Source organism: Novosphingobium sp. FSW06-99, assembly GCF_001519065.1.
GTDB lineage: Bacteria > Pseudomonadota > Alphaproteobacteria > Sphingomonadales > Sphingomonadaceae > Novosphingobium.
This window is the reverse complement of record NZ_KQ954255.1, coordinates 63873-121543: the sequence shown is the minus strand read 5'-3', so window position 1 is coordinate 121543 and position 57671 is coordinate 63873. Positions and strand designations below refer to the sequence as shown.

The 57671-nt window shown below is 63.5% G+C and carries 52 protein-coding genes, 4 tRNA genes and 1 pseudogene (2 of these 57 cut by a window edge); 22 read left to right on the top strand and 35 right to left on the bottom strand.

The window, feature by feature from the left end:
- Positions 1 to 479, bottom strand: partial view of a phosphoserine phosphatase SerB gene (serB, locus tag AQZ49_RS09445; protein WP_067615045.1) — the 5' portion only. Its footprint begins 406 nt before the window's first position; 479 of the gene's 885 nt are visible here — the first part of the coding sequence; its start codon is at positions 477 to 479; its stop codon lies off the left edge, out of view.
- Between serB and miaA the strand changes: the two genes are divergently transcribed.
- From miaA to AQZ49_RS22540, 6 genes are all read left to right on the top strand, one after another.
- The gene (gene miaA / locus AQZ49_RS09440; protein WP_067615044.1) at positions 472 to 1413 is read left to right on the top strand and encodes a tRNA (adenosine(37)-N6)-dimethylallyltransferase MiaA; all 942 of its coding nucleotides are present in this window, start codon (positions 472 to 474) and stop codon (positions 1411 to 1413) included. The two genes, serB and miaA, sit on opposite strands and share 8 nt — an antisense overlap.
- Positions 1414 to 1671: 258 nt before the next feature.
- Positions 1672 to 3420, top strand: a complete 1749-nt coding sequence (gene ilvB, locus AQZ49_RS09435) for a biosynthetic-type acetolactate synthase large subunit (protein ID WP_067615043.1) — start codon at positions 1672 to 1674, stop codon at positions 3418 to 3420.
- 28 nt (positions 3421 to 3448) lie between these two features.
- A complete protein-coding gene (gene ilvN, locus AQZ49_RS09430) occupies positions 3449 to 3967 on the top strand; it encodes an acetolactate synthase small subunit (protein WP_067615042.1) in 519 nt (172 codons plus the stop codon).
- A gap of 42 nt (positions 3968 to 4009) precedes the next feature.
- Positions 4010 to 5029 (top strand): ketol-acid reductoisomerase, encoded by a 1020-nt coding sequence (gene ilvC, locus AQZ49_RS09425; protein WP_067615041.1) that lies wholly within the window; start codon positions 4010 to 4012, stop codon positions 5027 to 5029.
- 146 nt (positions 5030 to 5175) lie between these two features.
- Positions 5176 to 5245 (top strand) — tRNA-Gly (locus tag AQZ49_RS22270).
- Between the two features lie 235 nt (positions 5246 to 5480).
- Complete coding sequence (locus tag AQZ49_RS22540) at positions 5481 to 5657, top strand: hypothetical protein (RefSeq protein ID WP_197410991.1); 177 nt, start codon at positions 5481 to 5483, stop codon at positions 5655 to 5657.
- On the opposite strand, the gene AQZ49_RS22265 is transcribed toward AQZ49_RS22540, so the two are convergent.
- Positions 5654 to 5833 (bottom strand): hypothetical protein, encoded by a 180-nt coding sequence (locus tag AQZ49_RS22265; protein WP_156428227.1) that lies wholly within the window; start codon positions 5831 to 5833, stop codon positions 5654 to 5656. The two genes, AQZ49_RS22540 and AQZ49_RS22265, sit on opposite strands and share 4 nt — an antisense overlap.
- 175 nt (positions 5834 to 6008) lie before the next feature.
- Here AQZ49_RS22265 and AQZ49_RS21800 point away from each other — a divergent pair, with 175 nt between their 5' ends.
- Complete coding sequence (locus tag AQZ49_RS21800; protein WP_082701681.1) at positions 6009 to 6752, top strand: DUF3800 domain-containing protein; 744 nt, start codon at positions 6009 to 6011, stop codon at positions 6750 to 6752.
- Positions 6753 to 7279: 527 nt separating this feature from the next.
- Here the strand turns inward: AQZ49_RS21800 and AQZ49_RS09420 are convergent.
- From AQZ49_RS09420 to AQZ49_RS09410, 3 genes are all read right to left on the bottom strand, one after another.
- Positions 7280 to 7846, bottom strand: a complete 567-nt coding sequence (locus AQZ49_RS09420) for an alpha/beta hydrolase (RefSeq protein WP_197410990.1) — start codon at positions 7844 to 7846, stop codon at positions 7280 to 7282.
- 186 nt (positions 7847 to 8032) lie between these two features.
- Entirely contained in the window at positions 8033 to 9727 is a 1695-nt protein-coding gene (locus AQZ49_RS09415) for a porin (RefSeq protein WP_082701680.1), read from the bottom strand.
- A 244-nt stretch (positions 9728 to 9971) separates the two neighbouring features.
- On the bottom strand, positions 9972 to 11090 hold the full coding sequence (locus tag AQZ49_RS09410; protein ID WP_082701679.1) for an epoxide hydrolase family protein: 1119 nt from the start codon (positions 11088 to 11090) through the stop codon (positions 9972 to 9974).
- A gap of 218 nt (positions 11091 to 11308) precedes the next feature.
- On the opposite strand from AQZ49_RS09410, the gene leuA reads away from it, so the two are divergent.
- From leuA to AQZ49_RS09395, 3 genes are all read left to right on the top strand, one after another.
- Entirely contained in the window at positions 11309 to 12982 is a 1674-nt protein-coding gene (gene leuA, locus AQZ49_RS09405) for a 2-isopropylmalate synthase (RefSeq protein ID WP_067615038.1), read from the top strand.
- A gap of 124 nt (positions 12983 to 13106) precedes the next feature.
- Positions 13107 to 14150: an amidohydrolase family protein gene (locus AQZ49_RS09400; protein WP_067615037.1), complete on the top strand. Its 1044-nt coding sequence runs from the start codon at positions 13107 to 13109 to the stop codon at positions 14148 to 14150.
- A gap of 63 nt (positions 14151 to 14213) precedes the next feature.
- Positions 14214 to 15194 carry an NAD(P)H-dependent flavin oxidoreductase gene (locus AQZ49_RS09395; protein ID WP_067615036.1) on the top strand — a complete coding sequence of 327 codons (981 nt, stop codon included), beginning with the start codon at positions 14214 to 14216 and terminating at the stop codon, positions 15192 to 15194.
- On the opposite strand, the gene AQZ49_RS09390 is transcribed toward AQZ49_RS09395, so the two are convergent.
- The 3 genes from AQZ49_RS09390 to AQZ49_RS09380 all read right to left on the bottom strand — a co-directional run bounded on the left by AQZ49_RS09390 (position 15184) and on the right by AQZ49_RS09380 (position 17220).
- Positions 15184 to 15714, bottom strand: a complete 531-nt coding sequence (locus AQZ49_RS09390) for an AHH domain-containing protein (protein ID WP_082701678.1) — start codon at positions 15712 to 15714, stop codon at positions 15184 to 15186. The two genes, AQZ49_RS09395 and AQZ49_RS09390, sit on opposite strands and share 11 nt — an antisense overlap.
- A 121-nt stretch (positions 15715 to 15835) precedes the next feature.
- The gene (locus tag AQZ49_RS09385) at positions 15836 to 16612 is read right to left on the bottom strand and encodes a hypothetical protein (protein ID WP_067615035.1); all 777 of its coding nucleotides are present in this window, start codon (positions 16610 to 16612) and stop codon (positions 15836 to 15838) included.
- A gap of 68 nt (positions 16613 to 16680) precedes the next feature.
- The gene (locus AQZ49_RS09380; protein ID WP_067615389.1) at positions 16681 to 17220 is read right to left on the bottom strand and encodes a flavodoxin family protein; all 540 of its coding nucleotides are present in this window, start codon (positions 17218 to 17220) and stop codon (positions 16681 to 16683) included.
- Between the two features lie 184 nt (positions 17221 to 17404).
- Between AQZ49_RS09380 and recJ the strand changes: the two genes are divergently transcribed.
- The 8 genes from recJ (at position 17405) to phoB (ending at position 22665) form a co-directional block, all read left to right on the top strand.
- The gene (recJ, locus tag AQZ49_RS09375; RefSeq protein ID WP_067615034.1) at positions 17405 to 19177 is read left to right on the top strand and encodes a single-stranded-DNA-specific exonuclease RecJ; all 1773 of its coding nucleotides are present in this window, start codon (positions 17405 to 17407) and stop codon (positions 19175 to 19177) included.
- 116 nt (positions 19178 to 19293) lie between these two features.
- Positions 19294 to 19368: transfer RNA gene (locus AQZ49_RS09370), tRNA-Glu, on the top strand.
- Positions 19369 to 19381: 13 nt separating this feature from the next.
- A tRNA-Glu gene (locus tag AQZ49_RS09365) sits at positions 19382 to 19456 on the top strand.
- A 13-nt stretch (positions 19457 to 19469) separates the two neighbouring features.
- A tRNA-Glu gene (locus AQZ49_RS09360) sits at positions 19470 to 19544 on the top strand.
- Between the two features lie 17 nt (positions 19545 to 19561).
- Entirely contained in the window at positions 19562 to 19774 is a 213-nt protein-coding gene (locus AQZ49_RS09355; protein ID WP_067615033.1) for a hypothetical protein, read from the top strand.
- A 77-nt stretch (positions 19775 to 19851) separates the two neighbouring features.
- Complete coding sequence (locus AQZ49_RS09350) at positions 19852 to 21084, top strand: ATP-binding protein (protein WP_067615388.1); 1233 nt, start codon at positions 19852 to 19854, stop codon at positions 21082 to 21084.
- A 105-nt stretch (positions 21085 to 21189) separates the two neighbouring features.
- Positions 21190 to 21876, top strand: a complete 687-nt coding sequence (gene phoU, locus AQZ49_RS09345; protein ID WP_067615032.1) for a phosphate signaling complex protein PhoU — start codon at positions 21190 to 21192, stop codon at positions 21874 to 21876.
- A 99-nt stretch (positions 21877 to 21975) separates the two neighbouring features.
- Positions 21976 to 22665: a phosphate regulon transcriptional regulator PhoB gene (phoB, locus tag AQZ49_RS09340; protein ID WP_067615031.1), complete on the top strand. Its 690-nt coding sequence runs from the start codon at positions 21976 to 21978 to the stop codon at positions 22663 to 22665.
- A 13-nt stretch (positions 22666 to 22678) separates the two neighbouring features.
- On the opposite strand, the gene AQZ49_RS09335 is transcribed toward phoB, so the two are convergent.
- From AQZ49_RS09335 to AQZ49_RS09240, 20 genes and pseudogenes are all read right to left on the bottom strand, one after another.
- Positions 22679 to 22954, bottom strand: coding sequence for a DUF1467 family protein (locus AQZ49_RS09335; RefSeq protein ID WP_067615030.1), 276 nt, complete (start codon positions 22952 to 22954; stop codon positions 22679 to 22681).
- Between the two features lie 140 nt (positions 22955 to 23094).
- Complete coding sequence (locus tag AQZ49_RS09330; protein WP_067615029.1) at positions 23095 to 24747, bottom strand: ribonuclease J; 1653 nt, start codon at positions 24745 to 24747, stop codon at positions 23095 to 23097.
- A gap of 46 nt (positions 24748 to 24793) precedes the next feature.
- Positions 24794 to 25573 (bottom strand): type III pantothenate kinase, encoded by a 780-nt coding sequence (locus AQZ49_RS09325; protein ID WP_067615028.1) that lies wholly within the window; start codon positions 25571 to 25573, stop codon positions 24794 to 24796.
- On the bottom strand, positions 25573 to 26286 hold the full coding sequence (locus AQZ49_RS09320; protein ID WP_067615387.1) for a biotin--[acetyl-CoA-carboxylase] ligase: 714 nt from the start codon (positions 26284 to 26286) through the stop codon (positions 25573 to 25575). The genes AQZ49_RS09325 and AQZ49_RS09320 overlap by 1 nt, the downstream gene beginning before the upstream one ends.
- Positions 26287 to 26292: 6 nt before the next feature.
- Positions 26293 to 27759, bottom strand: coding sequence for an NADH-quinone oxidoreductase subunit NuoN (gene nuoN, locus AQZ49_RS09315; RefSeq protein ID WP_067615027.1), 1467 nt, complete (start codon positions 27757 to 27759; stop codon positions 26293 to 26295).
- Positions 27759 to 29306: an NADH-quinone oxidoreductase subunit M gene (locus AQZ49_RS09310; protein WP_067615026.1), complete on the bottom strand. Its 1548-nt coding sequence runs from the start codon at positions 29304 to 29306 to the stop codon at positions 27759 to 27761. Before AQZ49_RS09310 ends, nuoN begins: the two co-directional genes overlap by 1 nt.
- Entirely contained in the window at positions 29303 to 31351 is a 2049-nt protein-coding gene (gene nuoL / locus AQZ49_RS09305; RefSeq protein ID WP_067615025.1) for an NADH-quinone oxidoreductase subunit L, read from the bottom strand. The genes AQZ49_RS09310 and nuoL overlap by 4 nt, the downstream gene beginning before the upstream one ends.
- A 10-nt stretch (positions 31352 to 31361) precedes the next feature.
- Positions 31362 to 31667, bottom strand: coding sequence for an NADH-quinone oxidoreductase subunit NuoK (nuoK, locus tag AQZ49_RS09300; RefSeq protein ID WP_067615024.1), 306 nt, complete (start codon positions 31665 to 31667; stop codon positions 31362 to 31364).
- The gene (locus AQZ49_RS09295; protein ID WP_067615023.1) at positions 31664 to 32281 is read right to left on the bottom strand and encodes an NADH-quinone oxidoreductase subunit J; all 618 of its coding nucleotides are present in this window, start codon (positions 32279 to 32281) and stop codon (positions 31664 to 31666) included. The genes nuoK and AQZ49_RS09295 overlap by 4 nt, the downstream gene beginning before the upstream one ends.
- Before the next feature lie 12 nt (positions 32282 to 32293).
- Complete coding sequence (gene nuoI, locus AQZ49_RS09290) at positions 32294 to 32779, bottom strand: NADH-quinone oxidoreductase subunit NuoI (protein WP_067615022.1); 486 nt, start codon at positions 32777 to 32779, stop codon at positions 32294 to 32296.
- A complete protein-coding gene (gene nuoH, locus AQZ49_RS09285) occupies positions 32776 to 33825 on the bottom strand; it encodes an NADH-quinone oxidoreductase subunit NuoH (RefSeq protein ID WP_067615021.1) in 1050 nt (349 codons plus the stop codon). Before nuoH ends, nuoI begins: the two co-directional genes overlap by 4 nt.
- On the bottom strand, positions 33822 to 35828 hold the full coding sequence (gene nuoG, locus AQZ49_RS09280) for an NADH-quinone oxidoreductase subunit NuoG (RefSeq protein ID WP_067615020.1): 2007 nt from the start codon (positions 35826 to 35828) through the stop codon (positions 33822 to 33824). The genes nuoH and nuoG overlap by 4 nt, the downstream gene beginning before the upstream one ends.
- Positions 35828 to 37120, bottom strand: a complete 1293-nt coding sequence (nuoF, locus tag AQZ49_RS09275) for an NADH-quinone oxidoreductase subunit NuoF (RefSeq protein ID WP_067615019.1) — start codon at positions 37118 to 37120, stop codon at positions 35828 to 35830. The genes nuoG and nuoF overlap by 1 nt, the downstream gene beginning before the upstream one ends.
- A gap of 3 nt (positions 37121 to 37123) precedes the next feature.
- Positions 37124 to 37792, bottom strand: coding sequence for a complex I 24 kDa subunit family protein (locus AQZ49_RS09270; protein WP_067615018.1), 669 nt, complete (start codon positions 37790 to 37792; stop codon positions 37124 to 37126).
- Positions 37792 to 38124: a nuclear transport factor 2 family protein gene (locus AQZ49_RS09265; protein ID WP_067615017.1), complete on the bottom strand. Its 333-nt coding sequence runs from the start codon at positions 38122 to 38124 to the stop codon at positions 37792 to 37794. The genes AQZ49_RS09270 and AQZ49_RS09265 overlap by 1 nt, the downstream gene beginning before the upstream one ends.
- Entirely contained in the window at positions 38121 to 38321 is a 201-nt protein-coding gene (locus AQZ49_RS09260) for a hypothetical protein (protein WP_156428225.1), read from the bottom strand. The genes AQZ49_RS09265 and AQZ49_RS09260 overlap by 4 nt, the downstream gene beginning before the upstream one ends.
- Positions 38318 to 39529 carry an NADH-quinone oxidoreductase subunit D gene (locus tag AQZ49_RS09255; RefSeq protein WP_067615015.1) on the bottom strand — a complete coding sequence of 404 codons (1212 nt, stop codon included), beginning with the start codon at positions 39527 to 39529 and terminating at the stop codon, positions 38318 to 38320. The genes AQZ49_RS09260 and AQZ49_RS09255 overlap by 4 nt, the downstream gene beginning before the upstream one ends.
- 11 nt (positions 39530 to 39540) lie before the next feature.
- Positions 39541 to 40155, bottom strand: a pseudogene (locus AQZ49_RS09250) (NADH-quinone oxidoreductase subunit C); the annotation flags it as partial.
- A gap of 15 nt (positions 40156 to 40170) precedes the next feature.
- Positions 40171 to 40713, bottom strand: coding sequence for a NuoB/complex I 20 kDa subunit family protein (locus tag AQZ49_RS09245; RefSeq protein WP_231739154.1), 543 nt, complete (start codon positions 40711 to 40713; stop codon positions 40171 to 40173).
- Between the two features lie 5 nt (positions 40714 to 40718).
- The gene (locus tag AQZ49_RS09240) at positions 40719 to 41120 is read right to left on the bottom strand and encodes an NADH-quinone oxidoreductase subunit A (protein ID WP_231739153.1); all 402 of its coding nucleotides are present in this window, start codon (positions 41118 to 41120) and stop codon (positions 40719 to 40721) included.
- A 249-nt stretch (positions 41121 to 41369) separates the two neighbouring features.
- Here AQZ49_RS09240 and AQZ49_RS09235 point away from each other — a divergent pair, with 249 nt between their 5' ends.
- On the top strand, positions 41370 to 42566 hold the full coding sequence (locus AQZ49_RS09235) for an acetyl-CoA C-acyltransferase (RefSeq protein WP_067615012.1): 1197 nt from the start codon (positions 41370 to 41372) through the stop codon (positions 42564 to 42566).
- A 45-nt stretch (positions 42567 to 42611) separates the two neighbouring features.
- Here the strand turns inward: AQZ49_RS09235 and AQZ49_RS09230 are convergent, their stop codons facing one another.
- Positions 42612 to 44048, bottom strand: coding sequence for a GGDEF domain-containing protein (locus AQZ49_RS09230; protein WP_067615011.1), 1437 nt, complete (start codon positions 44046 to 44048; stop codon positions 42612 to 42614).
- A 142-nt stretch (positions 44049 to 44190) separates the two neighbouring features.
- Positions 44191 to 44688, bottom strand: coding sequence for an SH3 domain-containing protein (locus tag AQZ49_RS09225; protein ID WP_231739152.1), 498 nt, complete (start codon positions 44686 to 44688; stop codon positions 44191 to 44193).
- A 116-nt stretch (positions 44689 to 44804) separates the two neighbouring features.
- On the opposite strand from AQZ49_RS09225, the gene AQZ49_RS09220 reads away from it, so the two are divergent.
- Together AQZ49_RS09220 and AQZ49_RS09215 are read left to right on the top strand one after the other, a co-directional pair.
- Positions 44805 to 45827 carry a 2-hydroxyacid dehydrogenase gene (locus tag AQZ49_RS09220; RefSeq protein ID WP_082701676.1) on the top strand — a complete coding sequence of 341 codons (1023 nt, stop codon included), beginning with the start codon at positions 44805 to 44807 and terminating at the stop codon, positions 45825 to 45827.
- Between the two features lie 38 nt (positions 45828 to 45865).
- Positions 45866 to 47146: an ammonium transporter gene (locus AQZ49_RS09215; protein ID WP_067615010.1), complete on the top strand. Its 1281-nt coding sequence runs from the start codon at positions 45866 to 45868 to the stop codon at positions 47144 to 47146.
- Between the two features lie 3 nt (positions 47147 to 47149).
- Here the strand turns inward: AQZ49_RS09215 and AQZ49_RS09210 are convergent, their stop codons facing one another.
- The 5 genes from AQZ49_RS09210 to AQZ49_RS09190 all read right to left on the bottom strand — a co-directional run bounded on the left by AQZ49_RS09210 (position 47150) and on the right by AQZ49_RS09190 (position 54201).
- The gene (locus AQZ49_RS09210; protein WP_067615009.1) at positions 47150 to 48559 is read right to left on the bottom strand and encodes an NAD(P)H-dependent flavin oxidoreductase; all 1410 of its coding nucleotides are present in this window, start codon (positions 48557 to 48559) and stop codon (positions 47150 to 47152) included.
- Between the two features lie 182 nt (positions 48560 to 48741).
- Complete coding sequence (prfB, locus tag AQZ49_RS09205) at positions 48742 to 49869, bottom strand: peptide chain release factor 2 (RefSeq protein ID WP_067615008.1); 1128 nt, start codon at positions 49867 to 49869, stop codon at positions 48742 to 48744.
- A gap of 151 nt (positions 49870 to 50020) precedes the next feature.
- A complete protein-coding gene (locus AQZ49_RS09200; protein ID WP_067615007.1) occupies positions 50021 to 50572 on the bottom strand; it encodes a peroxiredoxin in 552 nt (183 codons plus the stop codon).
- A 75-nt stretch (positions 50573 to 50647) separates the two neighbouring features.
- Positions 50648 to 53179, bottom strand: a complete 2532-nt coding sequence (locus tag AQZ49_RS09195) for a penicillin-binding protein 1A (protein ID WP_067615006.1) — start codon at positions 53177 to 53179, stop codon at positions 50648 to 50650.
- Positions 53180 to 53277: 98 nt separating this feature from the next.
- Positions 53278 to 54201: an N-acetylmuramoyl-L-alanine amidase family protein gene (locus tag AQZ49_RS09190; RefSeq protein ID WP_231739151.1), complete on the bottom strand. Its 924-nt coding sequence runs from the start codon at positions 54199 to 54201 to the stop codon at positions 53278 to 53280.
- A gap of 686 nt (positions 54202 to 54887) precedes the next feature.
- On the opposite strand from AQZ49_RS09190, the gene AQZ49_RS09185 reads away from it, so the two are divergent.
- Positions 54888 to 57671, top strand: partial view of an Rne/Rng family ribonuclease gene (locus tag AQZ49_RS09185; RefSeq protein WP_067615004.1) — the 5' portion only. It continues 6 nt past the right edge of the window; 2784 of the gene's 2790 nt are visible here — the first part of the coding sequence; it begins with the start codon at positions 54888 to 54890; its stop codon lies off the right edge, out of view.

Below are 57671 nucleotides of genomic sequence, written 5' to 3'. Positions count from 1 at the left end.
ACCAGCGTGACCGCGCCATCCATCGGCCGGATCCGCTGATCGAGGCAATCGGCAATCGCGCTTTCCGGCAGCCCGGCCAGCAACGCCACGCGTTCATGCAGCGCGGCGGCAAAATCGAGTTCGCCGTGCATCGCGCGTTCGGTGATCGCCGCGATCTGCGCCTTCAACCCTGCGAAATCGGCCAGTTCGTCGATGCATTCCTGCCCGATCATGGTCGAATCCATGTCCGACACAAACACCTGCGGCAGCGTGATCGCGCCTTCGGCCAGCAGCAGGTCGGCATCGGGAAAATGACGGTCGAGTACGCCGCGCACCAGGGCGGCGTTGCCATCGACGATTTCCAGTTCGAGCACGTCGGGGTTCGAATCGAGCATGCCCGCGCCCAGCACTTCGGCGCCGCTCTCCTCGATTTCCTCCATGGCGACGGCAAGCCGGTCTCCAAGCGTCTCCGGGTCTGCTATCAGGCGGGCAATGAACACCGAAAACTCCTCGAACACACACAAGCCAAGGCTCGCGCTCATTGCAGGGCCGACCGCCAGCGGCAAGAGCGATCTTGCGGTGCGGCTGGCCCACCATGTCGGGCAGGCCGTCGTGATCAACGCCGACAGCGCGCAAGTCTATGCCGATCTGGCCATATTGAGCGCGCGGCCCGACGCCGCCGCGATGGCCGGGGTGCCGCATCGGCTGTTTGGTGCGTGGGACGGGGCGCGGGCCTGTTCCGCCGCCGACTGGGCCTGTGCCGCGCGCGCCGAGATCGACGCCGCGCATGCCGCAGGCGCGCTGCCGATCCTGGTCGGCGGCACCGGGCTTTATATCCGCACCCTGCTCGACGGGATCGCGCCCATTCCCGCGATCGACCCCGAGGTGCGCGCCGCCGTGCGCGCCATGCCGGTGGACCAGGCATGGGATGCGCTGACCCGCGAAGACCCGGAACGTGCGGCCCGTCTGGCCCCTGCCGACATGGCACGCATCGCCCGCGCGCTCGAAGTCGTGCGGTCAACCGGGCGCCCGCTGGCGGCGTGGCAGGATGCGCGCGAGGGCGGCATCGGCGATGCCGTGGCGGTGTCGGCCTGTGTGCTGATGCCCGATCGCGCCTGGCTCTACGAGCGCTGCGACCGGCGCTTTGCCATGATGTGGCAGGCGGGCGCGATCGATGAAGTGCGCGCCTTGCTGGCACGGCGACTCGACCCCGATCTGCCGGTGATGCGCGCGATCGGGGTGCGCGAAGTGACCGAATTCCTGTCCGGCGCCATCGACACGCCGACCGCGATCGCCACCGGCCAGCAGGCCACGCGCAACTATGCCAAGCGCCAATATACCTGGCTGCGGCACCAGATGCCGCCCGACTGGCCACGCATCGCGTACGAAAATTTCATCGAAAATCCCAACATAGCATCATTGTTTCAATTTTAGCCGCTTGACACGTATTATTGTATCAAGTAGCAGACCCTCACATGCCGGTGAGTCTCTGTTTCAAAGGGATTTGCCGGTGCCCGAAGTGGGAGAGACGGCCCGGTGCGCCTCGCAGTGTACCGGGCCGCATTATTTTGATCGCCCATAAATCCGCCTGATGCGGGTGTGTGAGCGATCACCACCATCGGTTTAAGGCTGTTGTTCATCGGCGGATGGGTCTATCGGGCCCCTTTTTCCGCCTTGTCGAGGACGTGAATTGTGAGCATCGAGCGCAGCGGCGCGGAGATCCTGGTCGAAAGTCTGGTCGCCAAGGGAGTCGAATTCGTGTTCGGCTATCCCGGCGGGGCAGTGCTGCCAATTTACGACGCGCTGTTCGGCGAAAACCGCATCCGCCACATTCTGGTCCGTCATGAGGCAGGCGCCGCCCATGCCGCCGAGGGCTATGCCCGCGCCACCGGCAAACCGGGCGTCGTGCTGGTCACCTCTGGCCCCGGCGCCACCAACGCGGTGACCGGCATTGCCGACGCGTTCATGGATTCGATCCCGATGGTGGTGATCACCGGGCAGGTTCCCACCGGCCTGATCGGCACCGACGCCTTTCAGGAGGCAGACACCGTCGGCATCACCCGCCACTGCACCAAGCACAACTATCTGGTCAAAGACGCCTCCGAACTCGCAGCGATCGTCGACGAGGCGTTCCATATCGCCACGGCCGGCCGCCCCGGCCCGGTGGTGATCGACATTCCCAAGGATGTGCAGATCAGTCTGGCGCACTGGACCGGCCGCGCGCCGCAACGCCGCACGCGCTATGCCCCGCAGACCAGCGCGCCTGCCGCCGACATCGCCGAAGCGGTGGCGATGATCGCCGCGGCCGAACGCCCGATCTTCTACACCGGCGGCGGCATCATCAACGCCGGGCCGATGGCCAGCCGCCTGCTGCGCGAATTGCAGGTGCTGACCGGCGCGCCCGTCACCTCGACGCTGATGGGCCTGGGCGCGTTTCCGGCGGCCGATCCGGCCTGGCTGGGTATGCTGGGCATGCATGGCACGTATGAAGCCAACATGGCGATGAACAAGGCCGATCTGATCATCGCGCTGGGCGCGCGCTTCGATGATCGCGTGACCGGGCGGCTCGATGCCTTTGCGCCCTATTCGCGCAAGATCCACGTCGATATCGATCGCGCCTCGATCAACAAGACCGTGCGCGTCGATCTGCCGATCATCGGCGATTGCGCCATCGTGCTCGAACAGATGATCGCCACCTGGCTGGCCGCCGGGCATGGCAAGGCCAACCTTGCCAACTGGTACGAACAGATCGCCGGCTGGCGCGCGCGCAACAGCCTGGCCTATCCCGATCGCGGCGCCGAGATCATGCCGCAAAAGGCGATCGAGCGCCTCTATGCGCTCACGCGCGATCGCGATCCGGTGATCAGCACCGAAGTCGGCCAGCACCAGATGTGGGCGGCGCAATATTTCCATTTCGACAGCCCCAACAAATGGCTCACCTCGGGCGGGCTGGGCACGATGGGCTATGGCCTGCCCGCCGCGATCGGCGCGCAGGCCGGGCTGCCCGATGCGCTGGTGATCGATATCGCGGGCGATGCCTCGATCCAGATGAACATCCAGGAACTGGGCACCGCCACGCAATACCGCCTGCCGGTCAAAGTCTTCGTGCTGAACAACGAATGGATGGGCATGGTCCGCCAGTGGCAGGAACTGACTTACGAAAGCCGTTATTCCAACAGCTATTCCGACAGCCTGCCCGATTTCGTCAAACTGGCCGAAGCCTACGGGTGGAAAGGCATCCGCATCACCAGCATGGATGACCTCGATGCCGGGATTCAGGCAATGATCGACCACCCCGGCCCGGTGTTCGTCGATTGCCTGGTGGTCAAGGAAGCCAATTGCTACCCGATGATCCCCTCGGGCGCGGCGCATACCGACATGATCCTCTATGGCGATGAAGTTGCCGGAACGATGGATGACGCCGCCAAGGCGCTCGTTTGACCTGCCAGGGCCTGAAAGAACGCACACCATGAACACCGAGACCGCCGAGGCGCAGGAACGCCACGTCCTGACCATCACCGTCGACAACGAAGCCGGGATTCTGGCCAAGATTGCCGGGCTGTTCACCGCGCGCGGCTATAACATCGACAGCCTGACCGTGGCCGATATCACCGACAACCACGAAGTCAGCCGGATCACCATCGTCACCCACGGCCCGCCCTCGATCATCGACCAGATCCGCGCGCAGCTCGAACGGCTGGTGCCGGTGCACAAAGTCGTCGATCTGACCGAGCTGGGCCCTTACATCGAACGCGAACTGGCGCTGATCAAAGTGGCCGGAACCGGCAATTTCCGTGTCGAGGCGCTGCGCGTGGCCGACATCTTCCGCGCCAAGGTGGTCGACACCACGACGTCGAGCTTTGTCTTCGAACTGACCGGTTCGCCCGACAAGATCGACACGTTCGTCGCGCTGATGAAGGAACTCGGCCTCGTCGAAGTCGGCCGCACCGGCGTCGTCGGCATGGTGCGTGGCAACCAGGCTGCCTGAATTTTCCCCGATCAACACACCAATTGCAGAAACGGAACTGATATGAAGGTCTATTACGACGCCGACGCCGATCTCAACCTGATCATCGACAAGAAGATCGCTGTGCTCGGCTATGGCAGCCAGGGCCACGCCCACGCGCAGAACTTGCGCGATTCCGGCGTCAAGAATGTTGCCATCGCCCTGCGCCCCGGCTCGGCCAGCGCCAAGAAGGCCGAAGGTGCCGGCTTCAAGGTGCTGCCCAACGCCGAAGCCGCCGCCTGGGCCGATATCCTGATGATCCTCGCCCCCGACGAACACCAGGCCGCCATCTATGCCGACGACATCCACGCCAATTTGCGCCCCGGCGCCGCGCTGGCCTTTGCCCACGGCCTCAACATCCACTTCGGCCTGATCGAAGCCCGCGCCGATGTCGATGTTATCATGATCGCCCCCAAAGGCCCCGGCCACACCGTGCGCGGCGAATATGTCAAAGGCGGCGGCGTGCCCTGCCTGATCGCCGTGGCCCAGGATGCCACCGGCAACGCCCACGACATCGCCCTCGCCTATGCCTCGGGCGTCGGTGGCGGTCGTTCGGGCGTCATCGAAACCAATTTCAAGGAAGAATGCGAAACCGACCTGTTCGGCGAACAGGCCGTGCTGTGCGGTGGCCTGACCCATCTGATCCAGGCCGGATTCGAAACCCTGGTCGAGGCCGGCTACGCCCCCGAAATGGCCTATTTCGAATGCCTCCACGAAGTGAAGCTGATCGTTGACCTGATGTACGAAGGCGGCATCGCCAACATGCGCTATTCGATCAGCAACACCGCCGAATACGGCGACATCACCACCGGCCCGCGCATCATCACCCCCGAAACCAAGGCCGAAATGAAGCGCGTCCTCGCCGACATCCAGGCCGGCCGCTTCGTCAAGAACTTCGTCCTCGACAACCGCGCAGGCCAGCCCGAACTGAAGGCGGCCCGCAAAGCCGCCGCCGCCCACCCCATCGAACAAACCGGCGCCGCCCTGCGCGCCATGATGCCCTGGATCGGCGCGAACAAACTGGTCGACACGACCAAGAACTGATCGCCCTTTTCCGGCACGACAACGGGGGGCTGGCTTGCGGGCTGGCCCCTTTGGTGTTTGTGGCGGGTTTTTAGGGACGGTTAAATACGTTGCAAACACGCCTTGAAATCAGGCAGTTTATAGTTACCTTCGTTCACCCTAAGTGTGGCCCCGCTGACGGATCAGCCTCGGGAATGCCAATCTCGAGCGTGTGGGTTCGAATCCCACCGGGGGCCGGGCGAATGGCTCCCGTAGATAGGATGCTTCAGTCGGACTCGACTCGGGAACGTATTGGTAACAAAGTAGCCGTCATCGATTACCGCGAGCCGAGGTAAAAATGCCAAGCACAAACTACCGAACTATTTTGTCTGCAATGAGAAATGGGCAACAGGTCCATTGTCTTTACCAAGGGCGGCACAGAGAGTGCTGCCCGCACACTATCGGCTACAAGCATGGGCGCGAAAGAGTTCTTATGTTCCAGTTCGGCGGCCAAAGTTCAAAAGGTCTGCCTCTCGGGGGAGAATGGCGTTGTATGTCTATTGATGAGATCACGCAGGTCACGGTTATTGATGGGCCTTGGCATTCACAAAACTCCCACATCAAACCGCAAACCTGCATTGATCAGGTTGAGTACGAAGTGATCGCCTAGCTATCGTATTCCCATTGTGCGTATTCACGCGCCCGTTCCTCTGAACGAGGCCCGGCGAAGATTGCTTGCTCGATCGAACCATCAGTGTCGATGGCTTCGACATTCCAAACATCCTGTACACCTTGGCGCAGTGCGATGTTAACTTCGAATGTAGTGGAATTTGCTAGCGTTGCCATAGCGTACCCCTTCATTTTTAAAACTGTTTCGCAAGATGGTCATTCCGGTTTGGCCTTGGCGACCTTCTTCAGCCGCTCATAAAAGCGCGCTTCATCCCCATCCGCATCAAGAGAGCGCGTGCTTCTTTAGATTTGCTGGATTGACACGATGGCTTGTTAGATTCAGTCATTGGCGATGCCCGGTTTTTGCCCCCCACAAGAATACGTCTTTTTTGCCGACGAATCCGGCATCTCAAAAGATCGTTTCACTGTAGTAGGCGGTTTTTGTGTTCGACGCGCAATGATACCACAAATTCATGCAAGCATCGAGGCATACCGAGAACGCCTAAACATGCGAGCTGAGTTGAAATGGACAAGAATATCGAATCAAAAAATTGAAGAATATAAAGCACTTGTTGATTTGTTTTTCGCTTTAAACAACGCAAATCAGGTGCATTTTCATTGCCTTGTATTTGACAGCCATCAAGCAAACCATAAAAAATACAACAATGGCGACAGAGATGTTGGCCTATCCAAGCTTTACTACCAGCTAATAGTCCACAAATTCGCTAAACTGTATCCCACCGATCAAGGCATGTGCGTCTGCTTGGATCACCGAAACAGCAGCACATCACTTAATGATATGCGAGAAATGATAAATAATGCCCTAGCTAGAGATCATGAAATAAACCACAGGCCGCTGAAACAGTTAGTTTCTCAAGATTCATGCGAAGATGATCTCTTGCAACTAAACGACGTTATTCTTGGCGCAATATGCCATATTCGCAATGGCAAACACCTTCTGGCCGAAACCCGAGCAGCAAAACGCGAAATCTCTCAACTTGTTCTGGAAAAAAGCGGCTTACAGACGTTCGACCGCAACAGTCCACGAAACATACACAGGTTTAGTGTCTGGAATTTTCGTGCAGGACCGAGGTGAGTTGCGAGGCCCTAGGCACCTATGGCTTGCTGGCGATAAACACCCACCAAACCCCGGATAAACCTTCTCCTGACATCATCAGGATTTTCAGCGCCGAATGACCCCGCAGAACCACATATAGGTTTGATTCGTGGAAAAGTCAACCACCCTCTTGACAGAATGGAGAATTTATGAATCGACGCGAAACTTAATGAGAGCTGTTCTTAAACCGCAAAATCGCGGAGTGCGTCAAGCACGTGTCAAGGTGAAATTTTTGCAACTACCCAAGTTATCCACAGAAGCTTAAGAAACAATCCGTTCACAACCTCCATTGATAAGGCTCTTCGGAGTTCCTGGAACAGGAGTTCCGAGGACAATATACGGAATGAACGAGGTCGTCCGTTGCTGGACCGCACTCACTGGCCGACTCCCGAGGGCAAATAGAGCGCGAAGCAGCATTCCGCCAAGTCTCCATCCGCGCCCACGCCCAAACAAACGGGCTCCAAGGGCAATGGCCCTTGGCCGCCGGAGGCCACTTCCCCCTTCCCTCACCCCATCGCCCCAAACGCCTCCCGCAATTCGCGCACGAATACTTGCGGTTGTTCCCAGGCCGCGAAGTGGCCGCCTTGGTCGAGGTCGTGCCAGTGGACCAGGTTGGTGCAGTGGCGTTCGACCCATTTGCGCGGGGCGGGCAGGATTTCCTTGGGGAAGGCGCTGCACGCCACGGGCATGGTGATGTCGGAGGGGGCGAAGCTGCCAAAGCTTTCCCAGTAGAGGCGGGCGGACGAGGCGCCGGTGGCGGTCAGCCAATAGAGCGTCAGGTTGTCGAGGATCGCTGTGCGGCTCAGCGCGTCTTCGGGGTGGCCGTTGTTGTCGGTCCAGGACCACATCTTTTCGTAGATCCAGGCGGCCAGGCCGACGGGCGAATCGACCAGGGCACAGCCGATGGTTTGCGGGCGGGTGCGTTGCTGGGTGGAATAGCCGGAATCCCATTGCTGATAGTGTTGCAGCGCGGCCAGCGCGCGTTGTTCGGCGGGGCCGGGGTTGATCAGGTCTTCGGCGGTTGGGCGGGCGATCGGCATGTTGAGGTGGACGAGTAGTTTCCGAAAGGTCATCGCGACAAGAACGCCGGGGAGCGCGGTTGGCAGTGCGCCTATTTGAAATCGACGGCCATCTCCGAGATAGTCAACGAATTGACGACCCTGCCCCCAAATCTCCTGATCCCGCCGATCATGGTATCCAATTGCCGTTGGTGGCATCTGGCATTGAAACCGAATTGGGCATCTCGGTAATCGGCCATCTCAGAACTGGTATCTCACCCCGGTTGATACCGCTTGCGGTCGGTTCCCTGCCCAGCAATGCGGATCGGATGTTTGATCGCCCGTCGCGTCGCTGGCGTCGTGGCAGTCGATGGTGACCGCCCGGCCACCCGCGCCAAGGGCGAAGTGCGCATAAGGCCCATTGAACACTTTGGCCCAGTCCACATAGGCCGACAGCCCGCCGCCAAAATCGATCTTGTAGGCAACTGTGGCCATGTTCGCCGCATTGTCCACATTGGCACCTCCCACGCCGTCGCCCGGGCTGCCCAGCGGCGGCAGGACGATCGAGGTGTTGTGCTGGCCAGGATCGCCCGGCGTACGACCGGCATGCGCCCAACCGAAGGCCAGCAAACCGTTCGAGGAAACCTTCTGCGTCGCCGACAGCCAAAAGCCGATACGCTGGCGCTCGTTCTGAAATTCCAGGAACGCGGGAATATAGCGATGCAACCGCTCATAGATCCCGCTGACCGTGGTTCCGGTCGGCAGGACAAATTGCGCACCGATCTTGGCGGCATCTTCATCAGCGGTGTCTGCTGCCATGTACGCGGCAGGCGGGTTGGCATATTCCCCGGTCAGATCGCTCGACCGGTTGACCTTGCTGTGGCGTTCATAGGCAACGACCAGATAGAGTGGCCCATGGGCATAGGCCAGGCTTGTGCTTATCGCATCGCTGAAGGCACCGTCATTGCACGCAAAAGGCAATGAGCCGCCACTGCCCGGAATATTACCCCCTGTGCAATCCGATTCCCCACCGGCAATGTTGTCGCTGTTCGATGATCGATTTTGACCAGGCGAATAGAGCACGTTCCACTTGATGCCATGGATATCGGGCGTTTCGTACCATATCGAATGGTCAAGGCGCGTTCCGAACTCGACGCGATTGTCGCCCCCGGTGTTGCCCATGATCGACGCGTAGTCGCCCCACATTCCGATGAACGGATTCATCCGCGCGGTCGATTGCTTGTAGGGCGCGTCCGTCTTGCCGACAGACAACGATCCAAACTGTGGCGCGGCAAACCCGACAAAGCTGTTGCGCGAGGTCAACCCGCCTTTGACCACATTGCTTGCACTGCTGTTGGTTTCGCCAGTGCCCGAGGTTGCAGAGATATCGATCTGCGTTTCAAGCTGGTAGATGAACCGCAAGCCGTGGCTGCCGATCGCCTGAAATCCGCGAATGCCGACATAGGACATGTTGGTGGAAATGTCCGGCTGCCAACCGAGCGAGCCGATCGGCGTTTCGCCGTCCGGTGCGGACATACCGCGCATGCCTTTGGTGGCACCATCGAACGAGACGTCGAACAGACCATAGGCGGTCACTTCGCCGCCACGGGTCAGGAATGTCGCAGGTCCGCCGGGCTTGCGCTCGAAGAAGCGTCCACCGGCGTCGTGCAACCTTGGCGTCAGGTCGGCCGATGCCGCCTGTGCGGTCGGCACCGATGCCGAGGCGCTCTGAACTTTGGCAAGGGCATGGTTCAAGGTGTCGATCTGCGCCTGAAGCGCCGCGATCTGATCCTGAAATACCTTGATCTGGGCACTATCGATCTCTCCGGCATGCGCTGCCGATGCATCGACCGTGGCGATCATCGCCGTGGTGGCCAATGCCAGCGCCTTCAATCCAGAACAGCGTCGGTTGCAATCCTGCAACCACCTGCTGGCGCCTTGAAGTTTCCCTGCCATACCACCGATCCCCTGCCACCCATGGCTAATGCAAAAGCCAAGGGGGCGATCTGTGCGGCAGTCATGGTAAAAAGTGCGCAAGCCGAAGCTAGGTTAAAAGGCTTATCCCTATTACCGAATATTCGGCAAAATTGCTCTGGCGCGCAGCCTTGCAAGCACCATCACACCGGGCGTAATCCGTGGCCCGGCTTTTTTCTGATACACGCAGATCACGTGCGCCGTGCACCAGGGCCATTGGCGGCCCTTACCGCATTTGGCCAAACGCCGCGCGCAATTCGCGGACAAACACCTCGGGCTGTTCCCATGCCGCGAAGTGTCCGCCTGTGTCGAGGTCGTTCCAGTAGACCAGATTGGTACAGTGGCGTTCGACCCATTTGCGCGGGGCCGGCAGGATTTCCTTGGGGAAAATGCTGCACGCCACGGGCATGGTGATGTCGGAGGGGGCGAAGCTGCCAAAGCTTTCCCAGTAGAGGCGGGCGGACGAGGCGCCGGTGGCGGTCAGCCAATAGAGGGTCAGGTTGTCGAGGATCGCTGTGCGGCTGAGCGCGTCTTCGGGGCGGCCCTGGTTGTCGGTCCAGGCCCACATCTTTTCGTAGATCCAGGCGGCCAGACCAACGGGAGAATCAACCAGGGCATAGCCGATGGTTTGCGGGCGGGTGCGCTGCTGGGTGGAATAGCCGGAATCCCATTGCTGATAGTGCTGCAACGCGGCCAGCGCGCGTTGTTCGGCGGGGCTTGGGCTAGCCAGGTCTTCGGGGGTCGGGCGCGCGATCGGCATGTTGAGGTGGATGCCGGCGCAACCGGGTATGTTCAGGCGGCCGATCTGGGTGGTGACGGCCGCACCCCAGTCGCCGCCTTGGGCGAACCAGCGGGTATAGCCCAGCCGCGCCATCAGCGTGCCCCAGGCCCTGGCGATGGTTTCGACGCCCCAGCCGGTGGCGACGGGCCTGTCCGACAGGCCATATCCGGGCAGGCACGGGATCACGCAGTGGAACGCGGGACTGGTATCGGAGGGGTTGGTCAGGCCTTCGATCACGCAGCGAAATTCCAGGATCGAGCCGGGCCAGCCGTGGGTGAGGATCAGCGGCGTGGCATCGGCGCGGGGCGAGCGCACGTGCAGGAAGCGGATGGCCAGGCCGTCGATAGTGGTGGTCGACAGGCCTTGCGCGTTGATCCAGGCCTCGGCCGCGCGCCAGTCGTACGCGTGGCGCCAGGTGGCGACCAGATCGCGCAACACCGCCAGAGGCACTCCTTGTGACCAGTCGTTCACGGTTTCGGCTTCGGGCCAGCGGGTGGCATCGATGCGCGCGTGCAGATCGGCGATGGCGGCGTCGGGCACGGCGAAATGATAAGCTTCGATCATGGCGGCATCCTCATCCCTTATTGTCGGTTGCATTCATTGTGGACAAGCCGCGCACGATTGACCATAGCCTGTCGCAATGGCACCCGCGCTGAACCTTATTCTGCGACTTATCCGCCCTTGGGCGTGAGCTGACGCGTCGATCTTGCGGCGCGTGACGGCGCCCAAGGGATGTTTCGTCGCCACAGTATCGCAACACTCCGGTTCCAGAGCATAATCCCATGTCCATGTTGAAAGACCCCTCGGTCAAATATCGCCCGTTTCCGCAGGTCCCCTTGCCCGATCGGCAATGGCCCAGCCGTACCATCACCCGCGCGCCGCGCTGGCTGTCGACCGACATGCGCGATGGCAACCAGTCGCTGATCGACCCGATGGATGCCGAGAAAAAGGCCCGTTTTTTCGATCTGTTGCTCAAAGTCGGACTGAAAGAGATCGAGGTCGGCTTCCCCAGCGCCGGGGCGACCGAATATGATTTCATCCGCGGCCTGGTCGATGCCGGGCGCATCCCCGACGATGTGTTCGTGCAAGTGCTGACGCAATCGCGCGAAGACCTGATCAGGACTTCGTTCGAAAGTCTGGCTGGCGCGAAGCAGGCCATCGTTCATGTCTACAATGCGGTTTCACCGCTGTGGCGCGAGGTGGTGTTCGGCATGTCGCAGGCGCAGATCATCGACATTGCGCGCACCGGTGCCACGCATCTGCGCGATCAGGCGGCCCGGTTTCCGCAGACCGACTGGCATTTCGAATATAGCCCCGAAACGTTTTCGACCGCAGAGCTGGATTTCAGCATTGCCGCCTGCGAGGCGGTGATGGAAATCCTGCAACCGACGGTCGAAAAACCGATCATCCTCAACCTGCCCGCGACGGTCGAGGCAGCCACCGCCAACATCTATGCCGACCAGATCGAATATTTCTGCCGCAACCTGCCCAACCGCGACCGCGCGGTGATCAGCCTGCACACGCACAACGATCGCGGCACCGGGGTGGCGGCCGCCGAACTGGGCTTGATGGCCGGGGCCGACCGTGTCGAAGGCTGCCTGTTCGGCAATGGCGAGCGCACCGGCAATTGCTGCCTGGTGACAGTCGCTCTGAACATGTACACGCAAGGTGTTGATCCCGAACTCGATTTTTCGGACATCGACCATGTGATCCAGACGGTTGAATACTGCAACCAGTTGCCCGTGCCCGAACGCCACCCTTATGGCGGCGAACTGGTGTTCACCGCCTTTTCGGGCAGCCATCAGGACGCCATCAAAAAGGGCTTTGCCGCGCAGGAACGCCGCAACGACCAGTTGTGGGCGGTGCCCTATCTGCCGATCGACCCCGCCGATCTGGGTCGCAGCTATGAAGCGGTGATCCGCGTCAATTCGCAAAGCGGCAAGGGCGGCTTTGCCTGGGTGCTGGAACAGGACCAGGGACTGAAACTGCCCAAGAAAATGCAGGCCGATTTCAGCCGCCACGTCCAGGCGCTGGCCGACGAACTGGGCCGCGAACTCCACGCCGACGATATCTGGGCGGTGTTCCGCAAGTCCTATCGCCTCGACGATCCGCAGCATTTCACGCTGATCGATTACGAGGAAGCCAAGGCGCCCGACGGCACGCGCGTGTTTGCCGGCAAGATCGCGGTCGACGGCAAAGTGCAATCGGTCAGCGGGCGCGGCAATGGGCTGATCTCTTCGGTGGTGGCCACGCTGAACGACGGGTTCGGCATTGCCATCGATGTGCGCGACTATTCCGAACATGCGCTGACCGGCGGCAGCGATGCGCGCGCGGCGGCCTATGTCGAATGCGTGACCCCCACCGGCCAGGTGGTGTGGGGCGTGGGTATCGACGAAGACGTTGCCACCGCCAGCGTGCGCGCGATCCTGTCGGCGGCCAACGCCACGCGCGGATAACCATGTGGGGGCGGCGGCAGTCCCGCCGCCCCTCATTCAATCAAGCGATTGAACCGGCTTGCGAGAGCCGGTGTTTCAGCCATAGTCCAACCCAGAGCCAGAACGGCCATGCGCGGGAGTGACCATGCCTGAAACGATTCTCGAACCCGATCTGCCGATCATCGATCCGCACCACCATTTGTGGGATTTGCGGCCCCTGCTCGGCCATTTTCCCCAGCCGCATCATCCGTTTATCGCGGCGGTCGCGTTGTCGCCCTATTACGCATTCGACCAGTTGCACGCCGAAGTGAACAGCGGCCACAATGTCATCGGCACCGTGTTCATGGAATGCGGTGCGTTCTATGACAGCGACCGTGACCCCGCGTTCAAAACCGTGGGCGAGGTCGAATTCGTCAACGGTGTCGCCGCGCAAGGTGCCAGCGGGCTCTATGGCGCCTGGCGCCCTTGCGCCGCGATCATCGGCCATGCCGACCTGACCAGCGGCGACGGCGCACGCGCTGTGCTTGAAGCCCTGATCGCCGCCTCGCCCCGGTTTCGCGGCATTCGCCACCAGGGCGCCTGGGATGCCGACCCGGACGTGCTGGGCGCGCCGTTCCATGCCCCGCAGGGGCTCTATGCCAGCGACGCTTTCCGCACCGGGTTTGCCCATCTCGGCGCGCTGGGGCTAACGTTCGATGCCTGGGTGCTGGAACCACAGTTGGACGATGTGATCGATCTGGCGCGCGCCTTTCCCGATCAGCCGATCGTGCTCGATCACTGCGGCACCCCGCTCAACATCGCCAGCTATCACGGGCGGCTGCACGAACGCTTCGATATCTGGCGTAAAAAGATCCGCGCGCTGGGGGCACTGCCCAATGTCTCGGTCAAACTGGGCGGCCTGGCCATGGCATTTTGCGGCATGCCGGAACATGGCCCCGATGCCGGCACATCATCCGAAGTGCTGGCCGCGCTGTGGCGACCCTATATCGAAACCTGCATCGATGCGTTTGGTCCCGACCGCGCGATGTTTGAAAGCAATTTTCCGGTCGATCGCTGGGGCGCCGATTACGCAACGCTGTGGAACGCGTTCAAGCGGTTGAGCGCTGGGGCATCCGCAGAGGAAAAGCGCGCGCTGTTCGCAGGCACGGCGGCCCGCACTTATGGCATCGAGAGTATCCTGCCCGGATGAATTGACAAGCATCGCCTCGCCCGCCTATCACGCGTTTAACCGATCAATTAAGGACATCACGCAATGCCCCTGCCCCCGCTGTTTGCCAATCTGCGCCTGCCGGTGATCGCATCGCCGCTGTTTATCATTTCGGGCCCGGAACTGGTGATTGCGCAGTGCAAGGCCGGGGTGGTGGGCAGCTTTCCCTCGCTCAACGCGCGCCCGATCAGCCAGCTCGACGAATGGTTGCACCAGATCACCGAAGAGTTGGCGGCGCACAACCGCGCGCATCCCGATCGCCCGGCGGCGCCGTTTGCGGTGAACCAGATCGTCCACAAGACCAACAACCGGCTGGAAGAAGACCTGGCGCTGTGCGCCAAATGGCAGGTGCCGCTGCTGATCACCTCGCTCGGCGCGCGCGAGGATGTCTATCAGGCGGCGCATGCCTGGGGCGGGATCGTGTTGCACGACGTGATCAACAACCGCTTTGCGCGCAAGGCGATCGAAAAGGGCGCCGACGGGCTGATCCCGGTCGCAGCGGGCGCAGGCGGTCACGCCGGGGCGCAATCGCCATTTGCGCTGATGCAGGAAATCCGTAGCTGGTTCGACGGGCTGGTCGCGCTGTCAGGGGCGATCGGTCATGGCCGGTCGATCCTGGCGGCACAGGCGCTGGGCGCCGATTTCGCCTATATCGGATCGGCCTGGATCGCAACGCACGAAGCACGCGCGATCGATGCCTACAAGCAGGCGATCATCGATTCGGGGGCCGACGATATCGTCTATTCCAGTCTGTTCACCGGGGTTCACGGCAACTATCTGCGCGCGTCGATCGTCAACGCCGGGCTCGATCCCGACAATCTGCCCGAAAGCGATCCGTCAAAGATGAATTTCGGTTCGGGCGGCAACACCGAAGCCAAGGCGTGGAAGGATATCTGGGGATCGGGCCAGGGCATCGGCACGATCAAGGCAATCGAAAGCGTGGCCGAACGCACGGCGCGGTTCGAAGGCGAATATCGCGCGGCAATCGTCGCGCTGACCGAAAATAGCGCCCCGTTTACACGCTGACTGCTTCTGTCGCGGCCCACAGCGCCTCGGCCATGCGGTCGAGGTGGCTGAAATCAAGCGCCGGGTCGCGGGCATGCAACGGCGCGCCGCGCCAACTTGCCGGGTCGAGCAGGCGGCGGCGCAACGCGCGTTGCAGCAGGTCGATGCGCATCAGCGCCTCGATCATGGCCTGATCGCTGCGTCGGCTGCGGCGGCGTTTCTGCCACCCCGCCTCGATCTGGCCCATGCGTTCGATGACCAATTGGTTGTACGATTGGTGTGGCCCGCGATGCAGCGGCAGGCCCAGCCGCATGGCAACTTCGTCGGTCGCAGGCAACAGCATGCCATTGCGACGAAAATCATGAAATCCCAGGCAGTCTGTTCCCACTTCGTCGATCAATTCGGCAATCCCGCGCGCCTCCAGCACTTGTCGAGGCAAAACATGATGCCGCTGCAACCCGGCGCTGTAACCCGGGCTTCCGCGTACGTTGACCGAACGGAATGGTAACGCCGCACGCGGCGCCCCTTTTGGATTGGTCATCCCAAGATACCCCAATTGTCCCGTGATCACGCTGCCCCGCGCGGGTAAACAAACCATTGCCGAAACGGGTCCCGGGCGGCTTGATGCCAAATCGGTGCTAAAGAATAGTACCAAATCGGAGCTAGAGAGTGCGCGCGTGGAGCCTGTTTTGCCCATCCGGTTCGAGCAGCACGGTGCCAAACCCGGCCAGTTCAACTTCGCGGGGGCTGTCGACCCGGCCATGCGCGACCAGCCAATCGGTCAATCGCACCGCCCCGCGCGCATCGCTTTCGCGCAAAATGCCGTCTTTTCCCGAAAACACGAATTCCTGGCCGACGAAATAGGATAGCCCCTGGCTGGCCAGTCCCCGATCGGAGCGCGCCAGCGCGGTCAACGCCAGCGCCGGAAACGGCCCGCCGCGCAGCCACGCCCCGGTCGCTTCGGCAAACCATTGTGGCGACATCGCCAGGCGTGCCGGCAACCACACCACCGCGTGCAGGCCAGGCAGATCGCCAAGTGCGATGACCAGTCCGGCCAGCATGCGCACCACCGGCAGCAGTTGTCCGGCACCAGCCAGGTGCGGCCCCGGCCCCAGCGTCAGCAGGGCCTGATCGCCAATCGCGAAATCGGCGGCCAGCGCCACGCGCTGCAACGCGGTTTCCATCCGCCGCGCCTCGCCCGGCGCCAGCCCGTGACAATCGAATGTCAGACCGTCACGCAGCAGTTCGGCCTGTCCGGCCACGGCGTCCTGATGGGTTACCGCAAAGGCCCCGGACGCGCGCGAAAGCGCGGCAACATCGGCCAGGTTCGGGCGCAAGGCGGGATCGAACAGCAAGGCAGCCACCGGCGCGCACATGTCGCGCCATGCCGGTGCGGGCAAAGGTTTGTCAGAATTGCCTTCGTCTGTTGCCACCGTCAATCGATCCCGGTCCTATGCAAGAGCGGGATGACGCATACTGCGATCCCAGACGCAATCCGATCACATGATCAGAAAATCCCAAGTTGCAAGCCTGCAGCGAGCGCACGTCCCAAATCACGACAGCTTTGCACGTCGTCACGCGACACACGTTTGCGCGCAGCAATCGTTGCGGGTGTATCCGCCCCCGATCGCACGATCAGCGAAGGCGCCACCCGCCGCAATCGCCAGCCGGTAGCAATACGGTCGATCTGCGCCTCGGCACCGTGCCCCGCAGTTCCGGCCGAAATCGCCGTGGCATAGCCGCGTCCTTCGATCAGCCCCAGCACGGGATAGTAACACCGATCAAAGAACGCCTTCATTTCCCCTGTCATGCTGCCCAGATTTTCGGGGCAGACAAACAGAAACCCCGCCGCAGCCAGCACATCGTCAGGGCCTGCCACTGTGGCTGGCACCACCCGCACCGCCGATCCCGGCTCGTCCATCGCGCCGGTTCCGGCGGCATTCGCCATCACCTGCGCCGCGCCGGTCCGGCTATGCCACACGATCAGCAGGACCCGATCGTCCCGTCGGCTGTTCCCCGCTGCATCCACGCCTTTGTTATCCACCATGGCTGCAGCGCAGCACCCCACGCCGCGCGCCCGACGGCTGGCCATCCTACCGCCAACCGCACCGCAAACACCATGCCCTTTCGCCGTTGGCAAGACCGGGTGCGCTACAATTGCGTGGTTTTGCGGCCAACCGCGCGCTGTCGATTGTCTGGCGCGCCAACTTGGCCTAGTCCCGCTGCACATCATGACCAGATCGATCACCACCATCGAACACTCGCTGTCCGGCCTCGCCTGGCGTTGGCGCGGCGGCAACATGGATATGGCCGGCGGCGAGGCGGGCGATGACCTGGTCGACCAGTTGCTGCTGTCGCGCGGCATCGCGCGCGACGATCTTGACCGTCATCGCCGCCCGACTTTGCGCGAATTCCTGCCCGACCCTTCGATTTTCCGCGACATGGATGTGGCCGCCACACGGTTTGCCCGCGCCATTTGCGCCGGCGAAGCGATCGCGGTCTATGGCGACTATGATGTCGACGGCGCGACCAGCGCGGCGCTGCTGATCCGGTTTCTGCGGCTGTGCGGGCGCGATGCCCGCGCCTATATCCCCGATCGCCTGCTCGAAGGCTATGGCCCCTCGGGCGAGGCGCTGGTGCGGCTGGGCGCAGAAGGCGCCAGTCTGGTGATCACGGTTGATTGCGGAGCCATGGCGCACGACGCGCTGGCGATGGCCGCACGCGCCGGGGTGGAGGTGATCGTGGTCGATCATCACAAATGCGCCGCCGAACTGCCGGTGGCGGTCGCCATGGTCAATCCCAACCGGCTGGATGAAAGCGACGAGGCCGCCGCGCATGGCAATCTGGCGGCGGTGGGCATGGCGTTCCTGCTGGCGGTGGCCACCGCGCGCGCCTTGCGCACAATGGGCTATTTCGGCGCGGCCAGCCCGCCCGACCTGATGACGTTGCTCGATCTGGTCGCGCTGGGCACAGTGGCCGATGTCGCGCAATTGCGCGGGCTGAACCGCGCGCTGGTGGCGCAAGGGCTGAAAGTCATGGCGCGGCGCGACAACGCCGGGCTGGCCGCGCTGATCGATGCCAGCCGGTTGAGCCGCAGCCCGACGTGCAGCGATCTGGGCTTTGCGTTGGGCCCGCGCATCAATGCCGCAGGGCGCATCGGCGACAGTTCGCTGGGGGTGCGGCTGCTGACCACGCACGACGCCGATGAAGCCGCCGGCATCGCCATGCAACTGTCGCAGCTCAACGACGAACGCCGCGCGATCGAACAGCAGGTGCAGGAAGCCGCCGAGGCGCAATTGGCAGGCGCGCGCGACTGTGCCGTGCACGTGCTGGCAGGCGAAGGCTGGCACCCCGGCGTGATCGGCATCGTCGCTGGGCGGATCAAGGAAAAGACCGGCAAGCCGACCGTAGTGATTGCACTCGATGCCGACGAGAATGGCCAGGGCAAAGGCTCGGGCCGGTCGATCGCCGGGGTCGATCTGGGCGCGGCGGTGATTGCCGCACGCGCGGCGGGGCTGCTGGTGGCGGGCGGCGGCCATGCCATGGCCTGCGGGTTGACCATCGCGCCCGACCGGCTCGACGCCTTGCGCGCGTTTCTCGACGAACGGCTGGCGCGCGATATTGCCCGCGCGCGCACAGCACAGACGTTGTTGATCGATCTGTCGCTGGCCCCCGGCGGGCTGACCCCGGATCTGGTCGCCACGCTCGACGCGGCGGGCCCGTTCGGCATCGGCTGGCCCGGCCCGCGCGTCGCGATCGGCCCTGTGCGCCTGGTCAAATGCGAACCGGTCGGGGCCGATCACGTGCGCATGGTGGCCAGCGGCAACGATGACCGATCGTTCAAGGCGATTGCGTTTCGCGCCGCCGCCACCGACCTCGGCCAGACCCTGCTCCACGGCCACAAGGGACGCCGCTTCTGGCTGGCCGGGCGCGCGCGGATCGACGACTGGGGCAGCCGCCCCGCTGCCGAATTGCATGTCGATGATGCGGCGTTTGCGGATTGATCGACACCGCCCCAAGGGGCAGCCGTTCTCCTCATGACACGACTGTCAAATTGGGGTTGACGTGCTCCGGCAGAGCCAATAGAGGCGCGGGCCTGCCCAGCGGCGCTATGCCCCTTGGCCCCATCGTCTAGCGGTTAGGACGCGGCCCTTTCACGGCTGAAACACGGGTTCGATTCCCGTTGGGGTCACCATATCTGCCGGCACGGCCCCATCGTCTAGCGGTTAGGACGCGGCCCTTTCACGGCTGAAACACGGGTTCGATTCCCGTTGGGGTCACCATATCTGTCGCCGCGGCCCCATCGTCTAGCGGTTAGGACGCGGCCCTCTCACGGCTGAAACACGGGTTCGATTCCCGTTGGGGTCACCATCGGATTTCATCCGCCAATGGATATCCAGACCGCCATTGCCAGCCACCCGTTGTTTACCGGCGCGGCACTGGCCGGAATGCTTGCGCTGTTCGGCATGATCCGCGATTATCGCCACAGTCGCCGCGCCGATCTGGACAAAGTATCGCTGATATCGTGGGGCACCGTCTCTGGCGCGGCGCTGATCATCGCGATCGTCAGTCTGGCCATTGGACTGCGCACCGGTGGCTGACCGAGACCTGCCATCTTGACTCCATATGGTAACCTGGCGCTGGTAGCGGTTGTTTTCCCTCCGTATTGATCGAGACGATGATACCATCGCCCACACCTCCCCCCCGCTTTGGACTGTCACGCATTCCCTTGTGGGGCACGATCGTCGCGCTGTCGGTCGGGATCGGCATGATCCTGGCGGGCGCCGGGCTGGCGATCAGCATCGGCGTGACGACGGTCTGGCTGGCCTCGCTGTGGCTCTATCGCCCCGAAACGGTGGTCGAGGTGCGCCATACCGAGGATGCCGCGCTGTCGCGGCAGGCGATGATCCAGTTGATCGAACCGTTCGGGGTGCCCGTGCTGATGCTGGACGGGCAGCGCATTGCCGCCGCCAATGCCGCCGCGCGCGACGAACTGGGCCGCCATATCATCGGCCAGGATGCGCGCGTTGCGCTGCGCCATCCCGAAGCGATCACCCTGCTCGAAGCGCCCGAAGGCAGCGTGACTGTGCGCGGGCTGACCGGGCCGCGCAGCATCTGGCAAGTACGCCGGGTCGCGGTCGATGACCGGTTTTCGCTGATCGAGCTGGTCGACCGTACCGCCGAGGCGGATATCAGCCGCGCGCACACCGATTTCGTCGCCAATGCCAGCCACGAATTGCGCACACCGCTGGCGTCGATCATCGGTTATATCGAAACGCTGGCCGACCCCGACGCGCGCATCGATGCCGCCACCAGCGCGCGGTTCCACGCCACCGTACTGCGCGAAGCCAAGCGGCTGCAACATCTGGTCGAAGATCTGATGTCGCTGTCGCGGATCGAGGCGGAAAAGCACGATCTGCCGCGCGACCATATCGATCTGGGGCAGATGGCCGCCTCGATCGGCGGCGAAGTGGCAGCGACGCTGGGTGAGAGCCGCATCACGGTCGAGGCCGAAGATGCCCTGGTGCAAGGCGACCGCCAGCAACTCGATCAGGTGATCCGCAATCTGGTCGACAATTCGATCAAATATTCCGACCCGTCGCGCGCGGTGGAATTGCGCGTGACCCGTGTGGGCCGCGAAGCGGTACTGAGCGTGACCGACCATGGCGAAGGCATCCACCCCGATCACATCCCCCACCTGACCCGCCGGTTCTATCGCACCGATCCGGGTCGCAGCCGCGCCGCCGGGGGCACCGGGCTGGGCCTTGCCATTGTGAAACACATCGTCGAGCGCCATCGCGGTCGGCTGGACATTGCCAGCAGGCTGGGCATCGGTACCACCGTAACGATCCGGCTGGGGCTGATCGCGGGTTCGCAGGCGCCGGTACAGCCGGTTCGCGCCTCTGCCTGACCGTTTACCAACAGGATTTGCCCGAATGGCGGTCGGAGCACTTTGCGAATCTGTCGAAACACCGCACGTGTCATATTCCATTATTGGCAGGGAACGCTGATTCCGATGGTCGCAGAACACACCGTCAAGGCCTTCGACGAAGATATGACCCGGCTGCGCGGACTGGTGGCCGAAATGGGCGGTCTGGCCGAACTGTCGATCGCCGAAGCCATGGATGCACTGGTGTCGGGCAATGAAGTCCTGGCCGCCGGCGTGATCGCACGCGACCGTCGCATCGACTTGCTCGAAAGCGAGGTCGATCGCCTGTCGGTACGCGTGCTTGCCTTGCGCGCGCCGATGGCCGACGACTTGCGCGAGGTGATCGCCGCGCTGAAAATCGCCGGGGTGATCGAACGCATCGGCGACTATGCCAAGAACATCGCCAAACGTGTCGGCCATATCGAGGGGCGCAAACGGTTCGAGCCGCTGACCCTGCTGCCGATGATGAACGAACTGGCGGGCGACATGGTGCATGACGTGCTGACCGCCTATGCCGCGCGTGACCCGGTCGCCGCCGCCGAAATCGTTCAGCGCGATGCCAAAGTCGATGCCTTTTATGACAGCGTGTTTCGCAATTTCGTGTCATATATGGTCGAAAATCCGGCCACGATCAGCAGCGTTGCGCAATTGATGTTTGTCGCCCGCAATATCGAGCGCATTGGCGATCACGCCACCAACATAGCCGAAATGGTCCACTTTGCGGCGACCGGAACCTATCTGCCCGAACGCGAGGATGTGCCGCCCCCGGCCTGACTGTTCGTCATGACACCGTAACATTGCTGGTGTCTGCGCGAGCAGGTCGAAGTCATCGCCGCGATAGAAACACCGCGTTCAGAACATAGGGATTTGCCAATGTCCGCGCCCAAACTGCTGCTGGTGGAGGATGACACCGCGCTGGCCGAACTGGTCGAATACCGCTTTCGCGGCGAAGGCTATGAAGTGCGCACCACCGACGATGGTGACGAAGCGCTGCTGCTGGCCGCCGAAGACACCCCCGATCTGGTGCTGCTCGACTGGATGATCGGCGGGACCAGCGGGATCGAGGTGTGCCGTCGCCTGCGTCGGCAAAAGGCCACCGCGCATGTGCCGATCATCATGCTGACCGCGCGCAGCGACGAGGATGACCGCGTGCGCGGCCTGGAAACCGGCGCCGACGATTATGTGACCAAGCCGTTTTCCCCGCGCGAACTGATCGCCCGCGTCGGCGCGGTGCTGCGCCGCGTACGCCCCGCGCTGGCGGGCGAAACGATCACCGTGGGCGATCTGGCACTCGATCCGACCGCGCACCGCGTGACGCGCCAGGGCGAACAGATCAAGATCGGGCCGACCGAATTTCGTCTGTTGCGCCATTTCATGGAACATCCCGGCCGGGTGTTTTCGCGCGGCCAACTGCTCGATGCGGTATGGGGCAGCGGCAGCGACATCGAACTGCGCACGGTCGATGTGCACATCCGCCGCCTGCGCCAGGCCATCGCCATCCCCGGCGTCGCCGACCCGGTGCGCACCGTCCGCTCGGCGGGTTACGCGCTCGAAGGGGTGTGAGCGGCCAACCCGGTCAGTACCACCCCAGCCATTTGCCCACATCGAAATCGTCAACCGATATCCAGTGGTGGGTATAGCACAAGTAATAGAGCGCAAACCCGATCAACGATACGACCGTTGCGCGGCGCAGGATACGACGCGGGCTGAAATTGGCCGGTGCGCTGTGCGCCTGACCCGGCACCTTTTCCAGCCCGAGTTCATCGGGCGTGCGCACGCCGAACGGTAGCACCAGAAACGCCGACAGCACCCAGAACAACACGTAGATCGCAACGACAGAGGTCCAACGCACCGCCCGATCTCCTTGTACAAAGCTGCACTGCCGTGCAGTCGCCCCGCCTCCCCGCCCGACCACCAACGATACTATCAGGCTATAGTGGTGGGGCGGGAAGCGGGGCGGGAGGTATGAGTCGCGCCATGCGCGATCTGATATCAATGCCCGCGCAGCATCACCTGCACCATCGGTTTCTTGCCGATCCAGCGATGGCCGGTGCGCCGTACCGCCAGGCGAACCGCTTCGGCAATCGCGCCACGGTCGCGGCGACGGTCACCCTTCAGATCGGTCAGCGCCCTGGCCGCATCGACTTGCGCCTCGGCCACGAACGCTTCCATGTCTTCTTCCAGCGGGATGCCGATCGTGGCGATCTCGATGCCCGAGGCCTGCTTGCCTTCGGGACCGACGGCCAGCGCCACGGTGATCAACCCGGATTGTGACAGGCGCCGCCGTGCGGCCAGCGCCTCGCCATCGGCGGGCGCGATGATGTCACCATCGAGCACCAGACGGCCATTGCGCACTTCCTTGATCTTGTGCGGGCCGTTGGGCGCCAGGCGGATCAGATCACCATTCTTCTGCAGGATGGCGCGCGGAATGCCTTCGCTCAGCCCCAGACGTGCCTGTTCGTCCATGTGGCGCACTTCGCCATGCACCGGCACGAGGATCTCGGGCCTGATCCACTTGTACAGTTCGATCAATTCGGGGCGCCCCGGATGGCCGGAGACATGGATCATCGATTGCCTGTCGGTGATCAGCCGCACGCCCTTGCCGGCCAGCGTGTTCTGGATGCGCCCGATCGCCAGTTCGTTGCCGGGGATCTGGCGGCTGGAAAACACCACCGCATCGCCCGCCTCCAGCTTCACCGGATGCGAATCCCCCGCGATCCGCGCCAATGCGGCGCGCGGTTCGCCCTGCCCGCCGGTGGCCAGTACCAGCACTTCGCCGCGCGGAAGATCCATCGCACGATCCATCGGCACGCAATCGGGAAAATCCTTGAGATAGCCACTGGCCTTGGCCGCACCGATGATGCGGTCGAGCGAGCGCCCCGCCACCACCAGGCGCCGCCCGGTCTGCCCGGCCACCCAGGCCAGCGTCTGCAACCGTGCCACGTTGGAGGCAAATGTGGTGACCACCACGCGCCGCCCGGCCAGCCCGGCGACGGTTTCCAGCAGGCCATCGCGCACCGCGCCTTCGGATCCCGACGCGCGCGGGTTGAACACATTGGTCGAATCGCACACCAGCGCCAGGACGCCGCTATCGCCAATGACGGTCAGTTCCGCGGGCGTCGCCGGTTCGCCGATCTGCGGCGCATCGTCGAGTTTCCAGTCGCCGGTGTGAAACACCCGGCCATAGGGCGTGTCGATCACCAGCGCGTTGCCTTCGGCGATCGAATGCGCCAACGGGACATAGCGTATGTCGAACGGCCCGAGGCTGAGCGAACCGTCGTTTTCGATCACGCGCAGTTCGACGTCTTTTTCGATGCCCGCCTCGACCAGCTTTTCATGCACCAGACGCGCGGTGAACGGCGTGGCATAGAGCGGCACGCCAAGGTCCTGCGCAAAATAGGGCACTGCGCCGATATGATCTTCATGCGCATGGGTCAGCACGATGCCGAGCAGATCGGCAGACCGTTCCTCGATGAAATCGAGATCGGCGAACACCAGATCGACGCCGGGATACCACGGGTCGGCAAATGTCATGCCCAGATCGACCATCAACCACTTGCCATTGCAGCCATAGAGGTTGACGTTCATCCCGATTTCGCCCGAGCCACCGAGCGCACAAAACAGCAATTCCTTACCAGGCTTCACGTAAATTCCTGAATAATCTTGAGAGTGCGATGGACCATCGCGTCAATCACCGCTGGACCCGTTCGGCCAGCAGCGCAAGCCCGTCGAGCGTCAGGTCGGTTTCGACATGGTCGAATATCGTGGTGTGTTTGTCAAACAGCACCGCCAGCCCGCCGGTCGCAATCACTTTGACCGGGCGGCCGATTTCCGTCCGCAGCCGCGCGATCAGCCCTTCCATCATCGCCACATAACCCCAGAACACACCGATATGCATGGCGTCCTCGGTGTTGCGGCCGATCACGCTGCCATTGTCGCGCGGGCCCTCGATGGCGATGCGCGGCAGGCGTGCGGCGGCGTTGACCAGCGCTTCGAGCGACAGGTTGATCCCCGGTGCGATGATCCCGCCCTTGTAGGTGCCTTCGCTGTCGATCACGTCGAACGTTGTCGCGGTGCCGAAATCGACCACCACCAGATCGCCCGGAAAACGCGCATGCGCGGCAATCGCATTGACCGCGCGATCGGCCCCGACCGAACGCGGCTGATCGATATCGATGCGCAGGCCCCATTCCACCGGCGGCTCGCCCGCAATCCACGCATCGCGGTGGAAATACTTCTGCGACAGCACCTGGATGTTGTGCAGCGCGCGCGGCACCACATTCGATACGATCACCGCGCCCACCACATCGGGCGCATACCCCTGCAGATGCAGCAGTTGCAGCAACCACACGGCATATTCGTCGGCTGTGCGCCGGGGATCGGTGGCAATCCGCCAGCGACCCACGATCGTGCGCCCGTCGATCAGCGCGAACACCACATTGGTGTTTCCGACATCTACCGCCAGCAGCATCAGTCCCTCACCAAATTTATATCGCCTGCGTGGATGGCATGGACCGCGCCATCCGCCAAGCGCAGAAGCGCGGTGCCATCGGGTTCCAGCCCGGCAAAGCCACCCATGATCAACCCGGCCTGGCGATCGTGGACCGACAGCAGCGTGCCGCGCGGATGGGCGCGCGCCAGCCAGTCTTCACGCAAGGCGGCCCAGCCCTGCGCGTGCCACAATGTCAGCACAGTGCGCCATTCATCAGCCAGCGCCTGCGCAAAGGTATCGCGCGCAATTGTGTATCCCAGATCGGCCAGCGCGATGGTCGGACGATCGGGCAAGGCAGGCGCACTGGCAAGATTGACACCGATCCCGACCACCACCGCATCGCCCTGGCGTTCCAGCAGGATACCGGCCAGCTTGGCCCCCGCCACCAGCACATCGTTGGGCCATTTCAGCCACATATCGGGCCAGGAGCGCAGTGCAGACAGGGTCCGGTGGAGTGCCACGCCGGCAACCAGCGACAACGTTGGCGCGGGCGGATCGCCGGGCACCAGGTGCGCCACGGTCGAACCCATGAAATTGCCCGCCCCGTCGCTCCACGCGCGCCCGGCGCGGCCCCGTCCTGCCACCTGCCGGTCGGCAACCAGCCAGTCACCTTCGACAAGGGCCCCGCCCTCACCCAGCCGCGCCAGCAGCGCGCTGTTGGTCGAGGCGATTTCGGCGACGGTCTCGATCAACGACAATCAGGCGAAGTGGAACAACGCCGCAGCCGCGCTGCCCGCCAGATTGCCCAGCCAGGGCGTCAGCAGATAGCCGAGCGGCGACAGGAACAGGCTCGATCCGAGCAGCAGCGCGCGATTGGCCAGCTCTTCACGGCCCTGCACCGCGTCGGTCGCGTCGTCGAAATAAAGCACTTTGACGACCTTGAGGTAATAGAACGCGCCGATCACCGAGGCGGCAATGCCGAGCGCGGCCAGCACCACCAGATGGGCCTGCACCGCGGCCTGGAACACCAGGAACTTACCCCAGAACCCGAACAGCGGCGGGATACCAGCCAGGCTGAACATCACCACCGCCAGCGCCGCCGCCAGCCAGGGCCGCGTGCGCGACAGGCCGCCAAGTTGCGCGATCGATTCGATCGCGTTGCCTGCCTCATCGCGCAAGGCCAGCACCACGACGAATGCCGCAACCGAACTCACCACATAGATCGCCAGGTACACCAGCATGGCCGATGCGCCCGCCGCCGTGCCTGCGGCCAACCCGATCAGCATGAAGCCGACGTTGTTGATCGACGAATAGGCCAGCAGGCGCTTGATGTTGTCCTGCCCGATCGCGCCCAGCGCGCCGATCACGATCGACAGCAGCGAGGCAAAGATCACGATCTGCTGCCACGCGCCCGGCTGTCCGCCAAAGGCATCGAGGCTGACCCGCATCAGCAGCGCGAGCGCGGCCACTTTGGGTGCGGTTGCGAAAAACGTGGTGACCGGCGCGGGCGCGCCTTCATAGACGTCGGGCGTCCACATGTGGAACGGCGCGGCGCTGATCTTGAACGCCAGCCCGGCCAGCACGAACACCAGACCAAACGTCGCCCCGATCGACAGCGCGCCAGTTCCCAGCGCCACACGGATGCCGTCGAACGACGTCGTGCCGGTAAACCCGTACGTCAGGCTGATGCCATAGAGCAGAATGCCCGAAGCGAGCGAACCCAGCACAAAGTACTTCAACCCGGCTTCGGCAGATCGCCCGTCGGCCCGCAGGATCGCGGCCAGCACATAGGCGGCCAGGCTGTTGAGTTCGAGCCCGATATAGAGCGTCAGCAGATCGTTGGCCGAAACCATGATCCCCATGCCCAGCGCCGCCAGCAGGATCAGCAGCGGAAATTCGGCGCGCATCGCCTTGAACCGATCGAAATAGGCAGGCGCAACGATCAGCGTGACGCCCGACCCGACGTAGATCAGCAATTTGGCAAAGGCGGCAAAGGCATCGAGCTTGATATGCCCGCCAAACGCCGATGTCGCAGCGCCCCCGGCCCCGGCAGTGAGCGCCGGAACCGCCAGCGCGGCCGCACCGACCAGCACCGCAAAAGCCACGATCGAGATTGCGCGCGACGCCTTGTCACCACCCCAGGCGGCGACCAGCAACAGCACCAGCACCGAAGTGCTGAGCAGGTCCTCGGCCGAAACGGCGAACAGCGAATGGAGGAAATCCATTATTTCGCCCCCTTCAACTGGGCCGAACCAAGCGTTGCCGCAACGGCGGCGGGCGTCTTGCCCCCGAACTTCACGTCAGCATCTCCCTTGGGCCTGGCAATCGCCACCCGCGCCTCCAGCGTCCCGATATCCTTGCGCATCGGGGCAATGAACGATTCGGGGTAGACCCCCATCCACAACACAGCGGCGGCCAGCGGCACCATCATCGCCCATTCGCGAAAATCGAGATCGGGCATCGCGGCGGCATCGGCATTCTTCTGATCACCGAACACCACGCGCCGATAGAGATACAGCATATAGGCCGCGCCCAGAATGATCCCGGTGGTCGCAACCAGCGCGATCAGGCTCGATTCCTTGTAGATCCCCAGCAGCGACAGGAATTCGCCGACAAACCCGCTGGTGCCCGGCAGCCCGATCGAGGCCATCGTGAACAGCAGGAAGAACAGCGCGTAATAGGGCATGTTGATGGCCAGGCCGCCATAGCGCACGATTTCGCGCGTGTGCAGCCGATCGTAGATCACACCGACCGCGAGGAACAGCGCACCCGACACGATACCGTGGCTCAGCATCACCACCATCGAGCCTTCAAGGCCCTGCCGGTTGAACGCGAACAGACCGACCGTGACGATCGCCATGTGCGCGACCGACGAATAGGCGATCAGCTTTTTCATGTCGTTCTGCACCAGCGCGATCAGCGACGTGATCACCACCGCCGCGATCGACAGCCCCCACACCATCGGCGCAAAATGGGCCGAGGCGATCGGGAACATCGGCAGCGAGAACCGGATGAAGCCATAGCCACCCATTTTCAGCAGCACGCCGGCCAGGATCACCGAGCCTGCGGTCGGCGCCTGCACGTGCGCATCGGGCAGCCAGGTGTGCACCGGCCACATCGGCATCTTCACCGCAAAGCTGGCAAAGAACGCCAGGAACAGCCAGGTCTGCGCCTGCGGTGGGAAATCATATTCCATCAGCGTCGGGATGTCGGTGGTACCGGCCGCGTTGGCCATCCAGAACATCGCGATCAGCATCAGCACCGATCCGAGCAGGGTATAGAGAAAGAACTTGTAGCTGGCATAGATGCGGTTGGCGCCGCCCCAGATGCCGATGATCAGGTACATCGGGATCAGCCCGGCTTCGAACATGATGTAGAACAGGAACAGGTCCTGCGCCGCAAACACGCCGATCATCAGCGTTTCCATGAACAGGAACGCGGCGTAATATTCGCCCGCGCGCTTCTCGATCGAATTCCAGCTTGCGCCGATGCACACCGGCATAAGGAACACGGTCAGCACGATCAGCATCAGCGCGATGCCGTCGATGCCCAGTTTCCAGTCGAATCCGGCAAACACGGCGGCATGTTCGCGGAACTGCCACTGCGCGCCGCCGATATCGTAATGCGTCCACAGCAGCACGCCGAGCACGAAATCGACCAGCGTGGCAGCCAGCGCCACCAACCGCGCGGTCTTGCGATCCGACACCAGGCTGATCACGGCGCCGACCAGCGGCACCAGCAACATGAGCGAAAGAATGGGAAAGCCGATCATCGTGCAATCACCCAACTGATCGCGCCGACAAGGCCGACGAGCATGACCAGCGCATAGCTGTAAAGATATCCGGACTGGAGCCTGACGGCCCCGCGGCTGGCAAGAGCGACGACTTTGGCGACGCCGTTGGGACCAAAGGTATCGATGATGCCGATGTCGCCGACGTTCCAGAAGAACCGGCCCAGCCACATGGCAGGACGGACGAACACGGCGTCATACAGCTCGTCAAAGTACCACTTATTGAGCAGGAACCGGTAGAGAAAGCCGAACTGCCGCACGAACGCCGCAGGCAGCGCGGTGTTCACCATATAGGCGTAATAGGCGATCGCCAGCCCGGTCAGCATCACACCCGCTGGCGCCAGCTTCACCCAGCCCGGGACGTGGTGCATCGCGTGGAGCAAGTGTTCGTTGAACACCAGCGCACCCTTCCAGAATTCACCGCTGCCTTCGCTGAGGAACTGCGGCGCGAACACGAACCCGGCGAACACCGCGCCGAGCGACAGCACGCCCAGCGGCACCAACATGTTGAGCGGACTTTCATGCGGGTGATAGCCCGCCGTCCCGTCGCTGGCATGATCATGGTGGGCATGGCCATCATGACCGTGATCGTGATGGGCATGATCGTCATGGCCATGTGCATCGTGCACCGCATGCTGGATATGTTCCGACTGATCCCAGCGCGGTTTGCCAAAGAACGTCAGGAACACCAGGCGCCAGCTATAGAAACTGGTCAGCAACGCGGCAAACACGCCCAGCGCAAAGGCGAACAGACCGATATCGGTGCCGCGCGCATAAGCCGCCTCAAGGATCGCGTCCTTCGAATAGAACCCGGCAAAGCCGAACACGTCGTCGATGCCGACCCCGGTGATTGCCAGGGTTCCGGCGGTCATCGCGATAAAGGTCAGCGGGATCTTTTTCCACAGCCCACCATAATAGCGCATGTCCTGTTCGTGGTGCATGGCATGAATCACCGAACCCGCGCCAAGGAACAGCAGCGCCTTGAAGAAGGCGTGGGTGAACAAGTGGAACATCGCGCCGCCATAGGCGCCAACGCCCGCCGCAAAGAACATATAGCCCAGTTGCGAACACGTCGAATAGGCGATCACCCGCTTGATGTCGGTCTGCGTGGTGCCGATCGTCGCGGCAAAGAAGCAGGTCGCCGCACCGATGAAGGTCACGAAATTGAGCGCAGTCTGGCTCTGTTCGAACAGCGGCGACAGGCGGCACACCATGAACACGCCGGCGGTAACCATCGTCGCCGCGTGGATCAGCGCCGACACCGGGGTCGGGCCTTCCATCGCGTCGGGCAGCCAAGTGTGCAGGCCCAATTGCGCCGATTTGCCCATCGCACCGATGAACAGCAGGATGCACAGCACAGTGGCCGTATCAAACCGGAAGCCGAGGAAACCGATGGTGGTGCCCGCCAGGCCCGGCGCTTCGTGCAGGATCACCGGGATCGACACGGTGCCGAACACCAGGAACACGCCAAAGATGCCCAGCATGAAGCCAAGGTCACCCACGCGGTTGACCACAAACGCCTTCATCGCGGCGGCGTTGGCGCTGGGCTTGCGGAACCAGAACCCGATCAGCAGGTACGAGGCAAGCCCGACGCCTTCCCAGCCGAAGAACATCTGCACCAGGTTGTTGGCGGTCACCAGCATCAGCATGGCGAAGGTAAACAGCGACAGATAGGCAAAGAACCGGGGTTGATCCGGGTCTTCGCTCATATAGCCCCATGAGTACAGGTGGACGAGCGCCGAAACCGAGGTGACAACCACCAGCATGACCGCCGTCAGCGTATCGACCTGCAAAGCCCAGGCGAAATTCAGATCGCCCGAATGCACCCAGTTGAGCACCGGGGTGACGGTCGTTTCGGCATGGCCGCCCAGGAATGCCAGAAAGATAGGCCACGACAGCGCGCACGATACGAACAGCGCGCCGGTGGTGATCAGCTTGGACGGCACCGCGCCCAGACGCTTGTTGCCGAGCCCGGCGATGATTGCCGCGACCAGCGGGGCAAAGACGATGATCAGGATATGGGACATCGGTTCGCTCTCAACCCTTCATGCGGTTGACATCGTCGACCGCGATCGTGCCGCGTCCACGGAAATAGATGACCAAGATGGCTAGACCGATCGCCGCCTCGCCCGCCGCGACGGTCAGCACGAACATCGCGAAGATCTGCCCGACCAGATCGTGCAGATAGGCCGAGAACGCAACCAGGTTGAGGTTTACCGACAACAGGATCAGTTCGATCGCCATCAGGATGATGATCACGTTCTTGCGGTTGAGGAAAATGCCCAGCACGCCCAGCACGAACATGATCGCGCTGACGCCGACATAGTGGCCAATACCAATCACAATTGGACCCCTTTGCCCACTTCAGGTTGCAGGTTGATCGTTGCGTCCTGCGGGCGCCGCGCGACCTGTTTCGACACGTTCTGGCCGCGCGTGTCGCCACGCTGGCGATGGGTCAGCACGATGGCGCCGATCATCGCGACCAGCAGGATCATCCCCGCCGCCTCGAATTCGAACAGATAGCGGGTGTAGAGCAGGGCGCCGATCGCGGCGGTGTTCGACAGGCCCGCGGGCGTGGCCGCCACGGTCGCCGCCTTGGCGATATGCAGATCGCCCGCGCTGCTGACCAGAATACCGAACACCAGTTCGCCCAGCAACACCGCCGCCAGCAACAGTCCCAGCGGCGCGTTGCGGATGAACCCGCCGCGTAGTTCGGAAAAATCGATGTCGAGCATCATCACGACAAACAGGAACAGCACCGCGACCGCGCCGACATAAACGATGATCAACAGCATGGCGATGAATTCGGCGCCAACCAGCACCATCAGCCCGGCGGCGTTGAAGAACGCCAGGATCAGCCACAGCACCGAATGGACCGGGTTGCGGGCGGTGATGGTGACGATCGCCGAAGTGATCATCATCGTCGCGAACAGGTAAAAGGCAATGGCCTGGATCATGGTTACGCCCCCTTACCGGTACGGTGCATCGGCTTCGAGATTGGCAGCGATCGCACGCTCCCACTTGTCGCCGTTGGCGAGCAGCTTGGCCTTGTCATAAAGCAGCTCCTCGCGGGTTTCGGTGGCATATTCGAAGTTCGGCCCCTCGACCACCGCATCGACCGGGCACGCTTCCTGGCAGAACCCGCAGAAGATGCACTTGGTCATGTCGATGTCATAGCGCGTGGTGCGGCGGCTGCCGTCCTCGCGCGGTTCGGCCTCGATGGTGATTGCCTGCGCCGGGCACACCGCCTCGCACAGCTTGCACGCGATGCAGCGTTCTTCGCCGTTGGGATAGCGGCGCAGCACGTGTTCACCGCGAAAACGCGGAGAAATCGGGCTCTTTTCATAAGGATAGTTCACAGTCGCCTTGGGCTTGAAGAAATACTTCAAGGTCAGCCAGTGCGCCTGCACGAACTCCCACAGCGTGTAGCTCTTGATGATTTGCGCGACGGTCATGCGAAATGTCCGGTGAGCATGAGGTAACCGCTGATCACGACGACGAACGCCAGCGACAGCGGCAGGAAAATCTTCCAGCCAAGCCGCATCAACTGGTCATAGCGATACCGGGGCACGGTCGCCTTGACCCAGGAGAACACGAAAAAGCCGAACAGAATCTTGAGGATCAGCCAGATCAGCCCCGGCACCAGATAAAACACCGGCAGGTTGATCGGCGGCAGATAGCCACCCCAGAACAGCGTGGCGTTGAGCGCACACATCAGCAGAACGTTGGCATATTCGCCCAGCCAGTAGAGCGCGAACGCCATCGAGGAATATTCGGTCTGATAGCCGGCAACCAGTTCGCTTTCGGCCTCGGTCAGGTCGAACGGCGCGCGCTGGGTTTCGGCCATCGAGGATATCAGGAACATCACCCAGACCGGGAACAGCAGCGGACTGCACCAGAATCCGTTGATCAGCCCGAACAGGCCGAACCCGCGCTGTGCCTCGACGATCGCGCCCAGGTTGAAACTGCCCGACCACAACACCACGCAGATCAGGATGAAGCCGATCGAGACTTCATAGCTGATCATCTGCGCCGAAGCGCGCATTGCCGAAAAGAACGGATATTTCGAATTCGACGACCAGCCCGCGATGACGATCCCGTAAACGCCGAGCGAAGAAATCGCCAGGATATACAACAGCCCGACATTGATATCGGCCAGCATCGCGCCCTTGGCGAACGGCAGCACCGCCCAGGCCAGCAGCGCGACGGTAAAGGTGATGATCGGCGCGATCAGGAACAGCGCCTTGTTGGCCGCCGCCGGGATGATGGTTTCCTGCAGGAACACCTTCAACCCGTCGGCAAACGACTGCAGCACGCCGAACGGGCCAACCACGTTGGGGCCCTTGCGCAGCGCCATCGCCGCCCAGATCTTGCGATCGAGATAGATCACGATCGCCACCGACAGCATGACCGGCAGCGCGATCAGCAGAATCTCGACAATCGTCGCGATCGCCCAGGCCCATGCGTAAGGCAGGCCCTGGCTGTAAAGGAACGGGGTCATTCCGCGGCCTCCGCATGAATTTCGCCGTGGATCAGTTCGGCCGAACAGCGTTGCAGGGTCGGGCTGGCCCGGCCGATGGCATTGGTCAGATAGCGATCCTTGACCGCATAGCCGATCACGCCTCCGGCATGCGCCCCTTCCGGTGCGGCAGGCAGAGCGCCATAATGCGCCAGACCCTCGACACCGAGCGCGGGCACCGCCGCGATCATCGCGGCACGCAGTTCGTCAAAACTGTCGAACCCGACCGACACGCCAAAGGCATCGGCCAGTGCCCGCAGGATGCTCCAGTCTTCACGCGCTTCACCCGGCGCAAACACCGCTTTTTCGGCATATTGCACGCGGCCTTCGGTGTTGACGTAAGTGCCGTCCTTTTCGCTGAATGCGGCGCCCGGCAGGATCACGTCGGCGGCATGCGCGGCCTTGTCTCCGTGATGGCCGATGTGCACGATCAGCGATCCGGCGAATTGCGACCAGTCGACTTCATCGGCGCCGAGCGAAATCACCAGCTTGGGCTGCGCCGCCACAATATCCGCAATCCCGCCCTTTTGCGCATAGCCCAGCATCAGCCCGGCCATCCGCGCAGCGGCAAAGTGCAGCACGTTGAAGCCGTTCCAGCCTTCACGCACCAGATTGAAACGTTCCGCAAAGGCCAGACCGGCCCCAAGGCCGCCCTTGGCCAGCGCGCCGCCGCCGATCACGATCGCCGGGCGCGCCGCATTGGCAAACACCGCCGCGACATCGTCGGGCAGCGTGTTGATCGCCCCGGCGTCGTCGCCCAGATGGGTCGCCGCATACGTCGGTTCCCACCAGGGCCCGATCAGATAGACTTTGGCGCCCTTCTTGACCGCCTTGCGCAGGCGGGGATTGAGCAGCGGCGCTTCGTCGCGGACATGGCTGCCATAGATCAGGATCGCATCGGCATCCTCGATCCCGGCCAGCGTCGAATTGAACGCCATCGCCGCAAGGTTCGAGGTGTCATAGGCAAGCCCGGTCTGCCGCCCTTCGAGCAGGCTCGACCCCAGTGCCCCGGCCAGCGCCTTGGCCGCGAACATCGTTTCGGCATCGACCAGATCGCCCGCGATCACCGCGATCGACGAACCTGGATTGACCTTGCCCACGCCCGCAAGCGCCTGTGCCCAGGTGGCGGCCTGCAACTTGCCGTCGACGCGCAGCCACGGCTTGTCGAGACGGCGGCGGGTCAGACCGTCGACCAGGAAGCGGGCGCGATCGGCCAGCCATTCCTCGTTCACATCGTCGTTCACGCGCGGCAGGATGCGCAGCACTTCGCGGCCACGGGAATCGAGCCGGATATTGGCACCGACCGCATCCGACACGTCGATGGACAGCGTCTTTTTCAGCTCCCACGGCCGCGCTTCGAACGCATAAGGGCGGCTGGTCAGCGCGCCGACCGGGCACAGATCGATGACATTGGCCGACAGTTCGTGCTTGGCCGCCTGTTCGAGATAGGTCGCGATCTGCATGCCTTCGCCGCGATAGAGCGCGCCGATTTCATCGACCCCGGCCACTTCCTCGCTGAACCGCACGCAGCGGGTGCAATGGATGCAGCGCGTCATCACCGTCTTGATCAGCGGACCCATGGTCTTTTGCGTGACCGCACGCTTTTCCTCGTGATAGCGCGACCCGCCCCGGCCATAGGCCACCGACTGGTCCTGCAGATCGCATTCGCCGCCCTGGTCGCAGATCGGGCAATCGAGCGGGTGGTTGATGAGCAGGAACTCCATCACCCCTTCGCGCGCCTTCTTGACCATTTCGCTGTCGGTGCGGATTTCCTGGCCCTCGGCGGCCGGCAGCGCGCACGATGCCTGCGGCTTGGGCGGCCCGGGCTTCACCTCGACCAGACACATCCGGCAGTTGCCGGCGATCGACAGCCGCTCGTGATAGCAAAAGCGCGGGATTTCCTTGCCCGCCAGTTCGCAGGCCTGGAGCACCGTGGCCCCGGCCGGAACGTCGAGTTCGATACCGTATACTTTGACCTTTGGCATTATTCTGCAGCCTCCCGCAGCGCACCTTTTTCGTGGATGCGGCGTTCGATCTCGGGGCGGAAATGCTTGATCAGGCCCTGGATCGGCCAGGCCGCCGCATCGCCCAGCGCACAAATGGTGTGGCCTTCGACTTGCTTGGTCACCTGTTGCAGCATGTCGATTTCCTCGACCGCCGCATCGCCAGTGCGCAGGCGTTCCATCACGCGCCACATCCAGCCGGTGCCTTCGCGGCACGGCGTGCACTGGCCGCAGCTCTCGTGTTTGTAGAAATACGACAGCCGGGCAATCGCGCGCACAATGTCGGTGGACTTGTCCATCACGATCACCGCCGCGGTGCCAAGCCCCGACCCGACCGCACGCAAGCCGTCAAAATCCATCGGCGCATCAAGGATGTCTGCGGCCGGAACCAGCGGAACCGACGATCCGCCGGGGATCACCGCCAGCAGATTGTCCCACCCGCCGCGAATGCCGCCGCAATGGCGCTCGATCAGTTCGCGGAACGGGATCGACATCTCTTCCTCGACCACGCAGGGCCGTTCGACATGGCCCGAAATCTGGAAAAGCTTGGTGCCCTTGTTGTTGTCGCGGCCAAAGCTGGAAAACCACGTCGCGCCGCGCCGCAGGATGGTCGGCGCCACCGCGATCGATTCGACATTGTTGACCGTGGTCGGGCAACCATAGAGCCCGGCGCCTGCCGGAAACGGCGGTTTCAGGCGCGGCTGGCCCTTTTTGCCTTCCAGGCTTTCGATCATCGCGGTTTCTTCGCCGCAGATATAGGCGCCCGCGCCGCGATGCACGAACACATCGAAATCATAGCCAGACCCGCTGGCATTGCGCCCGATCAGGCCTGCCTCATAGGCTTCGGCAACGGCGGCAAACAGCGTCTCGGCCTCGCGGATATATTCGCCGCGAATGTAGATATAGGCCGCGCGCGCACCCATCGCAAAGCCCGCCACCAACGCGCCCTCGATCAGCTTGTGCGGATCGTGGCGGATGATTTCGCGATCCTTGCACGAACCCGGTTCGGATTCGTCGGCGTTGATCACCAGAAAGCTGGGGCGCCCGTCCTTTGATTCCTTGGGCATGAACGACCATTTCATGCCGGTCGGGAAACCCGCGCCGCCACGGCCACGCAGGCCCGAATCCTTCATTTCCTGAATGATCGCGTCGCGCCCGCGTTCGAGCAGCGCCTTGGTGTTGTCCCAGTCGCCGCGCGCCTGTGCAGCGGGCAGGTTCCATGGCTGATAGCCATAGACATTGGTAAAGATGCGATCCCGGTCGAGCAGTGCCATGGCTTACCACTCCCCTCGATAATCATGGTTTTCGCTGACCATCGCGATCAGCGAAGTCGGCGCGCCGACCGGTTCGACGGTGTGCCGTCCGGGCCATTGCGTGCCGGTCTTGGGCTGACGCCCGGCGGCAAGTTCGTCGAGAATATGCGTGATGCTGTCCGCCGTCAGGTCTTCGTAATTGTCGTCGTTGATCTGCACCATCGGTGCCGACGCGCAATTGCCCATGCATTCGACTTCGGTCAGCGAGAACAGGCCATCGGGCGTGGTGTGGCCCTTTTTCAGGCCCTTTGCCTTGCACGCGGCCAGAATGTCGTCGGACCCGCGCAACATGCACGGCGTGGTGCCGCAGACCTGCACATGGAACCGGCCGATCGGCGCGATATTGTACATCGTGTAGAACGTCGCCACTTCGAGCACGCGGATCACCGGCATGTCGAGGTATCTGGCCACGAATTCGATCACCGGGATCGGCAGCCAGCCTTGCGTGTTTTCTTCGGCACCGACCTGGCGTTGCGCCAGATCGAGCAGCGGCATCACCGCGCTGCGCTGGCGCCCGGCGGGATAGCGCGCCACAATCTCTTTCGCCTTGGCCGCGTTGTCGCCGGTCCAGTCAAACTGGCCCCAGCGGGCGCGAAGCTCTGGCGAATCGGGTTCGGGATGACGGTCGGCCATTAGCGAATGAACTCCACGCGGGCGCACTTGTCGCCCACGAAGCTGTAAACAGACATGACTTCAAAGGGTTGGGCATCGTTGCTGCGAAACACCCGTTCGTGCAGCACGGCATATTCGCCCAGTTCCCAGCCGGCGAGGATTTCGGCGCGATTGTCCGGGAATTCCGCAAACATCGCGGTCAGCCCGGTGCGCGTGCCCTCCTTGCCCTCACGCACGACTGCGCCGCGATAGCTCGCTTCGCAGGCGTCGTCGGTCATGAACGCGACATAGGCATCGGCGTCCTGGACATTGTAGGCCGCGACCATCGCGGTGGCGATTGCCAGCCGGCTCATGACCGGCGCCTCGACCGCGCGAACCACAGGCCCTGGCCCCACTGCACCAGCTCGAACCCGCCGACCATCGCGATCAGCATGGGCATCCATTGCGGGGTGGGCGTGCCGTTGAACGTGGCGACAAAGAACACCGCCGCCGTCGCCAGCCCGGCCAGGCACGCGACGATCGACACCTGGCGCAGCATGTCGCGCGTCACCGGTCGCACTCCCCGAACACCACGTCGATCGCGCCCAGGATGGCAGTGGCATCGGGGAGCATGTGCCCCTTGCTCATGAAATCCATCGCCTGCAGGTGCGAAAACGCGGTCGGGCGGATCTTGCAGCGATAGGGCTTGTTGCTGCCATCGCTGACCAGATAGACGCCGAATTCGCCCTTGGGGCTTTCGGTCGCGACATAGACTTCGCCCGCCGGGACGTGAAAGCCTTCGGTATAGAGCTTGAAGTGATGGATCAGCGATTCCATCGAGCTTTTCATTTCGCCGCGCTTGGGGGGCGAAACTTTGCGATCGCTCGATGCGATGGGGCCTTCGGGCATCTGCGCCAGACACTGCTTCATGATCCGGGCCGACTGGCGAACTTCTTCGACGCGCACCATGAACCGGTCATAGCAATCCGAATTGGTGCCCACCGGGATGTCGAAATCCATCCGGTCATAGACATCATAGGGCTGTGCCTTGCGCAGATCCCATGGGATGCCCGCGCCACGGATCATCGGGCCGGAAAAACCCCAGGCCAGCGCGTCGTCCTTGCCGACCACCGCGATATCGACATTGCGTTGCTTGAAGATGCGGTTATCGACCACCAGGCTCATCGCATCGTCGAACAGTTGCGGCAGCCGCGTGTCGAGCCAGTCGCCGATATCGGTCAACAGCTTCAACGGCACATCCTGGTGCACCCCGCCGGGGCGGAACCACGCCGAATGCATGCGCGCGCCTGATGCGCGTTCAAAGAACACCAGGCAGTCTTCGCGGATTTCGAACAGCCACAGGTTCGGCGTCATCGCGCCGACGTCCATGACATGACTGCCCAGGTTGAGCATGTGGTTGCAGATGCGCGTCAGTTCGGCGAACAGCACGCGCAGATATTGCGCGCGCAGCGGCACCTCGATGTTGAGCATCTTTTCGATGGCCAGCACATAAGAATATTCCATCGCCAGCGGCGAACAATAATCCAGCCGGTCGAAATAGGGCAGCGCCTGCAGATACGTCTTGTGCTCGATCAGCTTTTCGGTGCCGCGATGCAGCAGGCCGACATGCGGATCGATGCGTTCAATGATTTCGCCATCCAGTTCCATCACCATGCGCAACACGCCGTGCGCCGCCGGGTGCTGCGGGCCGAAGTTGATGGTGTAGTTGGTGATGACGTCATCGCCGGTGGTCGGCGATTGTTCGAGGCTGAAGCTCATGCCTTGTCCCCCGCCTTTTCGTCGCCGGGCAGCACATAGTGCGGCCCTTCCCACGGGCTGGTATAGTCAAACTGGCGCAGATCCTGCGCCAGACGCACCGGTTCGTAAACGACGCGCTTTTCCTCTTCGGAATAGCGCAGTTCGACATAGCCGGTGAGCGGAAAGTCCTTGCGGAAGGGATGGCCCTGAAAACCGTAGTCGGTGAGGATGCGGCGCAGATCGGTGTTGCCCGCAAACAGCACGCCGAACATGTCGTAGACTTCGCGTTCGTACCAGCCGGCGTTGGGCCACAGCGTGGTCACCGTCGGCACCGGCGTCGCCTCGTCGGTCGACACCTTGACGATCAGGCGCAAGTTGCGCGTGACCGACAACAGGCAATAGACCACTTCGAACCGTTCGGCGCGATCGGGATAATCGACGCCCGCGATATCCATCAACTGCTGGAACGCCTCGTCGTCGCGCAGGCTGCGCAACGTCACCTCGACGCTGTCGCGCCGCACGGTCAGCACCAGCTCGCCATGTTCTTCGCGCGATGCGATCAGTTCATCGCCCAGCCGCGCGGAAAGCGCATCGAGCACACCGTCGAACGCAGAGTAACGCGGGGCGGAATGAAGCACTTGTGCCATTTGCCAGCCTTTCCGTCAGCGTTCCAGCGTGCCGGCGCGGCGGATCTTCCGCTGCAACTGCATCACGCCATAGAGCAGCGCTTCGGCGGTCGGCGGACAGCCGGGCACATAGATATCCACCGGCACGATGCGATCGCACCCGCGCACCACCGAATAGCTGTAGTGGTAATAGCCACCGCCATTGGCGCAACTGCCCATCGAGATCACGTATTTGGGATCCGACATCTGGTCATAGACCTTGCGCAGAGCCGGAGCCATCTTGTTGCACAGCGTGCCGGCCACGATCATCACGTCGGACTGGCGCGGCGATGCGCGCGGGGCGACGCCGAACCGTTCCATGTCATAACGTGGCATGTTGACGTGGATCATCTCGACCGCGCAGCACGCCAGGCCGAAGGTCATCCACCACAACGAGCCGGTGCGCGCCCACTGGAACAGCTCTTCGGTCGAAGTGACCAGAAAGCCCTTGTCCGACACTTCGGCATTGAGACTGTCGAAAAACGCCTGGCTCGGCGCGACAAGATCCGCGCCGCCGGCCACGAGAGGAGAAGTCGCCATATCAGTCATTCCCAATCCAGCGCGCCCTTCTTCCAGGCATAGATAAAGCCAATCACCAGTTCGAACAGGAACAGCATCATCGTCGACCAGCCGAGCCATTGCGTCTGTTTCAGGCTGACCGCCCAGGGAAACAGGAACGCGGCTTCGAGATCGAAGATGATGAACAGGATCGCCACCAGATAGAACCGCACATCGAACTGGCTGCGCGGATCTTCGAACGCGGGAAACCCGCATTCATATTCGGACAGCTTTTCGGGGTCGGGGTTGTGCGTGCCGGTCAGGCGCGACGCGCCGATCGGCAGGAACACAAAAGCCGACGACAAGGCCAGCGCGATACCCAGAAACACAAGGATCGGCAGGTATCCGGCCAGATAGGATGTCTGATCGAGGGTTGTATGGTCGAGCAAGGGGCTGACTCGCCTTTTGAAGTTTGTGACCCGGCCCCTAGTCCCGCCGGGTCCCCTGCGCAAGTGGGAGGGACCGCATAATTGCCGCCAGACCCCAACCTTTTTGGGCAGTGCAGCATGGCAAGGCGCGTGTCGGGGGGTGACCTCCGGTCGAATTGCAAATGCTGCGGTGCAGTTCTATTGAAGCATCAAAGACCATCGGAACGCCTGCCCGTCGCAGGCCTTCCATGAACCGAAGGACATCGTACCATGGCCCAGTTTTCCGCCGCCGATCCGGTTGTCATCCTGTCTTATGCGCGTACCCCGATGGGCGCGATGCAGGGCTCATTGGCCGATGTTTCGGCAACCGATCTGGGGGCTACCGCCGTCAAGGCCGCCGTCGAACGCTCGGGCGTGGCGGGCGACAAGTTCGAACGCATCTATATGGGCTGCGTGCTGCCCGCCGGGCTTGGCCAGGCCCCTGCCCGTCAGGCCGCGATCAAGGCCGGCCTGCCCCGATCGGTGCAGGCAACCACGGTCAACAAAGTCTGCGGGTCGGGCATGCAGACGCTGATCATGGGCGCCGAAGCGCTGGCGTCGGGTTCGATCGACTATGTCGTGACCGGCGGCATGGAATCGATGACCAATGCCCCCTATCTGCTCAAGAAGCACCGTTCGGGCGCGCGCATCGGCCACGACACCGCCTATGACCATATGTTCCTCGACGGGCTGGAAGACGCCTATGAGCCGGGCCGCGCGATGGGCACATTTGCGCAGGACACCGCCAATGACTATCAACTGACCCGCGAGGCGCAGGATAGCTACACCATCGAATCGCTGCGCCGCGCCCAGGCCGCCGTCAGCGAAGGCCGGTTCGTCGATGAAATCGCGCCGGTCACGGTGAAGTCGCGCAGCGGCGACGTGATCGTCGACACCGACGAAGCCCCCGGCAAGGGCAAGCCCGAAAAGATCCCCGCGCTCAAGCCCGCCTTTGCCAAGGACGGCACGATCACCGCGGCAACGTCGTCATCGATTTCGGACGGTGCGGCGGCACTGGTGCTCACCCGCCAGTCGGTGGCCGAGGCCGAAGGGCTGACCCCGGTGGCGCGCGTCATCGCGCTGGCCGCGCATGCGCAGGAACCCAAGGATTTCACCACCGCCCCGGTCGGCGCGATCACCAAGCTGCTGGCGCGCGCGGGCTGGTCGATCGGCGATGTCGACTTGTTCGAAATCAACGAGGCGTTTGCCTGCGTGGCAATGTTCGCGATGCACGACCTCGGCATCCCGCATGAAAAGATCAACGTCAACGGCGGCGCCACCGCACTCGGCCACCCGATCGGCGCCTCGGGCGCGCGCATCGTCACCACGCTGATCGGCGCACTGAAGGCGCGCGGATTGAAAAAGGGCGTGGCCAGCTTGTGCATCGGCGGTGGCGAAGCCACGGCGGTGGCGGTCGAACTGGTGTAATCGCGCCATCGGTCACGGGTCGTACGCGATCCGTGACCGAGCCAATCAGGACCCAAGCGTCAGGGTGCGGACGCGGTTGCGCCCATCGTGCTTGGCCACATAGAGCGCACGATCGGCATATCCGAGCAGCGTTTCGGGATCTTCGCCGCCGATCCGCGCAAGGTGGCCGACGCCGATGCTGACACTGACCCGCCCGATCGGCGCGGGTGATGCCAGCGCCAGATCCAGCACGCGCAGGCGCATGATTTCGGCCAGTTCGGCGGCCTGTTCGGCGCTCGTCGCGGGCAGGATCGCCACGAATTCCTCTCCGCCATAGCGAGCAACGAGATCGGATGTCCGCCTGGCGCATCCCGCCAGTGCGGCCGCAACGGCGCACAAGTACTGGTCGCCACGGGGATGGCCCATCGTATCGTTGAGCAGCTTGAAGTGGTCGATATCGATCATCAGCAGCGCCAGGCCGGTGTCGGCGCGGCGCGCGCGGGCCCATTCGCGACACAGCACATCGTCAAACCTGCGCCGGTTGGGCAAGGCGGTCAGCGGGTCGCTTTGCGATAGCAGCGACAGCCGATCACGCTCGGCAAGATTGCGCAGATGCGACAGCACATTGCGCAGGCCATAGACCAGCGTCGCGGTGGCAAAACCGGCCACCGCCCAGCGTGGATGCGCGTGCAGCAGCACCGCCGCGACGGCCAGCAACGTGGCGGGCAGCATCAGCGGACTGACCGCCTGCGCCAGCCGCTCGTGCGATGCAGACAGCCCGGCCCTGTCGTGGCGCGGCCCCGGCCGTCGCCAGACCAGCAACAGCAGCACGATGAACGGCAGATCGATCAAAATGTCGACCATCCCGCCATAATCGGCGGTTTCCTGCATGTGGTTGATATAGGCCGCAACCACCATGTAGGCCGCCGCAAACAGCGACAGCACCCCGAACAAGTCGCGATCGTGCGGCGCGCGGCTGGTGACAAACCGCATCAGCGCGAAACCGACCACAAACAGGTTCTCGATGTCGAACATCAGCCGCAGATTGGCGGCGCCATCGGGGCTGGAACCCGCCATCGTAGCATAAGACAGTGTATGTACGAAAAACAGCAGCCCCAGCGCCAGGGCCAGCACGGCATCGACCACGCGCACCGGCCAATGTTCGCTGGCGGGACTGGCAGTGGTGAAAATGATCGGCACGCCATAGAGCACGAACAGCAGCATGCTCAGACTGGTTTCGCCCGACGCGGTACCAGGCACCAGATATTCGTACAGATCGGCAACCATTCCGCCCGACCACAGGCCCAGCGCCACCACCAGCGCGGTCCAGCCCCGACCGCGCCTGTGCATCAGGCATGCCGCCGCCGCCAGCAATGGCGCCAGCGCCAGAAGGACCAGCGACACCGGCTTGGCAAGGCCCGGCACAAGCCGGGGCAAGACGAGGTGCGCGCCAAGAAAGCCCAGCGCGACGATCCAGCCGGACGCCTCACGCGGCGGGGCCACCGGCCACGCAATCGGGTAGCGAAGGGAAACGAGGCGCTGTCGCATACCGAAACCATCCAACGCATGCCCGCACAGCTTCGTTCACGCAGCTTAGCAAATTGTTAACGTTGGAACGGCCCGCGATCGATTTGCGCGGCGCGGATCAGGGCTGGCCTGCGCCCCACAGCGCGGTCTGCGGGATATAGCCCTGGCGCCCGTCGATATCGATCTTGCACCACCCGCCGCCACAATCGCCCAGGCGTCCGATCACGCCCGGTTCTGCGCGCCACATCAGACGCCCCGATCCATCGCGGTTTTCGCGGATATCTGTGACATCGCCGCGCACGATCGCGGTATGCGCCTTGCGCGCTACAAACTGCGTCAGCATCCAGCCGCGCGCGCCGTCGGGATCTTCGACCAGCACCCAGCCTTCCATTTCGCGCAAGACCTTGAGCGGCAATCCCGCGCGCACATAGATCCAGTTGATGCGGTAATCGCGTCCCGGCCCGACGCGCATGTTGGTCTGGCTGTTACGCAGCGACGCCCAATAGGGCACCGATTCGGGCTCTCCCGCATGGGCGCGGGACAGCACCATATCGGCCAGACCAAGCACCAGCGCACCCGCCAGCCCTATCTGGATCATCGTGGAGCGGATCGTCACATGCATCGCGCCCTTGCGATACAGGATCGCGCGCCAAGGGCAAGCCGCCTGACACGCGTGCATGGCCGACACAGCGCACTTGACCCCTGCCCCGCGACGCGCATAGCGATAACATCATGCCCACCGCCGCCCCCATCCCGCCATCGTCCCGCCGCGTGGCGGGCAAGCCCCGCGTCATCGTCACCCGGCGTCTGCTGCCCGAAACCGAGGCGCGCATGGCCGAACTGTTCGATGTCGTGCTCAATCCCGACGATCATCCGTTCAGCCGCGACGCGCTGGCGGCGGCCATGGCCGATGCCGACGTGCTGGTGCCCACGGTGACCGACACGATCGATGCAGATCTGATCGCGGCGGCGCCCGGGCGGCTGCGGCTGATTGCCAATTTCGGCGCGGGGATCGACCATATCGATCTGGGCGCGGCGCGCGCGCGCAAGATCATGGTCACCAACACGCCCGGCGTATTCACCGACGACACCGCCGACATGACGCTGGCCCTGATCCTGTCGGTGACGCGGCGACTCAATTATGGCGGGCGCGTGGTGCGCAACGGGCAATGGCACGGCTGGGCGCCGTCGACCCTGCTGGGCCACCGGGTCGGCGGCCGTGTGCTGGGGATTGTCGGCATGGGCCGCATCGGCCAGGCGGTGGCCCATCGAGCCCGCGCGTTTGGCCTGACGGTGGTCTATCACAGCCGCCACCGCGCGCCCGAAGCGCTCGAAACGATGCTCGGCGCACACTATGCGGCCGATCTCGACACCCTGTTGGCCCAGGCCGACATTCTGACGCTGCATTGTCCGGCCACTCCCGAAACGCACCATCTGATCGATGCCCGGCGGATCGCGCTGATGAAGCCCGGCGCGTTCATCATCAACACCGCGCGCGGCAAGATCGTCGAGGAAGACGCGATGATCGCCGCGTTGATGTCGGGCCATCTGGGCGGTGCCGGGCTCGATGTGTTCGAACACGAACCGGTGGTCGATCAACGCCTGCGCGATCATCACAATGTCGCGATCCTGCCGCATATGGGCAGCGCCACGGTCGAAGGGCGGATCGCCTCGGGCGAGAAAGTGATCGCCAATATCCGTTTCTGGGCCGATGGCCATCGCCCACCCGACCAGGTGCTCGAAGGATGGCGCTAGCAATACTTTAAGCATGTCTGGGGCATGAGGGGGCGGACATGACCAAGCATCACACATCGCTGTTCATCGGCCTGGCGCTCGCGCTGGCCCCTGCCCTGGCGCACGCGCAAGCCGAGGCCGCCGAAGCGGTGGTCGACAGCGGCGACACCGCTTTCGTGCTCGGCGCCGGTTTGCTGGCGCTGGCGATGATCGTGCCGGGCGTGGTGCTGGCCGTGGGCGGCCAGGTGCGCGCGCGCGCGTTTGCTGCGCTGGCAACCGAAGTCGGGGCGATTGCGGCGGCGGTTTCGCTGCTATGGGTGCTGGTCGGCTACACGCTGGCATTCGGCGCGGTTTCCAACGGCTGGCTGGGTGGCGGCAACGCATGGATGCTGATCGACCTTGCCAATGTGCGCGGCGACAGCGCGGTACCCGAAGTGGTGTTCGTGCTGTTGCAACTGGGCTTTGCCGTGCTGGCGGGCACATTGTTGACCGGGGCCTGGGCCGAACGTGGCAATCTTGCATGGATCGTGCCGTTCGCCGGGTTGTGGAGCATTCTGGTCTATGCGCCACTGGCGCACTGGATCTGGGGTGGCGGCTGGCTGGCGGCGCGTCTGGGCACGGTCGACTATGGCGGCGCGCTGGTGGTGCATGGCGCTGTCGGCGTGTCTGCGCTGGTGATCACGCTGTTGCTGGGGCGGCGCGCCCGCTTCGCCGGGGCCGAAACCGCGCCCGGCCACGCGCCCGCGCTGGCACTGGCCGGCACCGGCATGATCTGGATCGCGCTGATGGCGTTGACCGCCGGGGCAACCCTGGCGGCGAGCGACGATGCAGGATCGGCGCTGATCAACCTGCAGGCCGCCGCCGCCGCCGGGGCGCTGGTATGGCTGCTGATCGACGCGATCACCCTGGGGCGGCCCGGCCCCACCGGTCTGACAAGCGGTGCGCTGGCCGGGTTGGTCGCAGCCAGCGCCGCCGCACAGGCGATGGCACCGGGCGCTGCGATGGTGGCGGGCGTGGTCGGCGCGCTGGCCGCGTGGTCGGCCGCGCGCCTGCTGCGCGCCGCGCTGATCGACGATGCGGTCGGTCTGGTGGCGGTGCATGGCGTCGGCGGGCTGGCCGGGGCGATGCTGGCCGCGCCGCTGATCGCCGGAACGCTGGGCGGCGGCGGCTATGCCCACGGCATGGGCCCGGTGCGCCAGGTGATCGCCCAGGCGATCGGCGCGGGCGTGGTGGTGGCGTGGAGCGCGATCGGCACTGCCATTGCCGCCCTGATGGTGGCGATGGTCGTGCCGATGCGCATCAGCGAAGCCGCCGAGACCGCCCCGTCAGACGCGGGGTGATACTCAGTCGCCGGTCAGGATGCGATCGACCAGTTGCTTCACCGTCGGGGTGAAGTTGTTGGAATAGAACGGGTCCTGCTTGAAGCGATAGGCGGCATGCCCGGCAAACATCAGGTTCTGCTGGATATCGCCGCCATGCGCGATGTCCTGCAGCGTCTTTTGGATGCAGAAACTGCGCGGATCGGCCAGTCGCCCGGTCGAATAGTCATCGTGGTCTTTCCACGAGGAAAATCCGCAATGCGACAGGCAGCCCATGCAATCGGCCTGATCGACGCGAATGGTATCGCGTTCGGCGCCCGAAACGAACACCACCGTATCATCGGGAGTGCGCAAGGCATGTTCGAACCCTTGCGCCGCCCAGCCGCGCGCGCGATCGAGATCGACCGGCGTCACCCAGAAATTCTTGCCACGCACGCCGACATCGAGTTGCACGGTGTGTTCGCCCGCAGATACGCGCGAATAGGGAATCTGGCGTTCGCTGCGCGCTTCAAGGCTGCGCAGGAACGGATTGCGCACCGCCGAGGAATAGAATCCCGTCGGCGAAAAGCGGTGAAGCAGCACATCGCCCGGATCGAGTTCGCGCAGATGATCCTTCCACGCCTGCGGGATAGGGCTTTCCTCAGTCAACAAGGGCCGCGTGCCGAACTGAAAGGCGATCGCGCCAAGATCGGGATTGTCGATCCAGTTGTTCCATTCGCGCAGGAACCATACGCCACCGGCCATGATGATCGGCACGTCGTCCGACACGCCTTCGGCGCGCATCGTGTCGCGCAGCGCCTTGACGCGGGGATAGGGATCCTCGGGCTTGCGCGGGTCTTCGGCGTTGGACAGCCCGTTGTGCCCGCCGGCCAGCCAGGGGTCTTCATAGACCACCGCCGCCAGCAGATGCGCCACTTTGTGGTAGGCGCGTTTCCACAGCGCGCGGAACGCGCGGCCCGATGACACGATCGGCAGGTAATTCACATTGAAGCGGGCGGCGATTTCCGACAGCTTGTAGGGCATGCCCGCGCCGCAGGTGACCCCGGTGACCAGGCCACGGGTCTTTTCCAGCACGCCTTCGAGCACGGCCTGCGCCCCGCCCATTTCCCACAGCACGTTGATGTTGATCGCGCCCTGGCCGCCGGAAATCTCGTGCGCGCGCTGCACCTGCTCAACCGCGCCGTCGATGGCATAGCGGATCAGTTGCTCATGGCGTTCGCGCCGCGTGAGCTGAGGATAGAGCTGGGGCACGATCTTGCCGGTCGGATCGTAGCTGTCGGCATTCACCGCGCTGACCGTGCCGATTCCACCCGCCGCCGCCCAGGCGCCCGAACTCGCATGATTGGTGGCGGCAACCCCCTTGCCCCCCTCGATCAGCGGCCAGACTTCGCGTCCTCCGTAAACAATGGGCTTCAAACCTTTGAAAACAGACATATCACACTTTCAACCCTGCCACCGCCGGAATCCAGCGATCCGGCCCGCAGCCCCACAACCCTTGCGATCGGCCGCCTTGTTACCCCACCGGGCCGCCGTTGGCGCACAAGTTAGGCGCAAATGTATCAAAGCGCAAAGAGCATTGCCTTTTTTTTGACAAAATTGAGCCGAACCGATCACGCTCAATCATCGTCTGACACGGCCACCTTTTCGCCGGTCACGCGTTGCGACAGCGCGGCGGCCATGAACGGATCGAGCGCACCATCGAGCACTTCGCCCGGATTGGTCGAAACCACCCCGGTGCGCAGATCCTTGACCTGCTGATAAGGCTGCAAGACGTAGGAACGGATCTGGTGACCCCAGCCGATTTCGGTCTTGGCAGCATAGTCGCTACTGGCGACGGCTTCGCGTTTGGCCAGTTCAGCCTCGTACAGCCGGGCGCGCAGCATGCCCATCGCGGTGGCGCGGTTCTTGTGCTGGCTGCGGTCCTGCTGGCTGGCGACGATGATCCCGCTGGGGACGTGGGTGATCCGCACCGCCGAATCGGTGGTGTTGATGTGCTGGCCGCCCGCGCCCGAGGCGCGATAGGTATCCACTTTCAGATCGGCCGGGTTGATATCGATATCGATGTTGTCATCGATTTCGGGATAGACCCAGATCGAGCTGAACGAGGTGTGCCGCCGCGCCGAGCTGTCATAAGGACTGATCCGGACCAGTCGGTGAACGCCGCTTTCGGTCTTGGCATAGCCATAGGCGTTTTCGCCCTTGATCAGCAGCGTGGCGCTCTTGATGCCGGCGGCTTCGCCCGCGTGATAGTCGACCAGTTCGACTTTGTAACCGTGGCGTTCGCCCCAGCGGGTGTACATCCGCTGCAACATTTCGGCCCAGTCCTGGCTTTCGGTGCCACCTGCCCCGGCATGGACTTCAAGAAACGCGTTGTTGGCATCGGCTTCGCCCGCCAGCAGCGCCTGGACTTTGTCAGCATCGGCGCGGTTGGCCAGCGCCGCCAGTGTTTCCAGCCCTTCGGCGACGATCGCATCGTCGCCTTCGGCTTCGCCCAGTTCGATGAATTCGATGGCATCGGCCATTTCCTGGCCGATCTGGTTGACGGTGCCGATCGACGCTTCCAGCCGGCGGCGTTCGCGCATCACGGTCTCGGCCTGCTTGGGATCGTCCCACAGCCGCGGATCCTCGACCCGCGCATTGAGTTCGTCCAGCCGCCGCACCGCGCGGTCCCAGTCGAGAAACTTGCGGACCAGCGCCAGTGCGCTTTCGATGCGATCGATATGGGCCTGCCCTTCGGCACGCATGACAGTTTACACTCCACCATCCGGCCACGCGGCCGGGTCAAGACAACGACAAGCTGCGCCGCTTAGAACCTCTTGGAAAATTCGCAATGCGAATCTCTATGCGCGGCGCCAGCCTGGCGCCGCGCATGGCCGGGCCACCCGTGGCGCGGCGTCAGTGTTCGTGGTTCAGCTTTTGCACCACGGCCAGCGTCTGTTCGACATGGCTGTGCCAATCCATGTCGGTATGCGCGAACGCGATCTTGCCATCGGGGGTGATCACATAGCTGGTGCGGCTCGACAGGCCAGTGTCCTTGCCATTGGCGATCAGCGGCACGTCATAGGCCTTGATCACATCGGGCGATGCCGAAGCCACGGTGAACTTGTCACGGCATTCGAGCGAGGAAAACTTTTCCAGCGATTCGATCCCGTCGTTCGACATGCCGACCACGGTGGCCCCGGCCCTGGCGAAATCGGCGCTGGCATCGGCAAAGGCATGCGCTTCCAGCGTGCAGCCCTGGGTAAACGCCTTGGGATAGAAATAGAGCACCACCGCGCCCTTTGCGAGCAGCGCCCTGAGCGAAACCGGCAGCGGCTTTCCGGCCAGCGCGCCCTGCGTGCTGAAATCGGGCGCGGTGGTTCCCACGGCGAGTTCGGCATGGGCCGCCAGCGGAGCCAGCGCGAGCGAAAGCGCGGCAGCGGCCGCAGCGATGGGATGCTTGATCATGCCCGCAGCGATACCACAGTTGCACGTGCTCTCAAGCGCAGAGATGGCCTGCCCGAAAAGGCAGGGCACAGACCATCAATAGACCGTGCCCTGATCTTCGCCGGTGTCGTCGACCGCTCCGGCGGCGGCGCCATAGCGCGCGGCATAGGCCTTGCGCAGCGCATCGAGCACGGCTTCGCGCGTCGATACCTGCAGATCGCGGCTGGTACGGCGCGGCTCGCTGTCGGGCTTGAACGCCTCCCAGATCACCGCTGCCTTGGGGTCGCGATCATCGGGGGTGCCTTCGAACACGTGCTTGCCCGAAACCCGGTCGATCTTGGCCATCCGCACGCCTTCGGGGGCAACAAACGGGATCGGATGCCACTGATCGCGCGTTTCCTGCACGAATTGCCTGAACACCGGTGCGGCCACGCGCCCGCCCTGGGCATAGCCGCCCAGGCTGCGCGGCTGATCATAACCCAGATAGATTCCGGCGATGATGCGCGGCGATCCGCCGACGAACCACACGTTGGTCGGCCCGGTGGTCGTACCGGTCTTGCCGAACAGCGGCAGATCGAGATCGCGCAAGGATGCCGCCGTGCCGCGCACGATCACCCCTTCTAGCATATGCACCACCTGATAGGCCGTGCGCGGATCGATCGCCTGGCGCCCGGTCGGCTTGAACCGGGGCATCGCCCGCCCGTCCCACTGCGCCATGTTGCAGGTGTCGCAGGCGCGCTTGTCGGCGCGCCAGATCACCTTGCCGTTGCGATCCTGCACATAATCGACCAGCGTCTGGTCGTGCAGGCGGCCATGATCGGCCAGCGCGCCATAAGCATTGACCATGCGCGCCACCGTGGTGTCGCCCGCGCCCAGCGCCATCGACAGATAAGGCGCATAATTGCCAATGCCGACCGCCTTGATCGTGCGCACGACTTTTTCCATGCCGATATCGTTGGCGATGCGCACGGTCATCAGGTTGCGCGACTGTTCCAGCCCCCAGCGCATGGTGTGGCTGCCACCGCCGCCTTCATCGCCAAAGTTCTTGAAGCATTTCTGTCCCAGCGCGGCCCCCTGATAGACGCAGAACGTGCCGTCGAGCACGATCGAGGCCGGGGTCATGCCATTGTCGAGCGCGGTCGCATAGACAAACGGCTTGATCGCCGAACCGGGCTGGCGATTGGCCTGGGTCGCACGGTTGAACGAGCCCAGATGCGCGTCGAACCCGCCCTGCATTGCCAGCACCCGGCCATTTTCAGGATCCTGCACGACCATCCCGCCCGATACTTCGGGAATGATGCGCAGCGCCCAATCCCCGCCGTTGGGGGCCACCGCAACCACGTCGCCAGGTCTGATCGTGTCGAACAGCCCCGACACATCGCCCGTGCTGCCATCGGCAAAACCGATCCGCCCGGCCGAGCCCGCGCGTTCCAGGATGACCCCTACGCGCCAGTCGAGATAGCGGATCGAAATGTTGCTGCCGATCAGTTCGCCCTGCCAGTGCGCCGGATCGACCGTGGCGATCGGGCCGTGCCAGCCGTGCCCGGCAGCATAGCGCAACAGCCCGGCGCGCAGCGAATCCTGCGCGGCGGTCTGCAGTTTCGGATCGAGCGAAGTGCGCACCCACAGCCCGCCGGCATAGACGCTGTTGGGGCCGTCATCGGCGTTTTCACCGAACTGGTCGATCAGTTGGCGGCGCACTTCTTCAAGGAAATAGCCCGCGTCATTGGTGTAGTTGTCGGCATGGCGCGGCACCAGCCCGAGCGGTTGCGCCTTGGCCGCATCGGCCTGGATGCGAGAGACATAGCCATTCTTGACCATCTGATCGAGCACCCAGTTGCGCCGCGCCATCGCCTTGTCGGCCGATTTGGCGCGTCCGTAATCCTCGGGTGCCTTGGGCAGGATGGCCAGAAACGCCACTTGCTGCAGGTTGAGATCGCCGACGTCCTTGTCGAAATAGGCGCGCGCCGCTGCCTGCACGCCAAAGCTCTGCCGCCCGAGCGCGATTTCGTTGAGATAGAGTTCGAGGATCTGCTGTTTGGTCAGCAGCGATTCGATGCGCAACGCCAGGAGCATCTCCTTGAACTTGCGCCCAAACGAATATTCATTGCCGATCAACAGGTTCTTGGCCACCTGCTGGGTGATCGTCGACCCGCCGCGCGACCGTGCACCGGTGCCGAGCTTGGTCGCATAGTCGATCGCCGCCCCGGCCAGACCGGTGATATCGACGCCGTGGTGCGAAAAGAACGACTTGTCTTCCGCCGACAGGAACGCCCCGATCAGCGGTTGGGGAAAATCGACAAAGCGCAGCTCGACACGCCGTTCGCGCGCATAGGACGAGACGATTTCACCATCGTTGCCGCGCACCATTGTCGGCAACGGCGGCTGATAGGTCAGCAACTTGTCGGCGCTGGGCAGACTGCGCAGGACCAGCACCCACAGCGCCCCGTAAAGCAGCGCCAGCACCAGCACCGAAACCGCCAGCCAGCGCGACCAGCGCCGCCCGCCAACCCCGTGCCACACACGCCTGATCCAGCCCGAACCATGGCGGCGCAGGCGAAAGGACACGGGACCGGGCTCGGTCGGGTCTTGCGGCGGGGTGTCGTCGGGCGGGGTATCGTTGGCCATCGTCGCGGGGCTTTAAAGCAGGTTCGGCGATTTGCAAAATGGCACTGACGGGTGCGCACAACGTTTACCGGCGCGCGGGCGGAACGGACGGTGCGCCATCATCCGCTCGGGGCCGTGGCCTGGCTGGCGAGGAAAATCTCGATCGCGTGTGCCACCGCCTTGCCGAATTCGTCGCGCCAGGCGCGCGACTGCATCTCGCGCACGTCTTCGGGGCTGCTGATATAGCCGGCCTCAAGCAGCACCGAGGGCAGATCGAGCGATTTGAGCACCACGAAGGCCGCCTGTTGCAGCGGTTGCTGGCGAAACCGGAAATGCCCGTCACCCTCGCGCCGGATCAGCGCGGCGAACGCCAGGCTTTGCGTGCGCATGCGCTGTTGCGAAAGATCGACCAGGAATTGCGAGACCGCGTCGTTCTGTCCGCCCAGCGCCACGCCGTTGACGGTATCGACCCGGTTTTCGTGTGCCGCCGCCGCATCGGCCAGCGCGTCGGAGCCTTTGTCGGACAGCGTATAGACGGTCGCCCCGGTGGCATCGGCGCCATCGACCGCATCGGCGTGGATCGACAGGAACAGATCGGCGTGCAACCGTTGCGCGATGCCCGAGCGTTCGGGCAAGACCAGATACCGATCATCCGACCGGGTCAGGGCCACACGCACCCGACCGTCGGCCAGCAGCGCATCGCGCACCGCCAGCGCCAGCGCCAGGGCCAGCGTCTTTTCATGCGCCCCACCCGGCCCGCCGGCGCCCGGATCACGCCCGCCATGCCCGGCATCGATCACCACCAGCGGACGGCTGGCATCGGCCGGGCCCTCGATCGGCGGCAACCCGATCGGCCGCGCTCCGTCGGGCAGGGTCAACCGCACGACATAGGCCGGCATCGCGGTGCGCCCGGTCATGGCGTGGTGCAACCACAGACCCAGCACCAGCAGAGGCACGACAAAGCCGGCCGCGATCGCGCCGATCGCCATCCGTCCGCGCAGCCCGCTGCCCCGCAAATTCGGCCTGAAATCTGACCCTGACACGCCCATCCGGCAACCGTATGTCCCACGCGCCCTTTGCCCGAAAGTTCCTTTGCGGCAAGCGTGACAGCAGCGCAATGCAGTCCTTCGACTGATCCGGCACAAAAAAGGCGCCGGTCCGGTTACAGTCGCGCGCGAGTTTTAATTGCTGCTTTGCATTTGCAGTGCTAGCAAGCCCAATACCGGGGAATGCCCGCATCGGAACCAGCCACATATGACGCCCTGTTCGGGCAAATGTGGCGAGAGAAGTCCGTTGGCAGGATGAACCGGTTGTGAATGCGCGGGAAAAAGGCACGGATTGGCGTGCCCCTTGCCTGCGCCAAAGGTTGATGCCGAAATGACGAGCCGTATTTCCAGCCTGACGAAGCGCCCCACGGGGGCCCTTCGCGGTTGGAATTTCGGCGTTTTGCCGATCTGCGGCGGTTTGCCGATGTTCGACATGACGCCGGATAATGGCAAAGCCTGGCTTGCGCGCCTGTCGCCGCGCAGCGTTGTTTCAGCAGATGCACACCAACCGCCGCCGGGCGGCGAGCACAACGGGCCTGTGCCCGCGCTCCGAACCGGCAAACCCGCATTCGCGAACCGCCACGCCGGAACAACCTTGTTCGGCACGCGCGGTCGCGCCTCAGCAATATACCGCGCCCAGATCCCGGGATACGTCCCGCGGCCGCGCGGCTGGAGATTATTTGATGACAACGCGCATGCTTATCGATGCGCGCCACCCCGAAGAAACCCGGGTGGCGGTGCTCAAAGGCAACCGGATTGAAGAATTCGATTTCGAATCTGCCGACCACAAGCAAATCAAGGGCAATATCTATCTTGCCAAAGTAACGCGGGTCGAACCCTCGTTGCAGGCAGCTTTTGTTGATTTTGGTGGCAATCGCCACGGTTTTCTGGCCTTCAGCGAAATCCATCCGGATTACTATCAGATCCCCAAGGAGGATCGCGAAGCCCTGCTCGCCGAAGAAGCGCGTCACGCCGAAGAAGAGGCCGCGCTGCGCGCCGCCGACGAGGATGACGACGAAGACTATGGCGAAGGCGGCTTTGACGGGCCGGATTCGTTCGAAGAGGGCGTGACCGAAGTCGACAACGGCGACAAGCACCAGGTCTCGACGATCGAAGGCGGGGTGATCGACAACGAATTCGACCACGACAGCGAAGACGGCGATCAGCATGACACCGCGCATGGCGATCATGGCGAAGGCGAGGCCGAAAATGGTCAGCGCCGGGGCCGTGGCCGCCGTCGCCAGAGCCGTGGCCAGGCCAAGGAAGCCGATGAGCTGCGCGCGCGCCGCCTGGCGCTGCGCCGCCGTTACAAGATCCAGGATGTGATCCAGCGCCGCCAGGTGCTGCTGGTCCAGGTGGTCAAGGAAGAACGGGGCAACAAGGGCGCGGCGCTGACCACTTATCTCAGCCTGGCCGGTCGTTATTGCGTGCTCATGCCCAATTCCAGCCATGGCGGCGGGATCAGCCGCAAGATCAATTCGGCATCCGACCGCAAGCGGCTGAAATCGATCATTGCCGAACTGGCGCTGCCCAAAACGATGAGCTGCATCGTGCGCACCGCGGGGCTGCAACGCACCAAGACCGAGATCAAGCGCGATTTCGACTATCTGGCGCGGCTGTGGGACGAGATTCGCGAAAACACCATCCGTTCGGTCGCCCCGGCGCTGATCCATTCGGACAGCGACCTGATCAAGCGCGCGATCCGCGACATCTATAACCGCGACATCGAAGAAGTCGTGGTCGAAGGCGAAGGCGGCTATCGCGCCGCCAAGGACTTCATGAAGCTGCTGATGCCCAGCCACGCCAAGCGCGTGCGGCCATATGCCGATCCCGTCCCGCTGTTCCAGCGCTATGGCGCCGAGGACCAGTTGACCGCGATGTATGACCCCGTGGTGCAATTGCGCAGCGGCGGCTATCTGGTGATCAACCCTACCGAAGCACTGGTATCGATCGACATCAACTCGGGCCGTTCGACCAAGGAACACGGCATCGAGGCGACCGCGGTGTCGACCAACCTCGAAGCCGCGCGCGAAATCGCCCGCCAATTGCGCCTGCGCGACATGGCCGGGCTGGTCGTGATCGACTTTATCGACATGGAATACGGATCGAACGTCCGCAAAGTCGAAAAGGCGATGAAGGACGCGCTCAAGGACGATCGGGCGCGCATCCAGGTCGGGCGCATTTCGGGCTTTGGCCTCATGGAAATGAGCCGCCAGCGGTTGCGCACCGGCGTGCTCGAAGCGACCACCCGCGGCTGCCCGCACTGCGACGGGTCGGGGCTGGTTCGCACCGCCTCGTCGGCCGGGCTGTCGGCGCTGCGCATGATCGAGGACGAAGCCGCCAAGGGCAAGGGCAACGTCATCACGCTCTATGCCAGCCAGGAAGCGGCGATCTACGTGCTCAACGCCAAGCGCGGCGATCTGGCCGAGATCGAGGCGCGCTATGGCGTCACGGTTGAAGTGATCCCCGAAGGCGAGAACGAAGGCGCCAAGATGCGCGTCGCCTCGCGCGGGCCCCGGCCCGAGTTCACACCGCGCTTCGAACCGATCCTCGAACCCGTCGAAGACGACCTGATCGAGGACGAGGAAGAGGACGAAGAGGACGAAGCCGAAGACGACACCGATCGCGACACCCCGCGTGAAGGCGGCGAAAGCGCAGGCGACGCCAGCCGTCGCAAGCGCCGTCGCCGCCGTCGTGGCCGCAACCGCGACCGTCGCGAAGATGGCGACACCCCCCGCGAAGCCGGCAGCGGCGAAGAGGGCGGTGACGAAGCCGACGAGGACGAGCCGGCCAGCGAGGGCGCAGCCGCAACTGCGGTCGAAAACGGTGATGAGGCTGGCGGTGAAGGCCGTCGCAAGCGGCGTCGCCGCAATCGGCGCCGTCGCAATCGCGACGGGTCGCCGGTTGGTGACGCGCAGGGCGATGAATCGGCTGACGAAGCGGATGACGGTGATGACGCGCAGGCCGATACGGCAAGCGGTGACGAAGCGGCGCCTGTCGCTGTCGAAGCCGAACCGGTCGCTGCCGAAGCATTGCCCGAGGCGCCGGCCAAGCCCAAGCGCAGCCGTCGCAAAAAGGCCGACGCGGTCGCACCCGAAGCGGTGATCGAGGCCCCTGCCCCGATCGAAGTCGTGGTCGAAGCAGAAGCCCCGGTCGAAGCCGAAGCACCGGCCAAGCCCAAGCGTGGCCGTCGCAAGAAAGCCGACATCGAACAGGCCGAAGCGTCTGCGCCGGTTGACGTCGTGGTTGAAGCTGCCGTCGTTGAAGCTGAGGTCGAGGCCCCGGCCAAGCCCAAGCGCGCGCGCCGCAAGAAAGCCGACGCCGCGCCGGCCGAAGCAGTCGTTGAAATCGTGACCGAAACCGCCGTCGAGCCTGCTGCCGAATCCGAACCGGCAAGCGACGGCGAAACCGCACCGGTCGATGCACCCGCCTCGCCCCGGCGCGGCTGGTGGCAGCGCACCTTCGGC

Coding starts and splice junctions, on each gene's coding strand:
- AQZ49_RS22265 (WP_156428227.1), bottom strand. CDS start 5,833: ATGGCAACGCTAGCAAATTCCACTACATTCGAAGTTAACATCGCACTG.
- AQZ49_RS09350 (WP_067615388.1), top strand. CDS start 19,852: ATGATACCATCGCCCACACCTCCCCCCCGCTTTGGACTGTCACGCATT.
- AQZ49_RS09325 (WP_067615028.1), bottom strand. CDS start 25,573: ATGCTGCTGGCGGTAGATGTCGGAAACACCAATGTGGTGTTCGCGCTG.
- AQZ49_RS09410 (WP_082701679.1), bottom strand. CDS start 11,090: ATGATCGAAGCTTATCATTTCGCCGTGCCCGACGCCGCCATCGCCGAT.
- AQZ49_RS09395 (WP_067615036.1), top strand. CDS start 14,214: ATGCCCCTGCCCCCGCTGTTTGCCAATCTGCGCCTGCCGGTGATCGCA.
- AQZ49_RS09355 (WP_067615033.1), top strand. CDS start 19,562: ATGGATATCCAGACCGCCATTGCCAGCCACCCGTTGTTTACCGGCGCG.
- AQZ49_RS09255 (WP_067615015.1), bottom strand. CDS start 39,529: ATGAGCTTCAGCCTCGAACAATCGCCGACCACCGGCGATGACGTCATC.
- prfB (WP_067615008.1), bottom strand. CDS start 49,869: ATGCGTGCCGAAGGGCAGGCCCATATCGATCGCATCGAAAGCGCACTG.
- AQZ49_RS09220 (WP_082701676.1), top strand. CDS start 44,805: ATGCCCACCGCCGCCCCCATCCCGCCATCGTCCCGCCGCGTGGCGGGC.
- AQZ49_RS09390 (WP_082701678.1), bottom strand. CDS start 15,714: ATGACCAATCCAAAAGGGGCGCCGCGTGCGGCGTTACCATTCCGTTCG.
- AQZ49_RS09215 (WP_067615010.1), top strand. CDS start 45,866: ATGACCAAGCATCACACATCGCTGTTCATCGGCCTGGCGCTCGCGCTG.
- recJ (WP_067615034.1), top strand. CDS start 17,405: ATGACCAGATCGATCACCACCATCGAACACTCGCTGTCCGGCCTCGCC.
- nuoG (WP_067615020.1), bottom strand. CDS start 35,828: ATGCCAAAGGTCAAAGTATACGGTATCGAACTCGACGTTCCGGCCGGG.
- phoB (WP_067615031.1), top strand. CDS start 21,976: ATGTCCGCGCCCAAACTGCTGCTGGTGGAGGATGACACCGCGCTGGCC.
- miaA (WP_067615044.1), top strand. CDS start 472: ATGAACACCGAAAACTCCTCGAACACACACAAGCCAAGGCTCGCGCTC.
- AQZ49_RS09270 (WP_067615018.1), bottom strand. CDS start 37,792: ATGGCCGACCGTCATCCCGAACCCGATTCGCCAGAGCTTCGCGCCCGC.
- leuA (WP_067615038.1), top strand. CDS start 11,309: ATGTCCATGTTGAAAGACCCCTCGGTCAAATATCGCCCGTTTCCGCAG.
- AQZ49_RS09420 (WP_197410990.1), bottom strand. CDS start 7,846: ATGACCTTTCGGAAACTACTCGTCCACCTCAACATGCCGATCGCCCGC.
- AQZ49_RS22540 (WP_197410991.1), top strand. CDS start 5,481: ATGTTCCAGTTCGGCGGCCAAAGTTCAAAAGGTCTGCCTCTCGGGGGA.
- phoU (WP_067615032.1), top strand. CDS start 21,190: ATGGTCGCAGAACACACCGTCAAGGCCTTCGACGAAGATATGACCCGG.
- nuoI (WP_067615022.1), bottom strand. CDS start 32,779: ATGACCGTCGCGCAAATCATCAAGAGCTACACGCTGTGGGAGTTCGTG.
- nuoL (WP_067615025.1), bottom strand. CDS start 31,351: ATGTCCCATATCCTGATCATCGTCTTTGCCCCGCTGGTCGCGGCAATC.
- AQZ49_RS09265 (WP_067615017.1), bottom strand. CDS start 38,124: ATGAGCCGGCTGGCAATCGCCACCGCGATGGTCGCGGCCTACAATGTC.
- nuoH (WP_067615021.1), bottom strand. CDS start 33,825: ATGACCCCGTTCCTTTACAGCCAGGGCCTGCCTTACGCATGGGCCTGG.
- ilvC (WP_067615041.1), top strand. CDS start 4,010: ATGAAGGTCTATTACGACGCCGACGCCGATCTCAACCTGATCATCGAC.
- AQZ49_RS21800 (WP_082701681.1), top strand. CDS start 6,009: ATGCCCGGTTTTTGCCCCCCACAAGAATACGTCTTTTTTGCCGACGAA.
- AQZ49_RS09200 (WP_067615007.1), bottom strand. CDS start 50,572: ATGATCAAGCATCCCATCGCTGCGGCCGCTGCCGCGCTTTCGCTCGCG.
- nuoF (WP_067615019.1), bottom strand. CDS start 37,120: ATGGCACTGCTCGACCGGGATCGCATCTTTACCAATGTCTATGGCTAT.
- AQZ49_RS09415 (WP_082701680.1), bottom strand. CDS start 9,727: ATGGCAGGGAAACTTCAAGGCGCCAGCAGGTGGTTGCAGGATTGCAAC.
- AQZ49_RS09245 (WP_231739154.1), bottom strand. CDS start 40,713: ATGGCGACTTCTCCTCTCGTGGCCGGCGGCGCGGATCTTGTCGCGCCG.
- AQZ49_RS09380 (WP_067615389.1), bottom strand. CDS start 17,220: ATGGTGGATAACAAAGGCGTGGATGCAGCGGGGAACAGCCGACGGGAC.
- AQZ49_RS09295 (WP_067615023.1), bottom strand. CDS start 32,281: ATGATCCAGGCCATTGCCTTTTACCTGTTCGCGACGATGATGATCACT.
- AQZ49_RS09235 (WP_067615012.1), top strand. CDS start 41,370: ATGGCCCAGTTTTCCGCCGCCGATCCGGTTGTCATCCTGTCTTATGCG.
- ilvN (WP_067615042.1), top strand. CDS start 3,449: ATGAACACCGAGACCGCCGAGGCGCAGGAACGCCACGTCCTGACCATC.
- AQZ49_RS09210 (WP_067615009.1), bottom strand. CDS start 48,559: ATGTCTGTTTTCAAAGGTTTGAAGCCCATTGTTTACGGAGGACGCGAA.
- AQZ49_RS09400 (WP_067615037.1), top strand. CDS start 13,107: ATGCCTGAAACGATTCTCGAACCCGATCTGCCGATCATCGATCCGCAC.
- AQZ49_RS09195 (WP_067615006.1), bottom strand. CDS start 53,179: ATGGCCAACGATACCCCGCCCGACGACACCCCGCCGCAAGACCCGACC.
- nuoN (WP_067615027.1), bottom strand. CDS start 27,759: ATGGATTTCCTCCATTCGCTGTTCGCCGTTTCGGCCGAGGACCTGCTC.
- AQZ49_RS09310 (WP_067615026.1), bottom strand. CDS start 29,306: ATGATCGGCTTTCCCATTCTTTCGCTCATGTTGCTGGTGCCGCTGGTC.